Genomic DNA, 55,886 nt, shown 5'->3' on the forward strand with positions numbered 1-55,886 from the left:
GGGGTTGGCCTGTGCTTCGGTGGCGCTGACGTTTGCCTTTGAATGGCGGATGAAGCGGATGATTGGCAAGGCGGGAGTTGCGGCAAAAGTGGTGGCGCCCGTGTGATCCTTGGGGCCGCTTTGCGGCCCTTTCGCCGGCAAGCCGGCTCCCACATGGGCCGCGCAAACCTTGAAGCAAGCGCGCACTTTGTGGGAGCCGGCTTGCCGGCGATGAGGCCCTAGAGGACCTCCGCCAACTTGGGCTCGGAAGCCTGCAACAGGTACTCGATCAACTCCGCTACCGGCAATGGCCGGCTGACCAAAAAGCCCTGCACCTGGTCGCATCCGAACTCACGCAGCAACGCCATCTGTTCTTCGCTCTCGACGCCTTCGGCCACCACCTCCAGGTTGAGGTTGTGCGCCAGGTTGATCATCGCGTGCACCAGCTTGCGGTTCTCCTCGCGCTGCTCCATGCCGCCGACGAAACTGCGGTCGACCTTGAGCAGGGTGATCGGCAGGCTGTTCAGGTGCACGAACGAAGAGAAACCGGTACCGAAGTCGTCCAGCGAGAAGCGCACACCGAGGCGCCCGAGGGCATCCATGGTCTGGCGTACCAGCTCGTTGCGGCGCATCACCGCGGTTTCGGTCAGTTCGAACTCCAGCCAGCGCGCATCGACGCCATGCTCGACGATCAGCCGGCTCAGGGTGGCCAGCAACTGGCTGTCCTGGAACTGGCGGAAGCTCAGGTTCACTGCCATGTGCAACGGCTGCAGGCCGCGTTCGCGCAAGGCCTGCATATCGCTCAGGGCACGGGAAATCACCCAGTAGCCCAGCGGCACGATCAGCCCGCTCTGCTCGGCCAGCGGCACGAACTCGCTGGGCGGCAGCAGGCCGCGTTCCGGGTGGTTCCAGCGCACCAGGGCCTCGAGGCCGACGATGCGGCCGTCGGCCAGGTTCAGCCGTGGCTGGTAGTGCAGCTCCAGCTCGTCGCGGCGCAGGGCGCGGCGCAGTTCGCTTTCCAGGTCGGCGAGGCTGCGGGCATTGCGGTTGATGCGCTCGTTGAACACATGGAAGGTGCAGCCCTGGCTGCCCTTGGCCTGGCGCATGGCAATGTGCGCATGCCACATCAGCGGGTCGGCACCGGCCTGGGCGCGGGCGTGGGCGATGCCCAGGCTGCAGCCGAGCAGCAGGCTTTCGCCATCGATCCAGTAGGGTTCGGTCAGGGCTTCGGTGATGCGTTCGGCGATCCATTCGGCGCGGTTGGCGTCGCGGCGGGTGTCGATCAGCAAGGCGAACTCGTCACTGCCCAGGCGCGCCAGTTGGTCGGTGGCCTCGAGTTGGCTCTTGAGCCGTGCCACCACCTGCAGGATCAGGCGATCGCCGCCCTGGTGGCCGAGGGCATCGTTGACGTGGCGGAAGTTGTCGAGGTCGAGGTGGCCCAGGGCCAGGCCGCGGCCTTCGTTTTCGGCCAGCCGCGTGGTCAGCAGGGCCTGGAAGCCCTGGCGGTTGGCGATGCCGGTCAGCGGGTCCTGCTCGGCAAGGCGTTGCAGGGTGGCGACCAGCACACCGCGTTCGCGCACGTGGCGCAGGGAGCGGCGCAGGGTGTCGGTGCAGAGCTGCGCCAGCACCAGCCAGTCGCTGACGCCCACCGGCGTGCCGGCAGGCTCGTGCTCCAGCAGCAGGATGGTCGGCAGCTCACAGCGCCCCGGGGCCGGCTGCAGTTCGGGGGTGGCCAGCACCACGGCCTGGCGGTCGTTGGCGAACAGGCTGTCGACCGCTGCCCAGCTCGGCGCGGTCAGCAGCACCGCACTCCCACCCAGAGGCTGCAGGCATTCGCGCAAACGTGCGGCCCATTCCGGCTCATCGGCCAACAGCAGCAAACGCAGGGGTTCGGCGGGCGTGGACAAGCGGGCTCCTTAGGCGTGGACGGTGGAACGGCGGGGGCGGTGTATCCTACCGCAACAAATGAAAATGATTTTCACTTTTAGTCATGGCCGTCCTTGACCAGCGCCCCGACGCATTTTGACGTGCATCCTGCGCGAAACCCGCGCAACCGGCAAACGGGATTTCGGGGAATTGCATGGCGCTTGGCAGTATCGCCCTGCCAGCCGGTGAAAAACCCCGCCTGGCAGGCGGTAAAAGGTTGACTCACACGTCAGACGGTCGCGCCACAACCGCTTGATGCCTGTTAGAATGCGCGGCTATTTTCTGGCGACCCCCGGTTTCTAGCATGTCCCGACTCAATCCCCGGCAACAGGAAGCCCGAGACTACGTTGGCGGCCCTCTTTTGGTGCTCGCTGGTGCAGGCTCGGGCAAGACCAGCGTGATCACGCGCAAGATTGCCCACCTCATCCAGAACTGCGGCATCCGTGCCCAGTACATCGTGGCGATGACCTTTACCAACAAGGCCGCCCGCGAGATGAAGGAACGGGTCGGCACCCTGCTGCGTCCGGGGGAAGGCCGTGGCCTGACGGTGTGCACCTTCCACAACCTGGGCCTGAACATCATCCGCAAGGAGCACGAGCGCCTGGGCTACAAGCCGGGCTTCTCGATCTTCGACGAGTCCGACATCAAGGCATTGCTGTCGGACATCATGCAGAAGGAATACTCCGGCGACGACGGCATCGACGAGATCAAGAACATGATCGGTGCCTGGAAGAACGACCTGATCCTGCCGCCCGAGGCACTGGAAAAAGCGCGCAACCCGCGCGAGCAGACCGCCGCCATCGTCTACACCCACTACCAGCGCACGCTCAAGGCGTTCAACGCGGTGGACTTCGACGACCTGATCCTGCAACCGGTCAAGCTGTTCCAGGAGCACCCCGAGGTGCTCGAGCGCTGGCAGAACCGCGTACGCTACCTGCTGGTGGACGAATACCAGGACACCAACGCCAGCCAGTACCTGCTGGTGAAGATGCTGATCGGCATGCGCAACCAGTTCACCGTGGTGGGTGACGACGACCAGTCGATCTACGCCTGGCGCGGCGCACGGCCAGAGAACCTGATGCTGCTCAAGGAGGACTACCCCTCCCTGAAGATCGTCATGCTCGAACAGAACTACCGCTCCACCAGCCGCATCCTGCGCTGCGCCAACGTGCTGATCGCCAACAACCCCCATGCCTTCGAGAAACAGCTGTGGAGCGAGATGGGCGTGGGCGACGAGATCCGCGTGATCCGCTGCAAGAACGAGGAAGCCGAGGCCGAACGCGTGGCCATGGAGATCCTCACCCTGCACCTGCGCACCAACCGCCCGTACAGCGACTTCGCCATCCTCTACCGCGGCAACTACCAGGCCAAGCTGATCGAACTGAAGCTGCAGCACCACCAGGTGCCGTATCGCCTGTCGGGCGGCAACAGCTTCTTCGGCCGCCAGGAAGTGAAGGACCTGATGGCCTACCTGCGCCTGCTGGTGAACCCGGACGATGACAACGCCTACCTGCGGGTGATCAACGTGCCGCGCCGCGAGATCGGCTCGACCACCCTGGAAAAGCTCGGCAACTACGCCACCGAGCGCGGTGTGTCGATGTACGCCGCCAGCGAGGAGCTGGGCCTGGGCGAGCACCTGGACGCGCGCTATACCGAACGCCTGCAGCGCTTCAAGCACTGGCTCGACGGGGTGCGCCACAAGGTGGCCCTGGACGAGCCGATCGCCGCGCTGCACGAGATGATCCGCGACATCGACTACGAGAACTGGATCCGCCAGCAGACCGCCAGCGACAAGGCGGCGGAGTTCCGCATCAGCAACGTCTGGTTCCTGGTCGAAGCGCTGAAGAACACCCTCGAGAAGGACGAAGAGGGTGACATGACCATCGAGGACGCCATCGGCAAGCTGGTGCTGCGCGACATGCTCGAGCGCCAGCAGGAAGAGGAAGAAAACGCCGAGGGCGTGCAGATGATGACCCTGCATGCCTCCAAGGGCCTGGAATTCCCCTACGTGTTCATCATGGGCATGGAGGAGGAGATCCTCCCCCACCGCTCGAGCATCGAGGCCGACACCATCGAAGAAGAACGCCGCCTGGCCTACGTGGGCATCACCCGCGCGCGCCAGACCCTGGCCTTCACCTTCGCCGCCAAGCGCAAGCAGTACGGCGAAATCATCGACTGCACGCCGAGCCGGTTCCTCGATGAGCTGCCGCCGGACGACCTGGCCTGGGAAGGCCTGGATGATGCGCCTGTTGAAGTGAAAGCCGCGCGGGGCAACAACGCGCTGGCCGATATCCGGGCCATGCTCAAACGCTGATCAACCATTACTCTTTAACTTTGCCGCTATTTGCGGCCACCTTTGTTACATCGGAGACACACAGTGGAAGCACTGCAGCAGAAGATTCGCGAAGAAGGCATCGTGCTTTCCGATCAGGTCCTGAAAGTCGATGCGTTTCTCAACCACCAGATCGACCCGGCGCTGATGCAGCTGATCGGTGACGAGTTCGCCCGCCTGTTCGCCGACTCCGGCGTGACCAAGATCGTCACCATCGAAGCCTCGGGGATTGCCCCGGCGGTGATGGCTGGCCTGAAGCTGGGCGTGCCGGTGATCTTCGCCCGCAAGCACCAGTCGCTGACCCTGACCGAGAACCTGCTGACCGCCAAGGTGTACTCCTTCACCAAGCAGACCGAGAACACCGTGGCCATATCGCCGCGCCACCTCAACAGCAGCGACCGCGTGCTGGTGATCGACGACTTCCTGGCCAACGGCAAGGCGTCCCAGGCGCTGATCTCGATCATCAAGCAGGCCGGCGCTACCGTGGCCGGCCTGGGCATCGTCATCGAGAAGTCGTTCCAGGGCGGCCGTGCCGAGCTGGACAGCCAGGGCTACCGCGTTGAATCGCTGGCCCGGGTGAAGTCGCTGGAAGGTGGGGTCGTTACTTTCATCGAGTGATGGCCATTGGGGCCGCTTTGCGGCCCTTTCCGGCCGGTCCGGCCGGAAAGGGCTGCGCAGCAGCCCCGGCGATCACCGGGTTGCCGCCAACCCCGCCAGCAGCAACCGCTGGTACAGCTCCTCCTTCAGCCCCTGCGGCTGCGCAAGCCCCATGCGCGCCAACTGCGCCGCATAGGCCTCGGGCGCCGGTGCGTCCAGTGCCGCCTTGCCCAGCTCCAGCACCTCGCTCAGCTTGAACTTGCTCTTCAACCAGTTCAGCGCCCGCAACAGGTCGCGCTCCTGCGCCGTGAAGTCGCTGCCCAGCGGGTACTCCGGGAACAGCCGTGCATGCCGCGCACGGATCGCCTCCAGGCGCTCGGGGATGTTGTCGCGGTAGCGCTCGTCCAGCTCGAAGTCTTTCGCCAGCTTGCCCGCCGCCTTGGCCTGCTCCATCAGCTGCGCCTGGAAGCGTGAATCACTGATCGCCAGAAGGCGCACGATGCATTCGTTGTCGGTTTGCCCGCGCAGGTCGGCGATGCCGTACTCGGTGATCACGACATCGCGCAGGTGCCGGGGAATGGTGCAGTGGCCGTAGGTCCAGAACAGGTTGGAGCTGACCTCCCCGCCCGCCTCGCGCCAGCTGCGCAGCAGCAGCACCGAACGCCCGCCCTCCAGGGCATGGCCCTGGGCGACGAAATTGTACTGACCGCCCACACCGCTGAGCACCCGGCCATCCTCGAGCTGGTCGGCCACGCCGGCGCCAAGCAGGGTCATGCCGAACGCCGTGTTGATGAAGCGCGCATCGCGGCGCTGGCGGCGTTTGAGTGCCTCCTGGCCGTACAGCTCGTTGATGAAGCTGATGCGGGTCATGGCGAACTGTGCGCGCTGCGCCAGCGGCATGTCGCGCAGGCGCTGGTAGAACGCCCGCGGGCCTAGGAAGAAGCCGCCGTGTACCAGCACGCCCTGCTCGTCCGCCGGGCGCCGCACCACGCCGGCCTCGGCCAGGGCCAACAGGCCGTTGACGAACATCTCGCTGCAGCCGTACAGGCCCTGGGCGAAGGTATCCAGGCCCCCTTCCCGCTCGATCAGCGCCTGCCACGGGCCTATGTCCAACGCTTCGAGCAAGGCCCGGTAACCGTCGTTGTCACCCTGGCGCGCCAGCAAGGCGGCGGCCACGGCATCGCCCATGGCGCCGATGCCGATCTGCAAGGTGCCGCCGTCGCGCACCAGGGTGCTGGCGTGCAGGCCGATGCAGTGGTCCTGGGTCGAGACCGGCATGTTCGGTGTGGAGAACAGCCGGCGTTGCTCGGGCTCGTCGATCAGCAGGTCGAAGGCGTCGATGGCCAGCTCCGAGTCACCGGGCATGTAGGGCAGTTCGCTGTGCACCTGGCCGAGCAGCAGGATGGTTTCACCGGCTGCGCGGCGCTTTTCGATCATTGGCAGCAGGTCGAGGGTGATGTCGGGGTTGCAGGCCAGGCTGAGGTGACCGGAGCGTTCGGGCGTGGCGGCCACCAACTGGGCCACCAGGTTCAGGCCCTTGGCGTTGATGTCGCGGGCGGCGTGGCTGTAGTTGCTGCTGACGTAGTCCTGCTGCGCCGAAACGCTGTGCAGCAGGCTGCCCGGCTGCATGAAGAACTGCTCGACGCGGATGTTCGGTGGCAGGCTGTCGGCGCGCAGGTCGGCGACGTAGGTGAGCTCTTCATAGTCGGCGAATACGCGCTCGACGAAGGGTTCGAGGAAGCGCCGTTGCAGGCCATCGCCCAAGGGCGGGCGGCCGAGGGACAGGGCGGTGTAGATCGTCAGCGAGCGCTCGGGCAGGTCGCGAATTCGCGCATAAAGCGCGTTGACGAAAGCGTTGGGTTTGCCAAGGCCCAGCGGCAGGCCCATGTGGATGTGGGCCGGCAGGCGGGCCAGGACTTGCTCGACAGCCTGGTCGATGGAGCAGAGGTGCATCGGGGCCTCCTGAGACATCCATGGGTTCAGGGGTTGGACATGGCGCTAGCGGCTTGGTTGCCTGTGCCGGCCCTTTCGCGGCTTTAGCCGCGAAAGGGCCGGTACAGCCACCACAAAAGCAAAGCCCGCCAATAATGGCGGGCCTCATGCAATTCAGCTGTATCTCACAGCCCGGACATCTTCTTGATCGCCCCTTTCAGATCATCATCCGAGCAATCCGCGCAGGTGCCCTTCGGCGGCATGGCGTTGATCCCGGTAATGGCCTTGGCCAGGATGCCGTCGAGGCCGCCCTGGTGGTCGGCGCGTTCTTTCCAGGCCGCGGTGTCACCGATTTTCGGCGCGCCCAGCAGGCCGCTGCCATGGCAGGCGTTGCAGTGCTTGGCGATGATGTCGTCGGGGGTCTTGGCACCGCCGCCGCCAGCGCTGGCGACCACTTCCATGCCCTTGCATTCCTGGCCCTGGACGCAGACCTGCCCTACCGGTGCCAGGCGCTTGGCGATCTCGTCGTTGGTCGCAGCGGTTGCGCTGATTGCCCAAAGGGCGAATACGGCTGCTGGTACGGCCAGCATCTTCTTGATTTGGTTCACACGTACACCCTCATGGTGGCTAATCACGCTCGCGGCCACGGAATAGCGAGCGTTGAAAAGTATAGCGGCACTCCTGAAAGCGTGGAACGACCACACTCGGGGAAAGGGTATTGGCGAATCAATGCACTGCGCTGGATCAAAAGTTCGACGGGGTGGCCGCACTGATCAAGCGGGCAGGCTCTGCGAACGGGTTGCGGAAGCGGTGCGGGCGGGTGCTTTCGAAGTAGTAGCTGTCGCCGGCTTCGAGGATGAAGATCTCGGTGCCGACCACCAGCTCCAGGCGCCCTTCCAGGAGGATGCCGGTCTCTTCACCGTCATGGGTGAGCATCTCTTCGCCGGTGTCGGCGCCGGGCGGGTACACCTCGTTGAGGAAGGCGATGGCGCGGTTGGGGTGCGACTTGCCGACCAGTTTCATGGTCACCGCTCCGTCGGAGATGTCGATCAGCTCGTGGGCCTTGTAGACGATCTGCGTGGGGCTTTCCGGGGCCAGTTCGACCGAAAAGAACTCGACCATGGACATCGGGATGCCGCTCAGCACCTTGCGCAGGGAACTGATGGAGGGGCTCACGCTGTTCTTCTCGATCATCGAGATGGTGCTGTTGGTCACCCCGGCGCGTTTGGCGAGTTCGCGCTGGGACAGGCCCTTGAGCTTGCGGATGGCTTGCAGTCGTTCACCGACGTCCAAAGCGTGGGCCTCCAGGAAGGGGTCAGGTGGGGATGTGTGAACGATATGATGGCAATGCCGTTCAGTATTTACAACACACCACCCCACAGCCTGTCCGCTTCGGCGCCTTATTCGCCGATATAGTCCCGCGGCACGCGCTTCAGGTTGCAGAAGATCTGGTAGGGGATGGTACCGGCCTGCAGCGCCACGTCGCTGGCCAGCACCTGCTTGCCCCACAGCTCGACCGGGCTGCCGACGGTGGCTTCGGGCACCTCGGTGAGGTCGATGCAGAGCATGTCCATCGACACTCGGCCGATCAGTTGGGCGCGCTTGCCGGCGACCACCACGGGCGTGCCGGTGGGTGCCTGGCGCGGGTAGCCGTCGGCATAGCCCATGGCGACCACGCCGACCCGGGTCGGGCGAGGGCTGACAAACTTGGCGCCATAGCCCACCGGCTCGCCGGCCGGCAGCTCACGCACGCTGATCACCCGCGATTGCAGGGTCATCACCGGTTGCAGGCGGGCGGCCTGGGCCTGCTCCACTTCGAACGGGGTGGCGCCGTACAGCATGATGCCCGGGCGCACCCAGTCGCTCTTGATGCTCGGCCAGCCCAGCACCGCCGGCGAGTTGCGCAGGCTGCACTCGGCGCTGAGGCCCTGGCGGGCCGCTTCGAACACCGCCACTTGCTGCTCGGTGGCCGTGGCGTCGAGTTCGTCGGCGCGGGCGAAGTGGCTCATCAGCACGATGCGCGACACCTTGCCGCTGGCCAGCAGGCGTTGGTAAGCGTTGTGGTAGTCCTTGGGGTGCACGCCGACCCGGTGCATGCCGGTGTCCATCTTCAACCAGATGGTCAGCGGCTTGTGCACCGCGGTCTTTTCCAGCGCTTCGAGCTGCCACAGCGAATGCACCACGCACCACAGGTCATGCTCGGCGATCAGTGCCAGCTCGCTGGCCTCGAAGAAGCCTTCGAGCAGCAGCACCGGTGCCTTGATGCCGGCCGCGCGCAGTTCCAATGCCTCTTCGATGCAGGCCACGGCAAAACCGTCGGCCTCGGTTTCCAGGGCCAGGGCGCAACGCACCGCGCCATGGCCATAGGCGTCGGCCTTGACCACGGCCAGGGCCTTGGCACCGGTCAGCTCACGGGCCAGGCGGTAGTTGTGACGGAGGGCTTGGAGGTCGATCAGGGCACGGGCGGGACGCATGGCGGCAGCCTTCTGGCAGTTCTGGTTATCAGTAAAGCCCCGGCGCGGCGAGTGGGGGTAGGTACCCACCGCACCGGGGTGAGGGAACAGGTCGATCAGTGTTTGCTTGTTCGCGGCTGAAGCCGCTCCCACAGGGATCGCACTTGCTGTGGGAGCGGCTTTAGCCGGTACAGGCGCCCGCTTACTGGTGCGCCGGCGCCGGCTGGCCTTGGCTGGCCGCTTCGCGGCTGTTGCCATAGCGCGAGATGTCCAGGCCTTCGGCGCTGATCTGCGGCTTCTTGCGCGCGATCAGGTCGGCCAGCAGGCGGCCGGAGCCGCACGCCATGGTCCAGCCCAGGGTGCCGTGACCGGTGTTGAGGAACAGGTTACGGAACCGGGTGGCGCCCACGATCGGCGTGCCGTCCGGGGTGGCCGGGCGCAGGCCGGTCCAGAAACTGGCCTGGCTCAGGTCGCCGCCGCGAGGATAAAGGTCGTTGACGATCATCTCCAGCGTTTCGCGTCGACGCGGGTTCAGCGACAGGTCAAAACCGGCGATCTCCGCCATGCCGCCGACGCGGATACGGTTGTCGAAACGGGTGATCGCCACCTTGTAGGTTTCGTCGAGGATGGTCGAGGTCGGCGCCATGTCGCCATCGGTGATCGGCACGGTCAGCGAGTAGCCCTTGAGCGGGTACACCGGGGCCTTGATGCCCAGCGGCTTGAGCAGTTGCGGCGAGTAGCTGCCCAGGGCCAGCACGTAGCGGTCGGCGGTTTCCAGCTTGCCGTCGATCCACACGCCATTGATGCGGTCACCGGCGAAGTCCAGGCGCTGGATGTCCTGGCCGAAGCGGAACTCGACACCCAGCTTGACGGCCATGTCGGCCAGCTTGGTGGTGAACAGCTGGCAGTCGCCGGTCTGGTCGTTGGGCAGGCGCAGGGCACCGGCAAGGATGTCCTTCACACCGGCCAGGGCCGGTTCGACGCGGGCGATGCCGTCGCGGTCGAGCAGCTCATACGGCACGCCGGACTGCTCCAGCACGGCGATGTCCTTGGCGGCGGCATCCACCTGGGCCTGGGTGCGGAACAGCTGGGTAGTACCCAGGCTGCGGTTCTCGTAAGCGATGCCGGTTTCGGCGCGCAGCTCGTCGAGGCAGTCGCGGCTGTACTCGGACAGGCGCACCATGCGCTCCTTGTTCACCGCGTAGCGGCTGGCGGTGCAGTTGCGCAGCATCTGCGCCATCCACAGGTACTGGTCGACGTCGCCGGTAAGCTTGATGGCCAGGGGGGCGTGGCGCTCCAGCAGCCACTTGATGGCCTTGAGCGGCACGCCCGGGGCGGCCCACGGCGAGGCATAGCCGGGCGAGATCTGGCCTGCGTTGGCGAAGCTGGTTTCCATGGCCACCGCCGGCTGGCGATCGACCACTGTGACTTCGAAACCTTGCCGGGCCAGATAGTAGGCACTGGCGGTCCCGATTACACCGCTACCTAGTACCAGTACTCGCATTGTTCATCCCTCGCACGCGGCTCGCCGCAGTCTTTTGTTGATATGGCATGGATGCGCGCATTGTATGAAGGACAGCCCAGTGCAATTCACTATATAAACGCCTATATTTGGCGAGAATTCTCGGCGAAATCGCCTTTGACGGAGGGGCATCCCCTATGAGAACCCAGCACCAGAGCAAGCGTGAACTGGACAAGATCGACCGCAACATCCTGCGGATCCTGCAGAATGACGGCCGCATCTCGTTCACCGAACTGGGCGAGAAAGTCGGGCTGTCGACCACCCCCTGCACCGAGCGCGTGCGCCGCCTGGAGCGCGAGGGGATCATCATGGGCTACAACGCCCGGCTCAATCCGCAGCACCTCAAGGGCAGCCTGCTGGTGTTCGTCGAGATCAGCCTGGACTACAAGTCCGGCGACACCTTCGAGGAGTTCCGCCGTGCCGTGCTCAAGCTGCCCCACGTGCTGGAGTGCCACCTGGTGTCGGGCGATTTCGACTACCTGGTGAAGGCGCGCATCTCGGAGATGGCGTCGTACCGCAAGCTGCTGGGCGACATCCTGCTCAAGCTGCCGCACGTGCGCGAGTCGAAGAGCTACATCGTGATGGAAGAAGTGAAAGAGAGCCTGTGCCTGCCGATCCCGGACTGAGGCGTCAGACCAGCACCTGGCGGGTGCTGGCGATATAGGTGTGGACCAGCTGCTCGGCCGCCGGGTCGATCGGCTGCTCAGGGCCACGGCCACGCGGGCAGGCCATGCGCGGGGTGGTGCCGAACAGGCGGCAGATCATTGGGCGCTCTTCATACACCGTGCAGCCATCCGGGCCCAGGTGCACGCAGTCCAGGCGCTCCAACGCGGCGTCCTGTTCGGCCTGGGGCTTGCGCGGCAGGCGGGCCATTTCTTCGGCCGAGGTGGTGACCGGGCCGCAGCAGTCGTGGCAGCCGGGGACGCACTCGAATGAAGGGATGAGTTCGCGCAGGAAGTGGATTTTGTGGCGGTTGCAGGACATGGCGGTGGATCTGGAAGAGTTGCGCTGGATTATACGGCCAATCGACGGCAGGCCGGCTCCCACAAAGATCAGCGGTGGCCTGTGGGAGCCGGCTTGCCGGCGATGAGGTCAGTTGCCTATCCTCCCCCTTTCGCCTCAGCCCCGGGAATCGACAGATGATCCACAGCGCGCAGCACGCCGCCTCCTACTATGCCGCCAGCAGCGCGCCACACCCCGACCATCCCTACCTGCAGGGCGAGCACAGCGCCGACGTGTGCATCGTCGGCGGTGGCTATTCGGGGCTGAACACCGCCATCGAACTGGCCGAGCGCGGCCTGTCGGTGATCCTGCTGGAAGCCCGCAAGCTGGGATGGGGCGCCAGCGGGCGCAACGGGGGCCAGCTGATTCGCGGGGTCGGCCATGGCCTGGAGCAGTTCCTCCCGGTGATTGGCGAGGACGGTGTACGCAGCCTGCGCTTGATGGGCCTGGAGGCCGTGGAGATCGTCCGTGAACGGGTCGAGCGCCACGCCATCGACTGCGACCTGACCTGGGGCTACTGCGACCTGGCCAACAAGCCCGCCGAACTGCAGGGTTTTGCCGAGGACGCCGAGGAACTGCGCAGCCTGGGCTATCGCCACGAGCTACGCCTGGTGCAGCCCGGCGACATGCATTCGGTGGTCGGCTCGGACCGCTATGTCGGCGGCCTGATCGACATGGGCTCGGGGCACCTGCACCCGCTCAACCTGGCGCTCGGTGAAGCCGCTGCCGCCAGCCGCCTGGGCGTGCAGTTGTTCGAGCAATCGGAGGTCACCCGCATCGAGTACGGCCCTGAAGTCAAAGTGCACACCGCCCAGGGCCGGGTCCGCGCCAAGACCCTGGTGCTGTGCTGCAACGCCTACCACAACGACCTCAACCGCGAACTGGGCGGCAAGGTGCTGCCGGCCGGCAGCTACATCATCGCCACCGAGCCGTTGGGCGAGGAGCGCGCGCGCCAACTGCTGCCACAGAACATGGCGGTGTGCGACCAGCGCGTGGCGCTGGACTACTACCGGTTGTCCGCCGACCACCGCCTGCTGTTCGGCGGTGCCTGCCACTATTCCGGGCGCGACCCGCGGGACATCGCCGCCTACATGCGGCCGAAGATGCTCAAGGTGTTCCCACAGCTGGCGGACGTGCGCATCGACTACCAGTGGGGCGGGATGATCGGCATCGGCGCCAACCGCCTGCCGCAGATCGGCCGCCTGGCCGGGCAGCCGAACGTCTATTACGCCCAGGCCTATTCCGGGCATGGGGTAAACGCCACCCACCTGGCCGGGCGCCTGCTCGGCGAAGCCATCAGCGGCCAGCAGAGCGGGCGTTTCGACCTGTTCGCCAAGGTGCCGCACCCGACCTTCCCCGGCGGCAAGCTGCTGCGCTCGCCGGTGCTGGCGTTGGGGATGTTGTGGTACAGGCTCAAGGAGCTGATGTAATTGGGTGTTTGGGCCCTATCGCCGGCAAGCCGGCTCCCACAGGGATGGCGCAATCTCATGATTCCCGCTGTTCCTGTGGGAGCAACTGTCTTGTGTTGCTTGCATTGGCCTCATCGCTGGCAAGCCAGCTCCCACAGGAACAGCACAGGCCTCGAAGAGGGCGCGATCCATGTGGGAGCCGGCTTGCCGGCGATAGGGCCAACCCGGACAACCCAATAGCTTGATCCCTCAATCGCGCCAGAACGGCTTGCGCGCCTCCCGGCACACCTGCTCCCAGGTCAGCCCGATATCACGCAGCTGGTAATCCTCCAACTGCAGCAAGGCCCTGCGGGTACGCCAACGATGCAGCATGAGCCCCCAGCGTCCTAACTCCGCCGGAGCGCTGTAGACCTTAGGCCGCTGCCCCGCCTCCAGCTCCGTGGCCAACAGTTGCAACCGTACATCGCTCATGCCACCCATTACCGCACCCTCCAGATCACGTCATAGCGTGCAGCAAGCATGCACGTGAGGACCATGAGCAATACAGATCCAACCCAGCCTTATTATTTCCATACAGAATTGGCGTCAGGTCGGCTGAATGGAGTATTTTCCTACAATCTGTATCGGTCCTGCCCCACAAGCTACTCAGGAGTATGCCGTGACCCTCTACCTCAACCTGGCCGAACTGCTCGGGTCGCGCATCGAACAGGGCCTGTACCGTCCCGGCCAACGCCTGCCCTCGGTGCGCGCCCTGAGCACCGAGCACGGGGTCAGCCTGAGTACCGTGCAACAGGCCTATCGGCTGCTGGAGGACAACGGCCTGGTGTCGCCACGGCCCAAGTCCGGCTACTTCGTTGCCGAGGACCGCAACCTCCCTGCCCTGCCCGATATCAGCCGCCCGGCGCAACGGCCTGTGGATATCTCTCAGTGGGAACAGGTGCTGGAACTGATACGCGCCACCCCACGCCCGGACGTGATCCAGCTGGGCCGCGGCATGCCGGATGTCGACAGCCCCACGCTCAAGCCGCTGCTGCGCAGCCTGGCGCAGCTGAGCCGGCGCCAGGACATGCCCGGCCTGTATTACGACAACATCCACGGCAACGCCCAGCTGCGCGAACAGATCGCCCGGCTGATGCTCGATTCCGGCTGCCGCCTGGGCCCGGCCGACCTGGTGGTGACCACTGGCTGCCACGAGGCGCTGTCGTGCAGCATCCGCGCGGTGTGCCAGCCCGGCGACATCGTCGCGGTCGACTCACCCAGCTTCCATGGCGCCATGCAGACCCTCAAGGGCTTAGGGATGAAGGCGCTGGAAATCCCCACCGACCCGCTCACCGGCATCAGCCTCGAAGCGCTGGAACTGGCCCTGGAGCAGTGGCCGATCAAGCTCATCCAGATCACCCCCAACTGCAACAACCCACTGGGCTACATCATGCCCGAGGCGCGCAAGAAGGCCTTGCTCACCCTGGCCCAGCGCTATGACGTGGCGATCCTCGAAGACGACGTGTATGGCGACCTGGCCTACACCTACCCGCGCCCGGCCACCATCAAGTCGTTCGACGACGATGGCCGGGTACTGCTGTGCAGCTCGTTCTCCAAGACCCTGGCACCAGGCCTGCGCATCGGCTGGGTGGCGCCGGGACGCTACCTGGAGCGGGTGCTGCACATGAAGTACATCAGCACCGGCAGCACCGCCTGCCAGCCGCAACTGGCGATTGCCGATTTCATCGCCGAGGGCCACTACCAGCCCCACCTGCGGCGCATGCGCAGCCAGTACCAGCGCGGCCGTGACCAGATGTGCGACTGGGTGACCCGTTACTTCCCGCCAGGTACCCGCGCCAGCCGGCCCCAGGGCGGTTTCATGCTGTGGGTGGAATTACCGGAAAGTTTCGACACGTTGCGCCTGAACCGGGCTTTACTGGAGCAGGGCGTGCAGATCGCCGTGGGCAGCATCTTTTCGGCCTCGGGCAAGTACCGCAATTGCCTGCGCATGAACTTCGCCGCGCGGCCGACGCCGCAGATCGAGGCCGCCGTGCGCAAGGTGGGGGAAACCGCCCATCGTCTACTGGCGGCCGAACACGCTGGCGGGTAACGTTGCGCCGCCCGCCACGGTCCAACCCCATAAGCCCCTGTCGCACAGGACGATTCACCCTTGAGACGCCAGCCAGCCCTGCCCCTGCTGCTGGTGCTGCTGCTCGGCCTGTCAGGCTGCGCCAGCACCGCTACACCCCGTGATGTCAGCCAGGCGCTGCCGGCCAGTGAATCGGCGTTCGGCCGCTCGGTGCAGCGCCAGGCCGCGCCCTACGAAGGGCGTTCGGGCTTTCGCCTGTTGCCCAACAGCAACGAGGCCTTTCGCGCCCGCGCCGAGCTGATCCGCAACGCCCAGGCCAGCATCGACCTGCAGTACTACATCGTCCACGACGGCCTCAGCACCCGCGCCCTGGTGCACGAACTGCTGCGCGCGGCCGACCGCGGGGTGCGCGTGCGCATCCTGCTCGACGACACCACCAGCGATGGCCTCGACACCCTGATGGGCACCCTGGCCGCCCACCCGAACATCCAGATCCGCGTGTTCAACCCGCTGCACCTGGGCCGCAGCACCGGCGTGACCCGCGCCGTGGGCCGGTTGTTCAACCTGTCACGCCAGCACCGGCGCATGCACAACAAGCTGTTTTTGGTGGACAACAGCATGGCCATCGTCGGTGGGCGCAACCTGGGCGACGAATATTTCGACGCCGAGCCCAACCTCAACTTCACCGACATCGACCTGCTGGGCGTGGGCCCTGTGGCCGAGCAGCTCGGGCACAGCTTCGACCAGTACTGGAACAGCGCCTTGAGCCGGCCAATAGGCGATTACCTGTGGTGGCAGCCCGATGCCGACGACCTGCGCGCCAGTCGCCAGCGCCTGGAAGTGTCGCTGGCCGAGGCGCGCATCAAGCGCAAGGACCTGTATGACCGGCTGATGGCCTACCAGGCCCGACCACGCCTGGACGTGTGGCGCAACGAGTTGATCTGGGCCCACAGCCAGGCGTTGTGGGACGCACCGAGCAAAGTGCTGGCCGATGACGAGCCCGACCCGCAACTGTTGATGAGCCAGCAGTTGGCGCCGGACCTGAACAACGTTCATCACGAACTGATCCTGGTGTCGGCCTACTTCGTGCCGGGCGAGCCGGGCTTGCTGTACCTGACCAGCCGCGCTGACGCTGGCACCTCGGTCAAGCTGCTGACCAACTCACTGGAAGCCACCGACGTACCGGCGGTGCATGGCGGCTACGCGCCCTACCGCCGCGCCCTGCTTGAACATGGCGTGCAGCTGTACGAACTGCGCCGCCAGCCTGGCGATCGCATCAGCCGGCATGGCCTGGGCTTTCATGGCAGCTCCGACTCCAGCCTGCACAGCAAGGCGATGGTGTTCGACCGGCGCAAGACCTTCATCGGTTCGTTCAATTTCGACCCGCGCTCGGTGCTGTGGAACACCGAGGTCGGCGTGCTGGTGGACAGCCCGGAACTGGCCGAGTACACCCGTGAACTGGCGGTACAGGGCATGGCGCCAGCGTTGAGTTACCAGCCGAAGCTGGTGGACGGGAAGCTGGTGTGGGCGACCGAAGACAATGGCCAGCGGCACTTGCTGCTGACCGAGCCGGGTGGGTTGTGGCGGCGGTTCAATGCGTGGATCAGCAAGGCGGTGGGGTTGGAGAAGATGTTGTAACTGAGGGCCCTATCGCCGGCAAGCCGGCTCCCACAGGAGATCGCGCACCCTGTGGGAGCCGGCTTGCCGGCGATAGGGCTGCAGAGCAGCCCCAGAATCGATCAGGCAGAGGCGGGTTCGAAGGCATCCTTGCGCCGGGTCAGCACCACCAACCCCGCCGCCCCCGCCGCCATCAACAGCAGCAACGCATGCCCGCTGACCCACTGGCTGCCCGCCCCGGCCAACAGCGGCCCAAGCAGGCAACCAATACCCCACAGCTGCGCCACGTGAGCATTGGCCCGCACCAGTTCATCGTCGCGATAGCGCTCGCCGATCAGCACCAGCGACAGGGTGAACAAGCCACCCGCACTGGCCCCGAACAGCACCCACAGCGGCCAGATCAGCGGCGTGTTCAGCAGCAACGGGATAGCCAGGCTCGAGATCAGCAGGGTCAGCGCACAGCCACTGAACAATGTGCGCCGCGACATGCGGTCGGCCAGCGCACCGATCGGCAGCTGCAACACCGCATCGCCCACCACCACGGTGCTGACCATGAACAGCGCCACCTCCGTGGTGAAGCCCTGCTGCAGGCAATACACCGGCAGCAGGGTGAGGATCATCGCCTCGAACGCGGCGAACAGCGCGATGGCCCAGGCGATCACCGGCAGCCGTCGGCAGAAGGCGAACAGGTCGGTGAAGGTGACGCTGCACGCCTCGGTGCTGGGCGCGCCACTGCGGCCCAGCAGGATCAGCGGGGCAACCAGCAACAGCCCGGTGGCCGCCCAGAAACCGAAGTCATCGTCGGAGCCGAGAAACCCCAGCACCATCGGCCCGGCCAGCTGGCTCAGGGCGTAGCTGCTGCCATACAAGGCCACCAGCCGCCCGCGCCACTGCTCGACCACCAGCTGGTTGATCCAGCTTTCGCCGAGGATGAACACCACGGTCAGCGACATGCCGATCAGCAGGCGCAGTGCCAGCCACAGCGGGTAGCTGGGCAGCAGCGCCACCAGGCCGATCGACAGCGCCCCGCCCCACAGGCACAGACGCATGGCGGCCGGCACGCCGACCCAACCGGCCAGACGGCTGGCCACGGCGGCGCCGACCAGCACACCCAGCGCCGGCATCGCCGCCATTACGCCAATGGCGAACCCGCCGTAGCCCCAGCCCTCCAGGCGCAGGGACACCAGCGGCATGCTCACGCCGAGCGCGAGCCCGACACTGAGCACCGACGCCAGTACGGCAAAGTAGGTTCCCCAACGCATGGTGGCCTCCTGGGTAGATTTGTTCAGACCCATTCGCGGGCAAGCCCGCTCCCACAGGTTCACCGCAGCCTTTAAGCAAGCGGGTTACCTGTGGGAGCGGGCTTGCCCGCGAAACGGCGTTACCGGATTACAGCTTGATCCAGGTCGCCTTCAGCTCGGTGTATTTCTCCAGTGCGTGCAGCGACTTGTCACGGCCGTTGCCCGACTGCTTGAAGCCACCGAACGGCGCGGTCATGTCGCCGCCGTCGTACTGGTTGACCCAGACGCTGCCGGCACGCACGGCGCGGGCGGTCTTGTGGGCCTTGGAGATATCCGAGGTCCAGATGCCGGCCGCCAGGCCATACGGGGTGTCGTTGGCGATGGCGATGGCTTCTTCGGCGGTGTCGAAGGCGATCACCGACAGCACTGGGCCGAAGATTTCTTCCTGGGCAATCTTCATGGCGTTGGTCACGCCGTCGAAGATGGTCGGCTCGACGTAGGTGCCACCGGTTTCTTCCAGGGTACGCTTGCCGCCTGCCAGCAGCTTGGCGCCGTCCTTGTGGCCAGCGTCGATGTACGACAGCACGGTGTTCATCTGCTGGGTATCGACCAGAGCACCGACGGTGGTCGCCGGGTCCAGCGGGTTGCCAGGCTTCCAGCCTTTGAGGGCCTCGACCACCATTGGCAGGAACTTGTCCTTGATCGAGCGCTCGACCAGCAGACGGGAACCGGCGGTGCACACTTCACCCTGGTTGAAGGCGATGGCGCTGGCGGCCGCTTCAGCAGCAGCTTGCAGGTCCGGGGCGTCGGCGAAGACGATGTTCGGGCTCTTGCCACCGGCTTCCAGCCAGATGCGCTTCATGTTCGACTCGCCCGCGTAAACCATCAGCTGCTTGGCGATCTTGGTGGAACCGGTGAACACCAGGGTGTCGACGTCCATGTGCAGGGCCAGGGCCTTGCCCACGGTGTGGCCGTAGCCTGGCAGCACGTTCAGCACGCCAGCCGGGATGCCGGCTTCGATCGCCAGTTGGGCGATGCGGATGGCGGTCAGCGGGGATTTTTCGGATGGCTTGAGCACCAGCGAGTTGCCGGTAGCCAGGGCCGGGGCGATTTTCCAGCAGGCCATCAGCAGCGGGAAGTTCCACGGCACGATGGCACCGACCACACCCACCGGCTCACGGGTAACCAGGCCGAGCTGGTCGTGTGGAGTCGGCGCGACTTCGTCGTAGACTTTGTCGATGGCTTCGGCGGTCCAGTGAATGGCTTGCGCCGCGCCCGGCACGTCGATGCTGGAGGAGTCGCCGATCGGCTTGCCCATGTCGAGGGTTTCGAGCAGGGCCAGCTCTTCGACGTTTTTGCGCAGCAGGTCGGCGAAGCGGATCAGCTTGGCCTTGCGCTTGGCCGGGGCCAGGCGCGACCAGACGCCGGAGTCGAACACGGCGCGGGCATTTTCGACAGCGCGGTTGGCATCGGCCAGGTCGCAGCTGGCAACCTTGGCCAGGAAGCGTCCGTCCACCGGGCTCAGGCAGTCGAAGGTGTCACCGGATGCGGCATCGGTGTATTCGCCGTTGATGAAGGCACGGCCTTCGATCTTCAGTTGCTGGGCACGCTGTTCCCAGTCCGCACGAGTCAGGGTGGTCATAGGAAACTCCTCTCTTGTTAAGGTGCAACGCCGCACTGAGGACTCACGGGCGCTGTCAGAAATTCTGGCCGGGTGACGAGGCACACGGGCACCTGCCACCCTAAACCAGGGCGGGAAAACTATCAATATATTTGACACCAACGGCTCAAACGCCTACTGATGTTCATTTTATTAAACAACAACAGGGAAACCACCATGAGTATCGCCAGCATCGTCGACTTCGCTCAGGTTCTGACCGAGGCCGAACGCTACCGCCCCGCAGCGGAAAAAATCCTCAAGGGCGAGCCTGACCAGGCCGTCTACAACCACTATTCCAGCCCATGCGGGCAGTTCGCCGCAGGCGTCTGGGAAGGTGAAGTGGGCCAGTGGACGGTGAACTACACCGAGCACGAGTACTGCGAGATCGTGCAGGGCGTGTCGGTGCTGCGTGACCAGGACGGTGGCGCCAAGACCCTGCGTGCCGGCGATCGGTTCGTGATCCCCGCGGGCTTCAAGGGCACCTGGGAGGTGCTGGAGCCGTGCCGCAAGATCTATGTGATGTTCGAGCAGAAGTAACTATGTAGCACAGCCAGCGCCAGGGGCTGCGAGAGGATGGCCTTGCCCAATGTCGGGCCTCACATCAAAGGCAACGCGCATGACCAACGAAGAAGTCATCCAGGCACTGCAACACCTCAACGACACCCGCTACGTCCCGAGCGTGAAACCCTACATCGCCGAGATGAGCGGCCGGGCACTGGTCGTGGGCCCTGGCGAGATGAGCACGCGCAACTACAACCCCGAGCGCATCCACATCATCGTCGATGAGCAACGGATCCTGGGCCTGCACTTCAGCTGATCCGGCCCCTGTCGGCAGGTAAAAAAAAACCCGCTTCCGTGAGGAAGCGGGTTTTTTTCAGGTTGCCGATCAATTACTTGATCTTGGCTTCCTTGTACACCACGTGCTTGCGGACGACCGGATCGTATTTCTTGATCTCGATCTTGTCCGGAGTGGTGCGCTTGTTCTTGTCGGTGGTGTAGAAGTGGCCGGTACCGGCACTCGAAACCAGACGGATCAATTCACGCATAATGTTCTCCCTTAAACCTTGGCGCCAGCACGACGGATGTCGACCAGAACGGCATCGATGCCGCGCTTGTCGATGATACGCATGCCTTTGGCGGAAACGCGCAGACGCACGAAACGCTTCTCGGATTCAACCCAGAAACGGTGGTGCTGCAGGTTTGGCAGGAAACGACGACGGGTTTTGTTGTTTGCGTGGGAAATGTTATTCCCGGTTACTGGACCCTTACCAGTAACTTGACAGACTCTCGACATGCCTCAGCCCTCTAAAACCACATGCCCAACCCGGCATGGGTTGGCCGCTTAATCTCTCAGTCATTGGCGCCAGGCGCCGTGTTTCCGAGGGTCTTATCGACCGGAAGCGCTTACGCGACAGGCCGAGCCCCTAGAAAAGAGCGCTGCTTTATACCAGAAAGACTCAGCCGCAACAACAGAAGATGTGACTTCAGGTCGGGCCGAGTGCGCCCGGGCAGCATAACGACTGGGGCGGCAAGGTGTCGACCGCCCGTCGCCGAATTAATGCGAAAGGGTGTGGTCATTTGCCCGTGCCCACACTAGGGTAGGACTTTTCCAGACTGCACCGGCAGATGGTGCCACAAACCCGCCAAGGAGCCACCATGCGTGCCGCCGCCCTTTCCCTGTTGTTCACCACGCTGTGCGCCGCCGGCCTTGCCCAGGCCGCGCCGCTGTCGGTGTGCACCGAAGCCAGCCCGGAAGGCTTCGACGTGGTCCAGTACAACTCGCTGACCACCACCAATGCCTCGGCCGACGTGCTGATGAACCGCCTGGTCGAATTCGACGCAGGGCTTGGCAAGGTCGTGCCCAGCCTGGCCGAAAGCTGGACCGTGTCGCCGGACGGCCTGATCTATGACTTCACCCTGCGCCAGGGCGTTAAATTCCACACCACACCGTACTTCAAGCCCAGCCGCGAGCTGGACGCCGAAGACGTGCTGTTCAGCTTCCAGCGCATGCTCTACCCCGCCCACCCGTGGCACAAGACCGCCGCGGGCGGCTACCCGCATGCCCAGTCGCTGCAGCTCGGCAGCCTGATCAAGTCGATCGAGGCCCCGCAGCCCAACACCGTGCGCTTTACCCTGTCGCACCCGGACGCCACCTTCCTGGCCACCCTGAGCATGGGCTTCGCCTCTATCTACTCCGCCGAATACGCTGACAAACTGCTCAAGGCCGAGACCCCGGACAAGCTCAACAGCCAGCCGGTGGGTACCGGGCCGTTCGTCTTCCAGCGCTTCCAGAAAGACGCCGTGGTGCGCTACCGCGCCAACCCCGACTACTTCGCCGGCAAACCGTCGGTCGACCCGCTGATCTTCGCCATCACCACCGACGCCAACGTGCGCCTGCAGAAGCTCAAGCGCGGCGAATGCCAGGTGGCCCTGTCGCCCAAGCCGCTGGACATCGCCGAGGCCGGCAAGGATGGCAATCTCAAGGTGGCGACTACCCCGGCGTTCATGACCGCCTTCGTCGCCATAAACAGCCAGCATCCGCCGCTGGACAAACCTGAGGTGCGCCAGGCGATCAACCTGGCCTTCGACAAGCAGGCCTACCTCAAGGCCGTGTTCGAAGACACTGCCACTGCAGCCAATGGCCCTTACCCGCCGAACACCTGGAGCTACGCCAAGGACCTGCCGGGTTACGCCATGGACCAGAAGAAAGCCAAGGCGCTGCTGGCCAAGGCCGGCTTGGCCAACGGCTTTGAAACCACGATCTGGACCCGTCCGGCGGGCAGCCTGCTCAACCCCAACCCCAGCCTGGGCGCGCAGATGCTCCAGGCAGACCTGGCCAAGGTCGGCATCAAGGCCGAGATCCGCACCATCGAATGGGGCGAGCTGATCCGTCGCGCCAAGGCCGGCGAACATGACCTGCTGTTCATGGGTTGGGCCGGTGACAACGGCGACCCGGACAACTTCCTCAGCCCACAATTCTCGTGCGCGGCGGTCAAGTCCGGGACCAACTTCGCGCGGTTCTGCGACAGCCGCCTGGACCAGCTGATCAACGCCGGGCGCACCACCAACGACCAGAGTGTGCGCAGCCGCCTGTACCAGCAGGCGCAGGCACTGATCCAACAGCAGGCGCTATGGCTGCCGCTGGCGCATCCGACGGCGGCGACCTTGTTGCACAAGGGGGTCGAGGGGTATCAGGTGAGCCCGTTCGGGCGGTTGGATTTCAGCAAGGTCTCTGTGGGCCGCTGATTCTCTACAGCCTGTACCGGCCTCTTCGCGGGTAAACCCGCTCCCACAGGGATTGCGCTGACCGCAAGTACAGCACAGCACCTGTGGGAGCGGGTTTACCCGCGAAAGGGCCGGCATTGCTGGCAGCGCACTACCCCGCCAACCACCCCTGCTCGGCCATGGACAACGGCTCGCCATCACCGACGATGACGTGGTCCATCACCCGTACATCGATCAGCGCCAGCGAGCGCTTGAGCATCTGCGTCAGGTGCACGTCGTCCTGGCTGGGCTGGCAATGGCCTGACGGGTGGTTGTGGCACAGGATCAGCGCCGCCGCGTTGTGCAGCAAAGCCCGGCGCACCACCTCCCGCGGGTAGATGCTCGCCCGGTCGATGGTGCCGCGAAACAGTATTTCGAACGCCAACGGCCGGTGCTTGGTATCCAGGAACAGGCAACCGAAAACCTCGCTGGCCTCATGGCGCAACATGGACTTCAGATAACGTCGCACCGATATCGGCGACTCCAGCGCTGACGCACGCTCGATGCCCTCGTCCAGATACCGCCTGCCGATTTCCAGCAACGCCTGCAGCTGGGCATATTTCACCGGCCCCAGGCCCGGCTCACGCAGCACCCTGGCGCGATCGGCCTCGAGGAACGGCCTGAGCCCGCCAAATTTCGCCAGCAGCCCACGCGCCACGTCCAGCACATTGCGCCCGGCAACCCCCGTCCCCAGCAATACCGCCACCAGCTCGGCGTCCGACAGCACCGCCGCGCCACGCTGCAACAACTTCTCTCTCGGCCGCTCCTCAGCCGGCCACTCCCTGATGCCCATCCTCCCTCCTTGCCTGCCACTACGGCCCGTTTGGGCGCTGTGTTAATCTAGTTCGCTTCGAAAATGCGACGATCTGCCGCAGGCACCCATCGTCGCCGCCCGCTTTCACTACGAATAAGGCAAGGCCTATGCAGCGGTTGTATCGCAAGCGCATCGTTCTCGGCGTGGGTGGCGGCATCGCCGCCTACAAGAGCGCCGAGCTGATTCGCCGACTCCTGGAACACGGCGCGCAGGTGCGCGTGGTCATGACCCGTGGGGGGGCTGAATTCATCACCCCGCTCACCCTGCAGGCGCTGTCCGGCCACCCCGTGCACATGGACTTGCTCGACCCCGCCGCCGAAGCGGCCATGGGCCATATCGAGCTGGCCAAATGGGCCGACCTGGTGCTGATCGCCCCGGCCACCGCCGACCTGATGGCGCGCATGGCCCAGGGCATGGCCGACGACCTGCTGACTACCCTGGTGCTGGCCACCGATGCCACCGTCGCCGTGGCCCCAGCGATGAACCAGGCCATGTGGCGCGACCCGGCAACCCAGGACAACCTCGACCTGCTCAAGCGCCGCGGCATCCAGGTGTTCGGCCCGGCCTCCGGCAGCCAGGCCTGTGGCGACGTGGGCCTGGGCCGCATGCTCGAGGCCACGGATCTCGCCTGGTGCGCCGCCGAGAGCTTCAAGCGCCAGGCATTGACCGGCAAGCACGTGCTGATTACCGCAGGGCCGACCCAGGAAAACATCGACCCGGTGCGCTACATCACCAACCATAGTTCAGGGAAAATGGGCTTCGCCCTGGCCGAGGCGGCCGCCGAGGCCGGGGCCCGGGTGACCCTGGTCACCGGCCCGGTACACCTGCCGACCCCCGACCGGGTCAGCCGCATCGACGTGGTCAGCGCGCGGGACATGCTCGCGGCCTGTGAAGCGGCCATGCCCTGCGACCTGTTCATCGCCTCGGCCGCGGTCGCGGACTACCGACCGGAAGTCGTCGCCGCACAGAAGCTCAAGAAAGACCCCACCACCGGCGACGGCATGCTGCTGCAGATGGTGCGCAATCCCGATATCCTTGCAACCATTGCCGGCCGCGCCGATCGCCCGTTCAGCGTGGGCTTCGCCGCCGAGACCGAGCACCTGCTCGACTACGCCACGCGCAAACTCAAGGACAAGAACCTCGACCTGATCGTCGCCAATGATGTGGCCAACCCCAGCATCGGCTTCAACAGCGAGGAAAACGCCCTGACCGTGATCGACCGGCAGCAGCACCAAACCCTCTTCGCGCAGACCAGCAAAGGCAAGATCGCCCGCCAGCTGGTTGCCTTCATCGCCGAACGGCTCAACCAGGTTCAATAAGTTACATGCACGCTCTTCAAGCCAAGATCCTCGACCCACGCCTGGGCACCGAATTTCCCCTGCCGCAGTACGCCACCCCTGGCTCCGCCGGCCTGGACCTGCGCGCCCTGCTCAAGCAGGACACTGTCCTCGAGCCGGGCCAGACCCTGCTGATCCCTACCGGCCTGTCGGTGTACATCGGCGACCCGGGCCTGGCGGCCATGATCCTGCCGCGCTCGGGCCTGGGCCATAAGCACGGCATCGTGCTGGGCAACCTGGTCGGCCTGATCGACTCGGACTACCAGGGCGAGCTGATGGTCAGCTGCTGGAACCGCGGCAATACCCCGTTCACCATTGCCGTTGGCGAGCGCATCGCGCAGCTGATCCTGGTGCCGGTGGTGCAGGCACATTTCGACATCGTCGAGCAGTTCGACGAGACCCAGCGCGGCGCCGGCGGCTTCGGCCATTCGGGCACCCGCTGAGGCAACAACAGACCGCTCGGGCCATGGATGGCGAACTCTCTGGCGAAACCGCCGTCCAAGCGTTCAGTTTGCGCCTGCCCAGAAGCCTTTGACTTATGGAGTCCCCAGAGATGAACAACATGGCCCACCTGGTCCCCGCACTGCCGGACAGCATCTTCCGCGCCTATGACATCCGCGGCGTGGTCGGCAAGACCCTGCACGCCGAAACCGCCTACTGGATCGGCCGCGCCATCGGCGCCCAGACCCTCGCTCAGGGCGAACCACAGATTTCGGTCGGCCGTGACGGCCGCCTGTCCGGCCCGATGCTGGTCGAGCAATTGATCAAAGGCCTGGTCGAGGCCGGTTGCCAGGTCAGCGACGTCGGCCTGGTGCCAACCCCGGCGCTGTACTACGCCGCCAACGTGCTGGCCGGCAAGTCCGGGGTGATGCTCACCGGCAGCCACAACCCGTCGGACTACAACGGTTTCAAGATCGTCATCGCCGGCGATACCCTGGCCAACGAACAGATCCAGGCCCTGCTGACCCGCCTGAAAACCAACGACCTGACCCAAGGCCAAGGCCGCGTGGAAAAAGTCGAGATCCTCGAGCGTTACTTCCAGCAGATCACTGCCGATGTGAAGCTGGCCAAGCGCCTGAAGGTGGTGGTCGACTGCGGCAACGGCGCCGCTGGCGTGATCGCCCCGCAACTGATCGAAGCGCTGAACTGTGAGGTGATCCCGCTGTTCTGCGAGGTCGACGGCAACTTCCCCAACCACCACCCGGACCCGGGCAAGCCCGAGAACCTGGAAGACCTGATCGCCAAGGTGAAAGAGACCGGTGCCGATATCGGCCTGGCCTTCGACGGCGACGGCGACCGTGTGGGCGTGGTGACCAACACCGGCAGCATCGTCTACCCCGACCGCCTGCTGATGCTGTTCGCCCAGGACGTGCTGTCGCGCAACCCAGGCGCCGAGATCATCTTCGACGTCAAATGCACCCGCCGCCTGACCCCGCTGATCGAACAGCATGGCGGCCGCGCGCTAATGTGGAAGACCGGCCACTCGTTGATCAAGAAGAAGATGAAACTGACCGGCTCCTTGCTGGCCGGCGAGATGAGCGGTCACATCTTCATCAAGGAACGCTGGTACGGTTTCGACGACGGCATCTACAGCGCCGCGCGCCTGCTGGAAATCCTCAGCAAAGCCGGGCAAAGCGCCGAAAACCTGTTCGCCGCCTTCCCCGATGATATTTCCACGCCGGAAATCAACATTGATGTGACCGACGAGGGTAAATTCAGCATCATTGATGCTCTGCAACGCAATGCCGACTGGGGCGATGCCAACCTGACCACCATCGACGGTGTGCGGGTCGACTACCCACACGGCTGGGGCCTGGTCCGCGCCTCCAACACCACACCGGTGCTGGTGCTGCGCTTCGAGGCCGAGAGCGCGGCAGAACTCGACCGTATCAAGGCTGTATTCCGCACGCAGTTGCTGCGGGTCCAACCAGGCCTGCAACTGCCGTTCTGACGACTATCCGTTCCTTACCTGGAGCCCTGCATGACCCTCGATCGCGATGCCGCTTCCCATGTAGCCGAGGTTTTGTCCGAAGCACTGCCTTACATCCGCCGCTTCGTCGGCAAGACCCTGGTGATCAAGTACGGCGGCAACGCGATGGAAAGCGAGGAGCTCAAGACCGGCTTCGCCCGTGACATCGTGCTGATGAAGGCCGTGGGCATCAACCCGGTGGTCGTGCATGGTGGCGGCCCGCAGATCGGCGACCTGCTCAAGCGCCTGTCGATCGAGAGCCACTTCATCGACGGCATGCGCGTCACCGACTCGGCGACCATGGACGTGGTGGAAATGGTCCTGGGCGGCCAGGTGAACAAGGACATCGTCAACCTGATCAACCGCCACGGTGGCAGCGCCATCGGCCTGACCGGCAAAGACGCCGAGCTGATTCGCGCCAAGAAGCTCACCGTGACCCGCCAGACCCCGGAGATGACCCAACCGGAAATCATCGACATCGGCCATGTGGGCGAAGTGGTGAGCGTCAACACCGACCTGCTGAACATGCTGGTCAAGGGCGACTTCATCCCGGTGATCGCGCCGATTGGCGTGGGCGCCAACGGCGAGTCGTACAACATCAACGCCGACCTGGTGGCCGGCAAGGTGGCTGAAGCGCTGAAAGCCGAGAAGCTGATGCTGCTGACCAACATCGCCGGCCTGATGGACAAGCAGGGCCAGGTGCTGACCGGCCTGACCACCGAGCAGGTCAACGAACTGATCGCCGACGGCACCATCTACGGCGGCATGCTGCCGAAGATCAAGTGCGCGCTGGAGGCGGTGCAGGGCGGCGTGAACAGCTCGCACATCGTCGATGGCCGCGTGCCCAACGCGGTACTGCTGGAGATCTTCACCGACAGCGGCGTAGGCACCTTGATCACCAACCGCAAGCGCCACTGATTCAGCTGTAGCCCTGTCGCGGGGCAAGTCGCATCGGCGCACCGACGATGCGACTTGCCCCGCGATGCTTTTACGAGCCGCCGCAAGTGAATTGCCACGCCGCCTGTGGTGCATTCGAGCGGACACACGCAAAAAGATGGCCTTGAGCCATCTTTTTCATGTTTTGCCATCAAATTACTGGTTAAGCTGCCGATGCAACGTGGCAGAATTCAAGCCTGTTGCAAATAGTTGCTATTTACCTGGAGAAAGCGCGTGAAATACGCATCACATGGACTCGTGATGGCAGCCGTTCTGGCTGTCGGGTCCCTCGCCGGCTGTGCCACTGAAACCTCCACCGCTGTTGCCGTGCAACAGGTCGAAAGCGTCAACCGCCCTTACAGCGGCGTGCGCACCCCGATCGCCGTGGGCAAGTTCGACAACCGCTCCAGCTATATGCGCGGCATCTTCTCCGATGGCGTCGACCGCCTCGGCGGCCAGGCCAAGACCATCCTCATCACCCACTTGCAGCAGACCAACCGTTTCAACGTGCTGGACCGCGACAACATGGGCGAGATCCAGCAGGAAGCCGCCATCAAGGGCCAGGCCCAGCGCTTGAAAGGCGCCGACTTCGTGGTGACCGGCGACGTCACCGAATTCGGTCGCAAGGAAGTCGGCGACCACCAGCTGTTCGGCATCCTCGGCCGCGGCAAAACCCAGATCGCCTACGCCAAGGTGGCGCTGAACATCGTCAATATCAGCACCTCGGAAGTGGTCTATTCCAGCCAGGGTGCGGGTGAATACGCCCTCTCCAACCGCGAGATCATCGGCTTCGGCGGCACCGCCAGCTATGACTCGACGCTCAACGGCAAGGTCCTCGACCTGGCCATGCGCGAAGCGGTCAACAAGCTGGTCGGCGCCGTCGAAGGCGGCCAGTGGAAACCCCAAGCCCAGTAACGCCTGGATACGACAAGGAAGACGTTCGATGACCATCACCCGCCAAGGCCGGCGCGCCGTCGCCGCCCTGCTGTTGGGCAGCGCGCTGCTGGCCGGCTGCAACTCGCACAAGCCGCTGTATCAGTGGGAAAGCTATCAGCCCCAGGTGTACAGCTACCTCAAAGGTGACGCCAAGGAAGAGCAGATCACCGCCCTTGAGCGCGACCTGGAGAAGATCAAGGCCAAGAACGGCGCAGTGCCGCCGGGTTATCACGCACAGCTGGGCTTGCTGTATTCCAGCCTCGGCAAGGATGACCAGATGATTCAGCAGTTCCGCACCGAGAAGGCGCTGTTCCCTGAGTCGACGGCCTACATGGACTTCCTGATGAAAAACGCCAGCAAAGGGGCCAAACAGTGATCAAGCGCCTGACCCAACTGATCGTCGGTGCCTGTGTGCTGGCATTGTTCGCTGGCTGTGCCGAGCGCAAGACCATCGACTACTCGGCCTACAAACAGAGCCGCCCGAAGTCGATCCTGATCCTGCCGCCGCTGAATGAATCGCCCGACGTGAAGGCGACCTACAGCATGCTCTCCCAGGTCACCTACCCACTGGCCGAAGCGGGTTACTACGTGATGCCGGTAGCCCTGGTGGACGAAACCTTCCGCCAGAACGGCATGACCACGCCGGCCGACATCCACCAGCTACCGACCAGCAAGCTGCACGAGATCTTCGGCGCCGACGCGGGCCTGTACGTGACCGTCAGCGACTACGGCACCCGCTACATGATCATCAGCAGCGCGACCATCGTCACCGCCAATGCCAAGCTGGTCGATCTGAAGACCGGCGCCACCTTGTGGACCGGCAGCGCCACCGCGTCGAGCGAGGAAGGCCGGCAGAACCAGGGCGGCCTGATCGGCATGCTGGTGGCTGCGGCGGTCAACCAGATCATCAGCAGCGTGCAGGATGACGCCGGCTACCCAATTGCCGGCATGACCAGCGCGCGCCTGCTGTCGCCGAATCCTAACGGTGGGATCCTGTACGGGCCCCGTTCGCCGAAATACGGCACGGATTGAAGCAGCAAAGGCGACCCTGGGGTCGCCTTTTTTACGGGCGCGTGGCTTGTTGCGCCATAGGAAATACCCTACCTAAACGCCGGAGGCGTACTACAACCACTGTCTTAATTGGCTGCTTATCATTGCCGCTTCACTCAAAGGAGATGCAGCTATGACGCAGAAAGCCCTGGTCAAATACGGCAGCGACGTATCCGCCGGCACTTACTCGTGCGCAGATTGCGGCCACAAATACTCCAACCAGAGCAAGACCTCGCTACCGCCTTGTCCTCACTTCAAGCCCGCCACCCACCCACTGCGTGGCTGGAAGATCTTGAGTGGCCAAGGCGACGCGGCGCAGGACCCTTACCCGAACGGCCGTTGAGTGTTCGGATAAAAAAAGGCGACCCCAGGGTCGCCTTTTCTATGCACGTGCCCCGCGTCAGATGCCGTACTGGGCGCGGTAGGCTTCAACCGCAGGCAAGTGCTGCTTGAGCTGCGGATCGTCCGCCAGGAACTCCAGCACCTGGGTCAGCGAAACGATGCTGACCACCGGAATACCAAAGTCGCGCTCGACTTCCTGGATCGCCGACAGCTCGCCGTTGCCGCGCTCTTCGCGGTTCAGCGCGATCAGCACGCCAGCGGCCTTGGCCTGCTGGGCATTGATGATCTGCATCACTTCGCGGATGGCGGTGCCGGCGGTGATCACGTCGTCAATGATCAGTACTTTACCGGCCAGCGGGGCGCCAACCAGGCTGCCACCTTCGCCGTGGTCCTTGGCTTCCTTGCGGTTGAAGCACCACGGCACGTCGAGCTGATGGTGCTCGGCCAATTGCACCGCCGTGGCCGCCGCCAGGGGGATACCCTTGTACGCCGGGCCGAACAGCACGTCGAACGGGATCTTGCTGTCGACGATGGCCGCCGCGTAGCAACGCCCCAGCTGCGCCAGGGCCGACGCTGTATTGAACAGGCCGGCATTGAAGAAGTACGGGCTGGTACGCCCCGATTTCAGGGTGAATTCACCGAAGCGCAGAACGCCGCGATCGATGGCAAAACGGATGAAGTCGCGCTGATACGGCTGCATAAAAGGTCCCGGACACCACGGATTTAGCTAAATGTGTTGAGCTCGGGTATCATACACGCACGAGATTTTTGGGGCCATTTATGCGGATCATCAGTGTGAACGTGAATGGCATTCAGGCTGCGGCCGAGCGTGGATTGCTCAGCTGGCTGCAAGCCCAGAATGCCGACGTCATCTGTCTTCAGGATACCCGCGCCTCGGCCTTTGAACTCGACGACCCAGCTTTCCAGCTCGATGGCTATTTCCTTTACGCCTGCGACGCGGAGGTGCCCACCCAAGGTGGCGTGGCACTGTACTCGCGCATGCAGCCCAAGGCAGTCATCACCGGCCTGGGCTTCGAGACAGTTGACCGTTACGGGCGTTACCTGCAGGCAGATTTCGACAAGGTGAGTATTGCCACGCTGCTCCTGCCCTCGGGCATGAACGGCGACGAAGACTTGAACCAGAAGTTCAAGTTGATGGATGACTTCGCCAAGTACCTGGACAAACAGCGCCGCAAGCGTCGCGAATACATCTATTGCGGCTCGTTCTACGTGGCGCAGCAGAAGCTCGACATCAAGAACTGGCGTGACAGCCAGCAGTCGGTCGGCTTCCTGCCGCCAGAGCGCGCCTGGATGGACGCGATCACCGGCGAAATGGGCTATGTCGACGCGCTGCGCGAAGTCAGCCGTGAAGGCGACCAGTACAGCTGGTGGCCGGACAACGAGCAAGCCGAGATGCTCAACCTGGGTTACCGCTTCGATTACCAGATCCTCACCCCAGGCCTGCGCCGCTTCGTGCGCAATGCGCGCCTGCCGCGCCAGCCACGCTTCTCCCGGCACGCGCCGCTGATCGTGGACTACGACTGGACGCTGACGATCTAAGCCACGCCAGACACAAAAAAGCCGACGTTGAAGTCGGCTTTTTTGTGTTCGTCAGCGCGATCAGTCGGCCAGTGCAGCGTTCTGCAGCTCGAAGATCTCGCCCATGCCTTTTTGCGCCAGCGCCAGCATGGCGTTGAAGTCTTCCGGCTGGAACGGTGCACCTTCAGCGGTACCCTGCACTTCGATGAAGCCACCGGCGCTGGTCATGACCACGTTGAGGTCGGTCTCGGCGGCGGAGTCTTCCAGGTAGTCGAGGTCGAGCACCGCTTCGCCCTGGTACATGCCCACCGATACGGCGGCGATCATGTGCTTGAGCGGGTTGCCGCCCTTCAGGCCGCCACGCTTCTTGATCACGCCCAGGGCATCGCACAGGGCGACCATGGCACCGGTGATCGACGCGGTACGGGTACCGCCGTCGGCCTGGATCACGTCGCAGTCGACGTACAGGGTGATATCGCCGAGCTTGCTCATGTCCAGCGCGGCGCGCAGGGAGCGGCCGATCAGGCGCTGGATTTCCAGGGTACGACCGCCCTGCTTGCCACGGCTGGCCTCGCGCTGGTTCCGCTCGCCAGTGGAGCGCGGCAGCATGCCGTACTCGGCGGTCAGCCAGCCTTGGCCCTGGCCCTTGAGGAAGCGGGGAACACCATTTTCGACGCTGACCGTGCAGATGACCTTGGTGTCACCGAACTCGACCAGTACCGACCCCTCGGCGTGCTTGGTGTAGTTGCGGGTAATGCGGATCGAGCGGAGCTGATCGGCGGCGCGACCACTTGGACGTTTCATCTGGGATACCTGTACCGGGACTTTAAATCTGCCGAGCATTATAGAGCCCGTCGCCCCACGAAGACATGCCTATCGTCGCACCCGGCGCAGCCTGTCGCCTTTTCCGACCGCGGTTGCAGGGCAGCGGTAGCATGGCCGGATTGGGCGCCCGGGCCGCACTGCGCTACAATCCTGCGCCTTGTAGCCGTAAGGCTCCCCCGCTCACCCGATTACGCGAGGTACTCCCCATGGTGCACAGCATGACCGCCTTTGCCCGCGCCGAACGCGCCGGCAGCCAGGGCACCCTGGTCTGGGAGCTGCGCTCGGTCAACCATCGCTATCTCGAACCCCATCTGCGCCTGCCCGAGGCCCTGCGCGACCTCGAGGGCGCAGTGCGCGAAGGCCTGCGCCAGGGGCTGTCACGGGGCAAGGTCGAATGCACCCTGCGCCTGAACGAAGACAGCACCGGCAAGCCGCTGCAGGTAGACCGTGAACGCGCCGCGCAACTGGTCGCCGCCGCCGAGACCGTCGCCAGCCTGATCAAACAACCGGCGCCGCTCAACCCGCTGGAGGTACTGGCCTGGCCAGGCGTGCTGGTGGCCGATGCGAGCGACCCCCAGGCCCTCAACGCCGAAGCCATCGCCCTGTTCGACGAGGCGCTGGCCGAGCTCAAGGCCGGACGCCTGCGTGAAGGCGCCGAACTGGCCCGGCTGATCAACGAGCGCCTGGACAGCATGGCCAGCGAAGTGGCCACCCTGCGCACCCAGGTACCGCAGATGCTGGCCGTGCAACGGCAGAAGATCCTCGACCGCTTCGGCGACATGAAGGCCGAACTCGACCCGCAGCGCCTGGAGCAGGAGATGGTGCTGCTGGCTCAGAAAAGCGACGTCGCCGAAGAGCTCGACCGCCTCAGCACCCACGTCACCGAAGTGCGCCGGGTGCTCAAGTCTGGCGGTGCCGCCGGCCGGCGCCTGGACTTCCTGATGCAGGAACTCAACCGCGAAGCCAACACCCTGGGCTCCAAGGCCTTTGACCCACGCAGCACGCAGGCGGCGGTCAACCTGAAGGTGTTGATCGAACAGATGCGTGAACAAGTACAGAACATCGAGTAAGGCCACCCCGACCATGAACCACAGCAGCGGCACCCTCTACATCGTTTCGGCACCGTCCGGCGCCGGCAAGACCAGCCTGGTCACCGAGCTGATCAAGCAGGACCCACGCGTGCGCGTGTCGGTCTCGCACACCACCCGTGCCATGCGCCCAGGCGAGGCCCACGGGGTGAACTACCACTTCGTCATCCACGAGGAGTTCAAGACACTGATCGCCCAGGGTGACTTCCTCGAGCACGCCGAGGTGTTCGGCAACTTCTACGGCACTTCGCGCAGCGCCCTGCAGGAAACCCTCGACCAGGGCTTCGACCTGATCCTCGAAATCGACTGGCAGGGTGCCCAGCAAGTACGCAAGCTGATGCCCGAGGCGCGCTCGATCTTCATCCTGCCACCCAGCCAGGACGCCCTGCGCCAGCGCCTGGACGGCCGCGGCCAGGACAGCGAAGAGATCATTGCCGGGCGTATGAAGGAAGCGGTCAGCGAGATGGAGCACTACGACGAATACGAGTACGTCATCATCAATGACGACTTCGACGTGGCGCTGGATGACCTCAAAGCGGTGTTCCGCTCGAATCGGTTGCTGCTCAAGAAACAACAACAGCGCCATGAGGCGCTGCTGAAGCAACTGGTCGGCTGAAGACCGCCGGGGCCTCTGCGAGGCCCTATCGCGGCACAAGGCCGCTCCTACAGGGGTTTGCGATCCCCTGTAGGAGCGGCCTTGTGCCGCGAAAGGGGCGCAAAGCGCCCCCAAGCTTTATTCCTGCAACTGGATAGTGGCCTGCTGACGCAGGGTAGCCCCCAGGAAATAGGCCGGCGCCCGCAGGCGCGAGAGCAGCATCAGCACGATGCCCAGCGCCGAGATGATCGCCGCAATCACGAACACCAGCCCCAACCCGCCGACATGCGAACCGCTGCCGAAGTCCGGCGAAGCACTGTCGACCGCGGTACGCGCGAAAATCACCGACAAGATCACCCCACCCAGCAGCGGGCACACACCCCGCATGAAGAAGTGGCGCAGGCTGGTGAACAGGCTGTGGCGGAAGTACCACACGCAGGCGAACGCGGTCAGCGAGTAGTAGAAGCAGATCATCATGCCCAGCGCAGTGATGGTGTCGGCCAGCACGTTCTCGCTCAGGGTGCGCATGGTCACGTAGAACAAGGCTGCGGCGACACCGGCACAGATGGTGGCATAACGCGGGGTCTGCGAACGCGGGCAGACGCTGGCAAAGCGCTGCGGCACGGCGCCGTAGTAACCCATGGCAAGCAGCGTGCGCGCCGGCGAAACGAAGGTCGACTGCAGCGAGGCGGCAGTACTGGCCAGCACGGCGATGGACATCAGGATCGCCAGCGGGCCCATCACCGGGCCGGCCAGGTGGGCGAACACGTTCTCCTGGATACGCGGGTTACCCAAGCCCAGGCCGGTGTCGCTGATCCCGGCGAATTGCAGGGTAGCGATGGCGGTGAGCAGGTACAGCATCAGGATCAGCAGTACGGTCCAGGTGGCAGCCTTGCCCGGCACCTCGTCACTGCCGACGGATTCTTCGCTGACGGTCAGGCACACGTCCCAACCCCAGAAAATGAAGATCGACAACGACAAGCCGGCGGCAAATGCCGAGAACGACTCGACACCGAACGGGTTGAACCAGGCCAGGTCGAAGGCCAGCGGCGGCGGTGCCGTGGACTCGCTGAAGGCGGCGAAGGCGAAGCCGATCAGCACCATCAGCTGCAGGGCCACCAAGCCATACTGCACGGTCATGGTCGTGGCCATGCCGCGACAACAGATCCACACCGCCAGGGCGATGAACACGCAACAGGTGGTGACGTTGATCAGCAGGTTGTCTGCCAGGGCCGCCAGCTCCTGGGTACCCGTGATCTGGGCCAGGAACAGGTAGAAGAAGTCGACGGCCACGCCCGCCAGGTTGGACAGCACGATGGTGGTGGCGACCACCAGCCCCCAGCCGCCGATCCAGCCGATCATCGGGCCGAACGCCCGCGCCGACCAGGTGAAGGAGGTGCCGCTGTCCGGCTCAGCCGAGTTCAGCTCGCGGTAGCCCAGGGCCACCAGCAGCATCGGCAGGAAGCCGACGATGAACACCGCCGGCAGGTGGGCGCCGACTTCGCGCACGGTCGGGCCGAGGGCGCCGGTCAGGGTGTAGACCGGGGCGATGGTGGAGATGCCCAGCACCACACTGGCCAAAAGGCCCAGGCGGCCCTTGGCCAGGCCCTTGCTGGCGCCTTGGGTGTTGTTGCCCGAGTCGGCTGCCACATCAGGTGGGCGGCCGGCTTCTGTGTAATTGCTCATGAGTATTTGCCGTAACTATTGGAATTGTTCTCACAGGCCCGCCGTAGAGGGCCCGCTTTCACTCATTGAAAGCGTGCGATGGGGGCACGGTCATCCTCGACCTTCGGCTAACGCCCGAATGTTTTCGAGCGCACACCCTCCCGTGCAGCGTGGGCAATGCAGGCCTCGCGGAACGCCTCGAACAGGCGCAGTGAGACCGGGTTTTCGGCATAACGCCATTCCGGGTGCCACTGCACACCGAGCACCAGGCCCGGTGCATCCGGCATCGACACCGCTTCGATCAGGCCATCCGAGGCCCGTGCCTCGACACGCAGGCCAGGGGCCAAACGGTCGATGCCCTGGCTGTGCAGCGAGTTGACCTCGAACTGCGCCGCCAGGCCCAGGCGCTCGAACAACCCGCCCGGTGCAACACCGACGGGGTGACGAGGGCCGTATTGCACCTCCAGGGGTGCGTCCTCAGGTTCACGGTGGTCCAGGTAGCCGGGCAGGTCCTGCACCCGCTGGTGCAAGGTGCCGCCCAAGGCCACGTTAAGTTCCTGGAAACCACGACAAATGCAGAACACCGGCACCCCGGCGGCAATCGCCGCCTGCAGCAACGGCAAGGTCAGGCGGTCACGCGCCAGATCGTGCCGGGTGCCTGCCGCGCTGGGCGCGCCATTGTAATGATGCGGCTCGATATTGGAAGGCGAGCCGGTAAACAGAATGCCGTCGAGTTGCGCCAGCAGCGCCTGCGTGTCGCTGCCGCCATCACGGGCCGGCAGGATCAGCGGCAGGCCGGCAAAGGCCGCGGCCTCGACATATTTGTCGCCCACCGTGTGCGACGAGTTCTTCCCCACCTGCTGGCGGCAGGCGCTGATACCGATCAAGGGGACCGCAATTGCGCTCATGGGCTTACACCGTGTGCAGGTACCAGTTGTACTCAAGGTCCGAGATCGACACTTCGAACTCGGCCAGCTCGCTCTCTTTGCAGGCCACGAAGATATCGATGTAGTCCGGGCTGATGTATTGGTTGAGCACTTCGCTGTCATCCAGCGCGCGCAGGGCATCGCGCAGGTTGTTCGGCAGGCTCTGCTCCAGCTGCTCGTAGGAGTTGCCTTCGATCGGCGCGCCCGGCTCGACCTTGTTGGTCAGGCCATGGTGAATACCGGACAGGATCGCGGCGAGCATCAGGTACGGGTTGGCATCGGCGCCGGCCACGCGGTGCTCGATACGCACGTTGTCACGGTTGTCGTTCGGCACACGCACCGCCACCGTGCGGTTGTCCACCCCCCAGCTCGGCGCATTGGGCACGTAGAACTGGGCACCGAAACGGCGGTACGAGTTGATGTTCGGGCAAAGGAAGGCCATCGACGCCGGCATGGTCTCCAGCACACCACCGACCGCATGGCGCAGGGTGTCGCTTTCGAGCGGGTCGTCGCTGGCGAAGATGTTCTTGCCGGTCTTCTTGTCCAGCAGCGAGATGTGCACGTGCAGGCCGTTGCCCGCCTGGCCCGGGTAGGGCTTGGCCATGAAGGTGGTGTCCATTTCATGGTCGTAGGCAACGTTCTTGATCAACCGCTTGAGCAGGATCGCGTAGTCGCAGGCCTTCATCGGGTCGGCGACGTGGTGCAGGTTCACCTCGAACTGCGCCGGGGCGCTTTCCTTGACGATGGCGTCGGCAGGCAGGCCCTGTTCCTTGGCGGCTTCGAGCATGTCCTGCAGGCAGTCGGCGTACTCGTCGAGGTCGTCGATCAGGTACACCTGGGTCGATTGCGGGCGCTTGCCCGAGATCGGCGAACGCGGCGGCTGCGGGCGGCCGTTGAGGTTGTCCTGGTCGATCAGGTAGAACTCCAGCTCGAACGCGGCGCAGATATCCAGGCCCAGGTCGTCGAACTTGCTCACCACCTGACGCAGCACCTCGCGCGGGTCGGCGAAGAACGGCGCACCGTCCAGCTCGTGCATGGTCATCAGCAGCTGGGCGGTAGGGCGCTTCTGCCATGGCTCGTCCGACAACGTGCCGGGGATCGGGAAGCAGATGCGGTCGGCATCGCCGATGTCCAGGCCAAGGCCGGTGCTTTCGACGGTCGAACCGTTGATGTCGAGGGCGAACAGCGAGGCCGGCAGGTTGATGCCTTTCTCGTACACCTTGTGCAGGCTGGCGCGCTCGATGCGCTTGCCGCGCACCACGCCGTTCATGTCGGAGATCAGCAGGTCGACGTACTGGGTGTCCGGATGGGCTTCCAGGAATTCATTCATCTCGCGGGAAGAACTGGCGCACGGGGAGACCGACGTCATGGCTGTACATCCTTTGATTCGGGGCGGCGATGTGGGGATACGGCTGACGCCTGCTAAGGCGACGATGGAATTACTGTTGTTCTTTTCACTGGCCCATCGTTGGGGGCTGGTTGCCGACCGGGTGCATTGATTCCTGGCGGCGGTTTCACTATAAAATGGCTCCAGCGCAACTAGACATTGGCAATTCGGCAAGCAGAGCGTGCACCAATGCAATATCAGATCAACCATGCGGACCTGTCACTGGTCCTGGCCCTGGAACGCGGCCGCTCCCTGGCAAAGGCTGCCGAACTGCTGAAAGTCGATGTGTCGACGGTGTTCCGCTCGATTCGCCGGCTGGAATCGGCGCTGGGCACCGCGCTGTTCGTCAAAAGCCGCAAGGGCTACCTGCCCACCGACACCGCCCAGGCCCTGGCCGAGCAGGCCGAGCGCGCCGAACAGGCGCTGGATGCCGCGCGCATCGCCCTGACCAGCGGCGAACAGGTGGTCAGCGGCACGGTACGCCTGACCTGCACCGAGGCGGTACTGCACAGCTTGCTGCTGCCGGCGCTGGCCGAGTTCATGCCGAACTACCCGGCGCTGTCGCTGGAAATGGGCACCTCCAACACCTTCGCCAACCTCAGCCGACGCGACGCCGACATCGCCTTGCGCCTGACCAACACGCCGCCGGAGCATCTGGTCGGGCGCTGCCTGGGCTCGACCAGCTACGTCATCTGCGGCCGCCCGGAGCTGCGCGAGCGCCTCGACTCCTCGCCCACCAGCGTGCCGTGGATCGCCCCGGACGACTCCATGCAGGACCACGCCACCGTGGTCTGGCGCAACCAGCAATACCCGGGGCTGAGCCCGCGCTACCAGTGCAGCGGCATGTCGACCATTGCCCAGCTGGTGAGCACCGGCCTGGGCGTGGCGGCGCTGCCCGACTACATGGTTCACGCCCTGCCCGGCGTCGATGCGCTGAGCGGCCCGCTGCCCGGCTGCGACACCCAACTGTGGCTGCTGACCCGCCCGGACTGCCGCGCCTTGCGCTCGGTGCAGACGCTGTTCGAAGAGCTGACCCCACGGCTGCGCGACGCGATGCTGTGAGGCTGTTGTATTTGCGGGGTGGCTGAAGTTATTGTCAGCCTCAAGTTTGGCGCTGTCTGTTCCGGTGCTTTCGCGGGCAAGCCCGCTCCCACAGGGCGCTCAACAACGAGCTTGCGTGGGGGCGGGCTTGCCTCGCAATGGGTTGCCAGACAAAACAGTCCTTCCCTATTGGCTGGTGATTTTTTAAACTATCGAGTCCGCCTGCCCATTCATGGGCGCACGCCTACCGCATTTGCTACTGAGGAAGACCATGGCCCGCGTAACTGTTGAAGACTGCCTGGAACACGTGGATAACCGCTTCGAGCTGGTCATGCTCTCGACCAAGCGCGCCCGCCAGCTGGCTACCGGCGGCAAGGAGCCACGCGTAGCGTGGGAAAACGACAAGCCAACCGTCGTCGCCCTGCGTGAAATCGCCGAAGGCATCGTCACCAACGAATTCATCGCCGCCGAAGAAATCGTCACCGAGGATCCGGTATTCGCCGCGTTCGAGGACGAGAACAACGAGGCCGTCTGATTGATGCCCAGTCGACACCGTGCGGCGCAAGGCCCTCTTCTTTCGCAAGAGGTGAAACCATGCCGGGTATAGAAGCCCTTGCCGAACGGCTGTCGACGTATCTAGGCCCCGAACAGGTCAACCTGGTTCGCCGGGCCTATTTCTATGCCGAACAAGCCCACGACGGCCAGCGCCGCCGCAGCGGCGAACCCTATGTGACGCACCCGCTGGCGGTCGCCAGCATCCTCGCCGACATGCACATGGACCATCAGAGCCTGATGGCGGCCATGCTGCACGACGTGATCGAGGACACCGGCATCGCCAAGGAAGCCTTGAGCCAGCAATTCGGCGAAACCGTCGCCGAGCTGGTCGACGGGGTCAGCAAGCTGACCCAGATGAACTTCGAGACCAAGGCCGAAGCGCAAGCGGAAAACTTCCAGAAAATGGCCATGGCCATGGCCCGCGACATTCGCGTGATCCTGGTCAAGCTGGCCGACCGCCTGCACAACATGCGCACCCTTGAAGTGCTGTCCGGCGAAAAACGCCGGCGCATCGCCAAGGAAACCCTCGAGATCTACGCCCCCATCGCCAACCGCTTAGGGATGCACACCGTGCGCGTGGAGTTCGAGGACCTGGGCTTCAAGGCCATGCACCCGATGCGCTCCTCGCTGATCCACCGCGCCGTGAAAAGCGCCCGTGGCAACCGCAAGGAGATCGTCGCCAAGATCGAAACCTCGCTGGCCAACTGCCTGGCCGCCGACGGTATCGAGGGCGAAGTCAGCGGGCGACAGAAACACCTCTATGGCATCTACAAGAAGATGCGTGGCAAACGCCGCGCCTTCACCGAAATCATGGACGTGTACGCCTTCCGCATCGTCGTCGACAAGGTCGACACCTGCTACCGCGTGCTGGGCGCCGTGCACAACCTGTACAAGCCGCTGCCGGGGCGCTTCAAGGATTACATCGCGATCCCCAAGGCCAACGGCTACCAGTCGCTGCACACCACCCTGTTCGGCATGCACGGCGTGCCCATCGAAATCCAGATCCGCACCCGCGAAATGGAAGAGATGGCCAACAACGGCATCGCCGCGCACTGGCTGTACAAATCCAACGAGGAAGAGCAGCCCAAGGGCAGCCACGCCCGTGCCCGCCAATGGGTCAAGGGTATCCTCGAACTGCAGCAACGCGCCGGCAACTCGCTGGAGTTCATCGAGAGCGTGAAGATCGACCTGTTCCCGGACGAGGTCTACGTCTTTACCCCCAAAGGCCGGATCATGGAGCTGCCCAAAGGCTCCACCGCCGTCGATTTTGCCTACGCGGTGCACACCGACGTCGGCAACAGCTGCATCGCCTGCCGCATCAACCGCCGCCTGGCGCCGCTGTCCGAACCGCTGCAAAGCGGCTCGACCGTGGAGATTGTCAGCGCGCCGGGCGCCCGCCCGAACCCGGCCTGGCTCAACTTCGTGGTCACCGGCAAGGCCCGCACGCATATCCGTCATGCCCTCAAGCAGCAGCGCCGCTCCGAATCCATCAGCCTTGGCGAGCGCCTGCTGAACAAGGTGCTGACCGGCTTCGACAGCAGCCTGGAGAAGATCCCCCAGGAGCGCATCCAGGCGATTCTCGCCGAGTACCGCCTGGAACTGATCGAAGACCTGCTCGAAGACATCGGCCTGGGCAACCGCATGGCCTATGTGGTCGCCCGCCGCCTGCTGTCCGCCGACGGCGAAGAGCTGCCGGCACCGGAAGGCCCGCTGACCATCCGCGGCACCGAAGGCCTGGTGCTCAGCTACGCCAAGTGCTGCACGCCGATCCCGGGCGACCCTATCGTCGGCCACCTGTCGGCGGGCAAGGGCATGGTCGTGCACCTGGAAGACTGCCGTAACATCAGTGAAATCCGCCATAACCCAGAGAAGTGCCTGCAGCTTTCCTGGGCCAAGGATGTCGCTGGCGAATTCAATGTCGAGCTGCGCGTCGAGCTGGAGCACCAGCGCGGCCTGATCGCCCTGTTGGCCAGCAGCGTCAACGCCGCCGACGGCAACATCGAAAAAATCAGCATGGACGAACGCGACGGCCGTATCAGCGTGGTCCAACTGGTGGTCAGCGTGCGCGACCGCGTGCACCTGGCCCGCGTGATCAAGAAGCTGCGCACCTTGACCGGGGTGGTCCGCATCACCCGGACGCGTGCGTAGTCCGCCAACCGCAAGGAGTCATCATGAGCAAGACTGTCATCACCAGCGACAAGGCCCCTGCCGCCATCGGTACTTACTCGCAGGCGATCAAGGCCGGCAACACTGTCTACATGTCGGGCCAGATCCCGCTCGACCCGAAAACCATGGAACTGGTTGAAGGCTTCGAAGCCCAGACCGTCCAGGTGTTCGAAAACCTGAAATCGGTTGCCGAGGCCGCTGGCGGTTCGTTCAAGGACATCGTCAAGCTGAACATCTTCCTCACCGACCTGAGCCACTTCGCCAAGGTCAACGAGGTCATGGGCCGTTACTTCGAACAGCCCTACCCTGCCCGCGCCGCCATCGGCGTGGCTGCGCTGCCAAAAGGCGCCCAGGTTGAAATGGACGCCATTCTGGTCCTCGAGTAATACCCCGGGTGACGGGTACCACGCCCGTCACCACCCCTCCTGCCCCAAGGTTCCTCCCATGCGCCATGCATTGCCTCTGGCATTGGCAGCCCTGCTCCTGGGCGGCTGCGCCAGCCACAAACCCGAAGATTTCAACGGCACCTGGATCAACCAGGACGCCATCGACGCCGTCGTCAAAAGCGGCCGCGTGAGCGAATCGCTGAACAAGAATGGCATCGAGCTCGAATGGAAACTGGACGTTGCCAGCCAGAAAGCCAGCTTCAGCAATGGTTTCGAAGCCGTGGACGGCCGCCTCGCCGCCAACGAGAACAACTGGCAGGTCAGCTTTGAAGGTGGCCAGACCGAACAACTGAAACTGGATGGCGACGAGCTTCAGGTCATCAACCCAGCAGGTGCAGAGCAGCACTTCGTGCGCAGCGAGTCGGCAAGCAACACCCCGCTGGGTGGCAGCTTCGAGAAGGCGCTGTACAAAGCCTTCCTCGGCGGTGACTGGAAGATCGTCGAGGGCCAGGGCCAAGGCACTACCGTGCGCTTCAGTGACACCGGCAATGTCACCGGGCTGCCTGGGGTTGACCGCTTCGCCGTCTGCCTGGCGGGCGACTGCGCGACCATGGGCGGTGGCAACGACAGCATGTGGCTGGAACGCAACCAGCGCGGCGCGCCGTGGATCTTCAAGCGTGACGGTGACACCCTGGAAATCTTCCGGGCGGTGAACCGTGCTCAGCCGGACGAGATGCCCGAGCTGGCTGCCGGCGCCCGGCAGTGGGTGCTGGAGCAGGACTGAAAGGCCTGCTCGCCTTGAAACAGCGCCGTCTTGCTCAAAGCTGTAAAGCCCGCGCCCCTGTGGGAGCGGGCTTGCCCGCGAACACGGGCGAAGCCCGTGCCATCCAACGCGGTACCGGCTTCGCGGCCAAGGCATACAAGCGCCAAGCCTGATGCCTCAGCTATTCCCCGCAAGAATCGCTGCATACCCTTCCTTGTAACTCGGGTACGCCGGCACCCACCCCAACGCCTTGGCCCGCGCATTGCTGCAGCGCTTGCTGCCGGTACGCCGCACCCGCTGGTCATCCGACCACTCGGTAACGCCCATGTACCCACGCAGCCAGGCCACCACATCGGCCAGCGGCGCCGGGTCGTCATCGACACCGATGTAGCAGTCGTCCAGCGCCACACCGCGGGCATCGGCCTGCAGCAGGTACGCCAGCAGGCTCGCGGCATCCTCGGCATGGATCCGGTTGCCATACAGCGGTGGCTCCTCTGCCACGCGATAGCCCTGGCGCACCTGGCTCAGCAGCCACTCGCGCCCTGGGCCGTAGATACCCGTCAGGCGCACCACACTGGCGGGGATGCCGCTGTGCAGCGCGAGCTGCTCGGCTTCGAGCATCACCTTGCCGGAATAGCCCTCGGGCTCGGTGCTGGCGGTCTCGTCGATCCACTCGCCATCCTTCTGCGCGAATACGCTGCTGCTGGACACGAACAGCAGCCGGCGAGGTGGCTTGCCGCCGCGCTGCAGCCAGGCCAGTACATGCCGCAACCCCTCGACGTAGGCGGCCTGATAACCGGCTTCGTCATGCTGGCTGGCCGCCACGCAATACACCAGATAGTCCGGGTTGCGCCCCGGCCAGTCCTCTGGCATGCGCTGGTCGGACAGGTCGGCGGCGATCCGCTGCACCCCTTTGGGCAAGTGCTGGACCGAGCGCCGCAGGCCGCTGACCTGCCAGCCGAGGGCCAGCAATTGGCGGGCCAGACGACTGCCAACATCACCACAACCTACGATCAAAGCAGATACGCCTGACATGCCAATACTCCTTTTCCTAAAGGAGCAGGCTATAGGGTTCTGGCGATAAACGGCTATACCAAGGTCAAAAAAAGCAATCTCATTACTTTTGTTAACAAGAATTAATTGCAATAATGGCCGCCTTGTCTGTTCTCGGCCTGTTTCGAGGCCCTGGAGAACTCAATCTTTTCCTCTTCATCAGGTCCGGCCAGCATGACACGCATTCAACCTTCCGCTTCGCCAACCACGTCGCGCGCCTGGCGCGCCATTGCCGCGCTGATGTTCAGCCTGGTACTGACCCCCGTGGCCATGGCCGATGAGCCAACCGCTGCCGCCGCCGCTACCCCGGCCGCCGCCACCGCTCCGGCTGCGCCGGCCGCTGAAGGCCAGGCGCCGGTCGACGCCACCGCGCCGGTTGATGCCCAGGCTCCAGTGGACGAGAACGTGCAGCCGCTGGTCGAAGACACCTCGCTGGGCATGGCCCATGACCTGTCCCCATGGGGCATGTACAAAAATGCCGACGTGGTGGTGAAGGCCGTGATGATCGGCCTGGCCATTGCCTCGATCATCACCTGGACCATCTGGATCGCCAAAGGCTTCGAGCTGATGGGCGCCAAGCGTCGCCTGCGTGGCGAAATCGCGGCCCTCAAGCGCTCGGTGAGCCTGAAGGAAGCCAGCGAAGTCTCCAACAAGGAAGGTACCCTGGCCCACACCCTGGTACACGACGCCCTCGAAGAGATGCGCCTGTCGGCCAACGCCCGCGAGAAAGAAGGCATCAAGGAGCGCGTCAGCTTCCGCCTCGAGCGCCTGGTGGCCGCCAGCGGTCGCACCATGAGCAGCGGCACCGGCGTACTGGCCACCATCGGTTCCACCGCGCCGTTCGTCGGCCTGTTCGGTACCGTGTGGGGCATCATGAACAGCTTCATCGGCATCGCCAAGACGCAAACCACCAACCTCGCCGTGGTTGCCCCGGGCATCGCCGAAGCCCTGCTGGCTACCGCCCTGGGCCTGGTCGCAGCGATCCCGGCGGTGGTCATCTACAACGTCTTCGCCCGCTCCATTGCCGGCTACAAGGCACAGGTATCCGACGCTTCCGCTCAGGTATTGCTGCTGGTCAGCCGTGACCTGGACCACCAGGGCAGCGAGCGCGCCGCCCCGCACATGGTGAAAGTGGGGTAAGCCATGGGCCTGCATCTGAACGAAGGTGGCGACGACCTCGCCGAAAACCACGAAATCAACGTCACGCCGTTCATCGACGTGATGCTGGTGCTGCTGATCATCTTCATGGTCGCCGCCCCCCTGGCCACGGTCGACATCAAGGTCGACCTGCCCGCCTCGACCGCCAAGCCGGCGCCAAGGCCGGAGAAGCCGGTGTTCGTCAGCGTCAAGGCCGACAAGAAGCTGTACCTCGGCGATGACCTGGTGGCGCAACAGGACCAGCTTGGCCCGATGCTCGATGCCAAGACCAAGGGCGACAAGGAAACCACCATTTTCTTCCAGGCTGACAAAGGCGTCGATTACGGCGACCTGATGGAAGTGATGAACACCATGCGCGCCGCCGGCTACCTCAAGGTCGGCCTGGTCGGGCTCGAGACGGCAGCCAAGAAATGACGAAAACGCGCTCAAACATGGCGCGCTACGGCACCAGCCTGGCCATCGTGCTGGGCGTGCATGTGGTCGCCGTGGTGCTGACGCTCAACTGGTCGGTGCCCCAGGCCATCGAGCTGCCGCCGGCAGCCATGATGGTCGAGCTGGCACCGCTGCCCGAGCCCGCACCGCCGCCACCGCCGAAGGCCGCACCGAAGCCGCCAACCCCGGTCGAGGAACCGCCGCTGCCGAAACTGGCAGAAGCGCCTAAACCGAAAATCGCCATCCCCAAGCCGCCCAAGCCCAAGGCCAAGCCACAGCCGCCCAAGCCTGAGAAAAAGCCTGAGCCGCCGAAGGATGAACCACCGGCCAAGGACGACGTCGCGGATACGCCACCGAGCAATTCGCCACCGCAGAAGTCGGCGGCACCGCAACCGAGCATCGCCTCCAACAGCAATGCCCTGCCGAGCTGGCAGAGCGACCTGTTGCGCCACCTGGCGAAGTACAAGAAGTACCCCGAGGACGCTCGCCGTCGCGGCTTGCAGGGCATCAACCGCCTGCGCTTCGTGGTCGACGCCGAAGGCAAGGTGGTCTCGTACTCGATGGCAGGTGGGTCGGGCAGCGCAGCGCTGGACCGAGCCACGATGGAAATGATCCGCCGGGCCGGCACGGTACCCAAGCCACCGGCTGAGTTGCTGACCAATGGCACGATCGAAGTCGTTGCACCGTTCGTCTACTCGCTGGACCGACGCTGACGCTTTTGTTTCTGTCACAAAACGGCAAGTCTGATAACGTGCGTCTATCAATTGCAGCCGCTATGCTGGGGCCGCAACTTCATGGACGCACGTTATGACCCTCACCGAACTTCGCTACATCGTCACCCTCGCCCAGGAGCAGCACTTCGGCCACGCCGCCGAGCGTTGCCACGTCAGCCAGCCCACCCTGTCGGTCGGGGTGAAGAAGCTCGAGGACGAGCTCGGCGTGCTGATCTTCGAACGCAGCAAGAGCGCGGTGCGCCTCACGCCGGTCGGCGAGAGCATCGTCGCCCAGGCCCAGAAGGTACTGGAGCAGGCCCAGGGTATCCGCGAACTGGCCCAGGCCGGCAAGAACCAGCTCACCGCCCCGCTCAAGGTTGGCGCCATCTATACCGTCGGCCCGTACCTGTTCCCGCACCTGATCCCGCAGCTGCACCGCGTGGCGCCGCAGATGCCGCTGTACATCGAAGAGAACTTCACCCATGTGCTGCGCGAGAAGCTGCGCAACGGCGAGCTGGATGCAGTGATCATCGCCCTGCCGTTCAACGAAGCCGACGTGCTGACCATGCCGCTGTACGACGAGCCCTTCTGCGCGCTGATGCCGGCCGACCACCCCTGGACCGCGAAACAGACCATCGACACCGCCATGCTCAACGACAAGAGCCTGCTGCTGCTGGGTGAAGGCCACTGCTTCCGCGACCAGGTGCTGGAAGCCTGCCCCACCCTCAACAAGGGCGGCGAAGGCGCAAAGCACACCACGGTCGAGTCCAGCTCGCTGGAAACCATCCGCCACATGGTCGCCTCCGGCCTGGGCGTATCGATCCTTCCGCTGTCGGCGGTGCACAGCCACCATTACGCGCCCGGTGTCATCGAGGTTCGCCCGCTGACCTCGCCGGCACCGTTCCGCACCGTGGCCATCGCCTGGCGCGCCAGCTTCCCACGGCCCAAAGCCATCGAGATTCTCGCCGACTCGGTACGCCTCTGCTCGGTGGCCAAGGCGCCCGTGGCACAACCGGCCTGACCCCATGACCGAGCTGTCGAATGTGCCGGTCACCACGCTCAAGGGCGTTGGTGATGCCATGGCGGAGAAACTCGCCAAGGTTGGCCTGGAGAACCTGCAGGACCTGCTGTTCCACCTGCCCCTGCGCTACCAGGACCGCACCCGCGTGGTGCCCATCGGCCAGCTGCGCCCAGGGCAGGACGCGGTGATCGAAGGCGTGGTCAGCGGCGCCGACGTGACCATGGGCAAGCGCCGCAGCCTGGTCGTGCGCCTGGGCGACGGCACCGGTGTGCTGAGCCTGCGCTTCTATCACTTCAGCAATGCGCAGAAAGAAGGCCTCAAGCGCGGTACCCACGTACGTTGCTATGGCGAGGCCCGCCCCGGCGCCTCGGGGCTGGAGATCTACCACCCCGAGTACCGTGCGCTGAACGGCGACGAGCCCGCAGCGCCGGTGGAACAGACCCTCACGCCGATCTACCCGACCACCGAAGGCCTCACCCAGCAGCGCCTGCGCCTGCTGTGCCAGCAGAGCCTCGGTCAGCTCGGGCCGCGCAGCCTGCCGGACTGGCTGCCCGACGAACTGGCCCGCGACTACCAGTTGGCTCCCCTGAGCGACGCCATCCGCTACCTGCACAACCCACCGGCCGACGCCGATGTGGATGAGCTCGCCGAAGGCCAGCATTGGGCACAGCACCGCCTGGCCTTCGAAGAGCTGCTGACCCACCAGCTGTCCCAGCAGCGCCTGCGCGAAAGCCTGCGCAGCCTGCGCGCACCAGTGCTGCCCAAGGCCACGCGCCTGCCTGCGCAGTACCTGGCCAACCTGGGCTTCAGCCCTACCGGTGCCCAGCAGCGGGTCGGCAACGAAATCGCCTACGACCTCAGCCAGCCCGAACCGATGATGCGCCTGGTACAAGGCGACGTTGGTGCCGGCAAGACCGTGGTTGCCGCGCTGGCCGCGCTGCAGGCGCTGGAGGCCGGTTATCAAGTCGCGCTGATGGCGCCGACCGAGATCCTCGCCGAACAGCATTTCATCACCTTCAAGCGCTGGCTCGAGCCGCTGGGCATCGAAGTCGCCTGGCTGGCCGGCAAGCTCAAGGGCAAGGCCCGCGCCAGTGCCCTGGAGCAGATCGCCAGCGGTGCGCCGATGGTGGTCGGTACCCATGCGTTGTTCCAGGAGGAGGTGCGCTTCAAGCACCTGGCCCTGGCGATCATCGACGAACAGCACCGCTTCGGCGTGCAGCAACGCCTGGCCCTGCGCAAGAAGGGCGTCAACGGCGAGCTGTGCCCTCATCAGCTGATCATGACCGCCACGCCGATCCCCCGCACCCTGGCCATGAGTGCCTACGCCGACCTGGATACCTCGATCCTCGACGAACTGCCGCCCGGGCGAACCCCGGTCAATACCGTGCTGGTGGCTGACAGCCGCCGCTTCGAGGTGGTCGAGCGGGTTCGCGCCGCCTGCGCCGAAGGGCGCCAGGCCTACTGGGTATGCACGCTGATCGAAGAGTCCGAAGAATTGACCTGCCAGGCGGCCGAAAGCACTTTCGAAGACCTCGGCAGCGCCTTGGGCGAATTGCGCGTGGGCCTGATCCACGGGCGCATGAAACCGGCGGAAAAGGCTGCAGTCATGGCCGAATTCAAGGCGGGCAACCTGCAGTTGCTGGTGGCCACCACGGTCATCGAAGTCGGCGTGGACGTACCCAACGCCAGCCTGATGATCATCGAGAACCCCGAGCGCCTGGGCCTGGCCCAGCTGCACCAGTTGCGCGGCAGGGTTGGCCGGGGCAGTGCCGTGAGCCACTGCGTGCTGCTGTACCACCCACCACTGTCGCAGATCGGCCGCGAGCGCCTGGGCATCATGCGCGAGACCAACGACGGCTTCATCATCGCCGAAAAGGACCTGGAGCTGCGTGGCCCCGGCGAGATGCTAGGGACCCGCCAGACCGGCCTGCTACAGTTCAAGGTCGCCGACCTGATGCGCGACGCCGACCTGCTGCCGGCCGTGCGCGATGCCGCCCAGGCCCTGCTGGTTCGCTGGCCCCACCACGTCAGCCCGCTGCTCGACCGCTGGCTGCGCCATGGCCAGCAATATGGCCAGGTGTGACGGTCGTCCCATTATGGATCCAGCTTGTCGGCCAGGCTGGTTATACTTCGCGTTCAAAGGAATTAGTGGATACAGACCATGACTGAAGTTGCTCTAGATATCGCAACCCCGCACGCACCGTCTGTCATCCGGCTGTTGCTCGAAAAGCTCGGCGTGGCCTATGCCGAGGTGCCAGAGCACTCCGACCTGCCCGCCGCATCACGGGTGCAAGCGGTTCTGCTCGATGACGAACTCGGCGCCCTGCTGGTGCTGTACCCACAGAGCAAGCTGTTGGACCTCAACCGCCTCGAAGAACTGACCGGCCGCAAACTCAAGGCCGTGCCGTTGCCGCGCCTCAAGCAGATGCTCGACAAGCACCACCTCAAGGCCCTGCCGGCCATTCCGGCACTGACCAGTTCGCCTTGCCTGTATGAAGGCAAGTTGCTCGAGCAGGACCAGTTGCTGATCCAGTCGGGCGAGACCGGCATCTTGCTGTCGATCAAGCGCGACGACTTCAAGCGCATGCTGCACAAGTCCAGTGCCGGCAGCTTTGGCCAGCCGGTCCGCGAAATTCGCCCCAACCTCGACCGCCCGGATGACGACTCCAAGGAAATCACCCAGGCCGTCCAGGCCTTCACCGCACGACGGATCCAGAAGCGCCTGGAAGAAACCATCGAGATCCCGCCACTGGCCGATACCGCGCAAAAAATCATCAAGCTGCGGGTCGACCCCAATGCCAGCACCGACGACGTCACCGGCGTGGTGGAAACCGACCCCGCCCTGGCCGCCCAGGTGGTCAGCTGGGCCGCATCGCCCTACTACGCCTCACCGGGCAAGATCCGCTCGGTGGAAGACGCAATCGTGCGGGTGCTGGGCTTCGACCTGGTGATCAACCTGGCCCTCGGCCTGGCCCTGGGCAAGACCCTGAGCCTGCCCAAGGACCATCCGCAACAGGCCACGCCCTACTGGCAACAGTCGATCTACACGGCCGCGGTCATCGAAGGCCTGACCCGTGCCATGCCCCGCGCCGAGCGCCCGGAAGCCGGCCTGACCTACCTTGCCGGCCTGCTGCACAATTTCGGGTATCTGCTGCTTGCCCACGTGTTCCCGCCGCACTTCTCGCTGATCTGCCGCCACCTGGAGGTCAACCCGCACCTGTGCCACAGCTATGTGGAACAGCACCTGCTGGGGATCAGCCGCGAGCAGATCGGCGCCTGGCTGATGAAGCTGTGGGACATGCCGGAAGAGCTGTCCACCGCCCTGCGCTTCCAGCACGATCCGTCGTATGACGGCGAGCACTCGGCCTTCCCCAACCTGGTCTGCCTGTCGGTGCGCCTGCTGCGTTCGCGGGGTATCGGTTCGGGCCCGCAAGACGAAATCCCGGATGCCCTGCTCGATCGCCTGGGGCTGACCCGGGACAAGGCCGAGGAAGTGGTGAACAAGGTGCTGGAGGCAGAAGCCTTGCTGCGTGAGCTGGCTTCCCAGTTCCACGCGCCGCATTGATTTAGCCGGTCTCTATCCTGTGGGAGCGGGTTTACCCGCGAATGCGCTGGTAAATCCACAACCGTATTCGCGGGTAAACCCGCTCCCACAGGTGCATTGTTCCGTGTTGTATATCAGCCCTTCTTCTTTGGCTTCAGGTACTTCATCAAGCCCTGGAACCAGATCACCAGCGCCGGGTTGCCCTTGATCTGGATGCTCTTGTCCTGAATGCCCTGCATGAACGCCAGCTGCTTGTTGCCCGCCTGCAGGGTGGCGAAGCCGTAGCCGGCATCCTTGAACGCAATGGCGAACGCCGGTTGCGGGTGCAGGCCGCCCTTGCTGCTGATGCGCTGATCCTTGACCACGAAATGGCGGGCGACCTTGCCGTCCAGCGTCTGCATCTGGAACACCAGGTCCTTGTCCTGCAGTTGCTGCTGGAACGCCGGGTTGTTGCGGCTGGCCTTGGCCATCAGCAGCCCCATGGCCCAGAGAAGAAAGCGAAACTTCATCAACGCGCCTCGATTGAAAAATGACTGAGTCGCGCAGTTTATCCGCTTCCTAGGCTGTTTATGCAAGTTCGCTGCATTTTCACCGCAGAAACACAACGGGCGCCTCAAGGGCGCCCGTTCGAATGACCGTTGTCGTTGCCGATCACTTCTTCTTGGCAGGCTTGGCCGGTACGTTGACGCTGTCGCGCAGGTTCTTGCCTGGCTTGAAGGCGACGGTGTTGCTGGCCTTGATCTTGACCGGCTCGCCGGTTTGCGGGTTCTTGCCGGTGCGGGCGCCACGGTGACGTTTCTCGAAGGTGCCGAAACCGACCAGGGTGACGGTGTCCTTGTCGAGTGCGCCGGTGATGCTGTCGAGAATCGCGTTCAAGACCTGGTTGGCCTTTTCCTTGGTCAGATCGGCCTTATCGGCGATGACGGCGGCGAGTTCTGGTTTACGCATAGTGAAGCCTCTTTGACGGAATTTCTTGTTGTTATGCCGTGCTGCCAAGGGCGGCAGCGTTCAAGGCACCGCAGGCTCTAGGCTGCGGTAGACGCCAGTGAGAATGGCACGCCGTCCGGGGCCGCGCCAGTACCTGGGCGGCCATTGTCGCGGCAAGAACAGGAGAAATCCGACAGAACGCCCGCCATTTACGCCATCAGCGGCGGTAACTGGCGATTCAGCGCCAGTTTTTCCATGACGGCCGCGCCCGTGAGGGCGTAGCCCAGCAACTGGCCGTCAGCCCCGTGGCACAGCACTTTGAGGTCGGCGCCGCTGCCTTCCACCTGCCAGGTGCCTTCCAGGCCGGCGGGTGGGGGCGACACCACCAGCGGGCAGGCCGGGGTTTTCACGGTGACGGGCATCGGCCCGTAGACGACCGCCGTGGGGTTGCCGGCCAAGGTCTGGGCCAAGGCACGGGCGCAGGTCATCAGGGGCATCACGTAGAGCAGGTTGATGCCATCGACTTCGGCGCAATCGCCCAAGGCAAAGATATTGGCGTGGGAGGTTCGCAGTTGGCGATCGACTACCACCCCACGGTTCACCTGCAAACCGGCGGCGGCCGCCAGGTCGGTGCGTGGGCGCAGGCCGATGGCCGAGACCACCAGGTCGCAGGGGATCACGTTGCCGTCGGACAGGTGCGCTTCGAGCGCCTCACCGGCCCGCTGCAGACGGGTCAGCACCGGCCCGAGGTGGAAGCGCACGCCCAGGCCCTCGAGGCCCGCCTGCACGGCGGCGGCAGCGGCGGGGTGCAACAGAGTAGGCATCACCTGCTCGCACGGCGCCACCACGTCGCACTGGTAGCCGCCCGAGGTCATGTCGTTGGCGAACTCGCAGCCGATCAGGCCAGCGCCGAGGATCAGCACCCGCTGCTTGCCGGCGGCAGCGGCACGGAAGCGCGCGTAGTCCTCGAGGTCGTTGATCGGGAACACCTGGTCGCCCGCATCGCCTTCCACCGGCACCTGCACGGTCTGCGCGCCCCAGGCCAGGATCAGGTCGCGGTACTCGACCGCTTCCTCACCGATCCACAGGCGTTTGTGCCCTGGGTCGATACCACTGATGCGGGTATGGGTGCGAACCTCGGCCTTGAGCTGTTCGGCCATGGCACCAGGCTCGGCCATGCACAGGCCGTCGGCATCCTTGCCCTTGGCAAACCCGGTGGAGAGCATCGGCTTGGAATAGGAGCGGCCGTCGTCGGCGGTAATCAGCAGCAGCGGCGTTTCACTGTCGAGCTTGCGAAACTCGCGGGCCAGGTTGTAGCCGGCAAGGCCGGTGCCGATGATCACCACGGGAGACGTCATGCAGGTGCTTCCTCTTTTCAGTAGGGTCGAGATCAGCCGATGGCGATCATTTCGAAGTCGCTCTTGCCCACGCCGCAGTCGGGGCACAGCCAGTCTTCCGGCACGTCTTCCCAACGGGTGCCCGGAGCGATGCCGTCATCCGGCCAGCCTTCGGCTTCGTCGTAGATCAGGCCACAGACAATACATTGCCACTTCTTCATGGGTTGTTCTTCCTCGGACAGGCTCAGGCGTTGTGTTGCAGCTGATGGCCCTGCAAAGAGCCACCGCGCAATTCGTGGGGGCTTTTTACTGGCCCTGCCAGCAGTATGCAAGCAGTCCGGGCAATCATGCTAAGCTCGCCGCCTCTCTGGCTGTCACAAGCATACCGACGTGTCGTACGAAACCCCGCAAGCAGCCGCTGTCGCGTGGCTGCCGTATCCACAGCAGGCAAGCACGCTCGACCAGTCGACCCTCGACTGGCTGTTCGACGAAGGCTCCCTGACCCGCCGCCTGACCCACCTGTCCCACGACCACTTCAGCGTCACGCCCTTGTTCGAAGGCTGGCAGCCGCTGCGCGATGACGAATGCGCCGCGCTCGGCCTTGCGCCTGGAGAACAGGGCTGGGTACGTGAAGTCTACCTGCGTGGCCATGGCCAGCCCTGGGTGTTCGCCCGCAGCGTGGCCGGGCGCAGTGTGCTGGAGCGCGGCGGCCTGGACCTGGAAACCCTGGGCACCCGCTCGCTGGGTGAGTTGCTGTTCTGCGACCAGGCGTTCATCCGCCACCCCATTGAAGTGTGCAGTTATCCACAGGGCTGGTTGCCTGCCGAGGCCGCCCATGCCGGGCTGTGGGGGCGGCGTTCGCGCTTCGAGCGTGCCGGCCTCGACCTGCTGGTGGCAGAGATCTTCCTGCCGGCGCTGTGGCAAGCGGCCAAGGAGGCAAACCGCTGATGTACCTGCAACTGCTCAAATCGCTCAACCGCCTGCACCCACGGGCCTGGGACTTCGTACAGCTGAGCCGCATGGACCGCCCGATCGGCATCTACCTGCTGCTGTGGCCGACGCTGATGGCCGTGTGGATCGCCGGCAATGGCGCACCCAGCGTGGCCAACGTGCTGATTTTCGGCCTGGGGGTGGTGCTGATGCGTGCTGCCGGCTGCTGTATCAACGACTTCGCCGACCGCAAGGTGGACGGCCACGTCAAACGCACCGCCGACCGGCCGCTGGCCAGTGGCAGGGTCAAGCCGCGCGAAGCCTTGGTGCTGTTCGCCGTGCTGGTGGGGGTGAGTTTCCTGCTGGTGCTGTGCACCAACGCGAAAACCGTCTGGCTGTCGTTCGGCGCCGTGGCCCTGGCGTTCTGCTACCCGTTCATGAAGCGCTACACCTATTACCCGCAGGTGGTGCTGGGTGCCGCGTACTCCTGGGGTATCCCCATGGCCTTCACTGCCGCCGGTGGCGAGCTGCCGGCGGCCGCCTGGCTGCTGTACATCGCCAACCTGCTGTGGACGGTGGGCTATGACACCTACTACGCCATGGTCGACCGTGACGACGACCTGAAGATCGGGGTGAAATCCACCGCCATCCTGTTCGGCGAAGCCGACCGGGTGATCATCCTCAGCCTGCAGCTGCTGTCGCTGGGCTGCCTGCTGCTGGCCGGCAGCCGTTTCGAGCTGGGGGGCTGGTTCCACCTGGGGTTGCTGGCGGCGGCGGTGTGCTTTGCCTGGGAGTTCTGGTCGACGCGCAAGCTGGACCGGGACGCCTGCTTCAAGGCGTTCCTGCACAACCACTGGGCGGGGATGCTGATGTTTATCGGGGTGGTGCTGGACTACGCGCTTCGGTGAAGTTCTGGGGCTGCTTTTCAGCCCGTTCGCGGCACAAGGCCGCTCCTACAGGGGACCGCGAACATCTGTAGGAGCGGCCTTGTGTCGCGAACGGGCCGCAAAGCGGCCCCCGCAATTTCAAGGCTTGGCCACGTGCCACACGTCTTTCATGCCATCGCCGGTCATGTCCCCGGCTTTCTTGTCCTTGACGAAGGTGTACAGCGGCTTGCCATCGTAGGCCCACTGCATCGAACCGTCGTCACGCTTGATCTGCGACCACTTGCCTTCGGCTTTTTCGCCGGCCGTGACCTTCAACGGCGGCCAGTTGGTTGCGCAATCACCGTTGCACATCGACTTGCCGCCTGCATCCTTGTCGAAGGTGTACAGGGTCATGCCGTTGTGGTCGACCCACATGCCATCCTTCTCCATGGCGTGATGAGCCGACGCCACCCCCGGCACTGCCAGTGCAGCGCAAAGGGCCATCCAGCTCAGCGTATGTCGTGTCATTGGAATCACCATCGTTTCGGGGGGTGGAAGGGTTCTGGTAGCCGCTGCAGCGGCC

General features: G+C 64.5%; 56 protein-coding genes and 1 pseudogene. 33 read left to right on the forward strand and 24 right to left on the reverse strand.

Going from position 1 to position 55,886, the window contains the following annotated elements:
* Positions 1–218: 218 nt before the first annotated feature.
* A complete protein-coding gene (locus L6D77_RS11070; RefSeq protein ID WP_232883407.1) occupies positions 219–1,886 on the reverse strand; it encodes a putative bifunctional diguanylate cyclase/phosphodiesterase in 1,668 nt (555 codons plus the stop codon).
* Between the two features lie 323 nt (positions 1,887–2,209).
* Here L6D77_RS11070 and rep point away from each other — a divergent pair, with 323 nt between their 5' ends.
* Both rep and L6D77_RS11080 read left to right on the forward strand, forming a co-directional pair.
* Positions 2,210–4,219 carry a DNA helicase Rep gene (gene rep, locus L6D77_RS11075; protein ID WP_110992021.1) on the forward strand — a complete coding sequence of 670 codons (2,010 nt, stop codon included), beginning with the start codon at positions 2,210–2,212 and terminating at the stop codon, positions 4,217–4,219.
* 63 nt (positions 4,220–4,282) lie between these two features.
* Positions 4,283–4,855: a xanthine phosphoribosyltransferase gene (locus tag L6D77_RS11080; RefSeq protein ID WP_217840949.1), complete on the forward strand. Its 573-nt coding sequence runs from the start codon at positions 4,283–4,285 to the stop codon at positions 4,853–4,855.
* A 72-nt stretch (positions 4,856–4,927) separates the two neighbouring features.
* On the opposite strand, the gene L6D77_RS11085 is transcribed toward L6D77_RS11080, so the two are convergent.
* The 5 genes from L6D77_RS11085 to dadA all read right to left on the reverse strand — a co-directional run bounded on the left by L6D77_RS11085 (position 4,928) and on the right by dadA (position 10,723).
* Positions 4,928–6,787, reverse strand: coding sequence for an acetyl-CoA hydrolase/transferase C-terminal domain-containing protein (locus L6D77_RS11085; protein ID WP_232883408.1), 1,860 nt, complete (start codon positions 6,785–6,787; stop codon positions 4,928–4,930).
* A 164-nt stretch (positions 6,788–6,951) separates the two neighbouring features.
* On the reverse strand, positions 6,952–7,356 hold the full coding sequence (locus tag L6D77_RS11090; RefSeq protein ID WP_232883493.1) for a c-type cytochrome: 405 nt from the start codon (positions 7,354–7,356) through the stop codon (positions 6,952–6,954).
* A gap of 154 nt (positions 7,357–7,510) precedes the next feature.
* On the reverse strand, positions 7,511–8,059 hold the full coding sequence (locus L6D77_RS11095) for a cupin domain-containing protein (protein WP_110992018.1): 549 nt from the start codon (positions 8,057–8,059) through the stop codon (positions 7,511–7,513).
* A gap of 107 nt (positions 8,060–8,166) precedes the next feature.
* Positions 8,167–9,240, reverse strand: coding sequence for an alanine racemase (gene alr / locus L6D77_RS11100; RefSeq protein ID WP_232883409.1), 1,074 nt, complete (start codon positions 9,238–9,240; stop codon positions 8,167–8,169).
* Positions 9,241–9,421: 181 nt separating this feature from the next.
* The gene (gene dadA / locus L6D77_RS11105) at positions 9,422–10,723 is read right to left on the reverse strand and encodes a D-amino acid dehydrogenase (RefSeq protein ID WP_232883410.1); all 1,302 of its coding nucleotides are present in this window, start codon (positions 10,721–10,723) and stop codon (positions 9,422–9,424) included.
* A 155-nt stretch (positions 10,724–10,878) separates the two neighbouring features.
* Here dadA and dadR point away from each other — a divergent pair, with 155 nt between their 5' ends.
* Positions 10,879–11,367 carry a transcriptional regulator DadR gene (gene dadR, locus L6D77_RS11110; RefSeq protein WP_003258963.1) on the forward strand — a complete coding sequence of 163 codons (489 nt, stop codon included), beginning with the start codon at positions 10,879–10,881 and terminating at the stop codon, positions 11,365–11,367.
* 4 nt (positions 11,368–11,371) lie between these two features.
* Here the strand turns inward: dadR and L6D77_RS11115 are convergent, their stop codons facing one another.
* Positions 11,372–11,725, reverse strand: coding sequence for a YkgJ family cysteine cluster protein (locus L6D77_RS11115; RefSeq protein WP_232883411.1), 354 nt, complete (start codon positions 11,723–11,725; stop codon positions 11,372–11,374).
* A gap of 155 nt (positions 11,726–11,880) precedes the next feature.
* Here L6D77_RS11115 and L6D77_RS11120 point away from each other — a divergent pair, with 155 nt between their 5' ends.
* Positions 11,881–13,173 (forward strand): NAD(P)/FAD-dependent oxidoreductase, encoded by a 1,293-nt coding sequence (locus L6D77_RS11120; RefSeq protein ID WP_232883412.1) that lies wholly within the window; start codon positions 11,881–11,883, stop codon positions 13,171–13,173.
* A 228-nt stretch (positions 13,174–13,401) separates the two neighbouring features.
* Here L6D77_RS11120 and L6D77_RS11125 read toward each other — a convergent pair whose 3' ends face one another.
* On the reverse strand, positions 13,402–13,632 hold the full coding sequence (locus tag L6D77_RS11125; RefSeq protein WP_232883413.1) for a DUF1127 domain-containing protein: 231 nt from the start codon (positions 13,630–13,632) through the stop codon (positions 13,402–13,404).
* A 178-nt stretch (positions 13,633–13,810) separates the two neighbouring features.
* Here L6D77_RS11125 and L6D77_RS11130 point away from each other — a divergent pair, with 178 nt between their 5' ends.
* Both L6D77_RS11130 and L6D77_RS11135 read left to right on the forward strand, forming a co-directional pair.
* Entirely contained in the window at positions 13,811–15,241 is a 1,431-nt protein-coding gene (locus L6D77_RS11130; protein WP_232883414.1) for an aminotransferase-like domain-containing protein, read from the forward strand.
* A gap of 60 nt (positions 15,242–15,301) precedes the next feature.
* The gene (locus tag L6D77_RS11135) at positions 15,302–16,858 is read left to right on the forward strand and encodes a phospholipase D family protein (protein WP_232883415.1); all 1,557 of its coding nucleotides are present in this window, start codon (positions 15,302–15,304) and stop codon (positions 16,856–16,858) included.
* Between the two features lie 101 nt (positions 16,859–16,959).
* Here L6D77_RS11135 and L6D77_RS11140 read toward each other — a convergent pair whose 3' ends face one another.
* Positions 16,960–18,099: an MFS transporter gene (locus L6D77_RS11140; RefSeq protein ID WP_232883416.1), complete on the reverse strand. Its 1,140-nt coding sequence runs from the start codon at positions 18,097–18,099 to the stop codon at positions 16,960–16,962.
* Positions 18,100–18,226: 127 nt separating this feature from the next.
* A complete protein-coding gene (locus tag L6D77_RS11145) occupies positions 18,227–19,720 on the reverse strand; it encodes an aldehyde dehydrogenase (protein WP_232883417.1) in 1,494 nt (497 codons plus the stop codon).
* 195 nt (positions 19,721–19,915) lie between these two features.
* Here L6D77_RS11145 and L6D77_RS11150 point away from each other — a divergent pair, with 195 nt between their 5' ends.
* Complete coding sequence (locus L6D77_RS11150) at positions 19,916–20,275, forward strand: cupin domain-containing protein (RefSeq protein WP_194788742.1); 360 nt, start codon at positions 19,916–19,918, stop codon at positions 20,273–20,275.
* 79 nt (positions 20,276–20,354) lie between these two features.
* Complete coding sequence (locus L6D77_RS11155) at positions 20,355–20,555, forward strand: I78 family peptidase inhibitor (protein WP_232883418.1); 201 nt, start codon at positions 20,355–20,357, stop codon at positions 20,553–20,555.
* Positions 20,556–20,628: 73 nt separating this feature from the next.
* On the opposite strand, the gene rpmG is transcribed toward L6D77_RS11155, so the two are convergent.
* Both rpmG and rpmB read right to left on the reverse strand, forming a co-directional pair.
* A complete protein-coding gene (gene rpmG / locus L6D77_RS11160; protein WP_003253507.1) occupies positions 20,629–20,784 on the reverse strand; it encodes a 50S ribosomal protein L33 in 156 nt (51 codons plus the stop codon).
* A gap of 11 nt (positions 20,785–20,795) precedes the next feature.
* A complete protein-coding gene (gene rpmB, locus L6D77_RS11165) occupies positions 20,796–21,032 on the reverse strand; it encodes a 50S ribosomal protein L28 (protein ID WP_023629974.1) in 237 nt (78 codons plus the stop codon).
* A gap of 362 nt (positions 21,033–21,394) precedes the next feature.
* On the opposite strand from rpmB, the gene L6D77_RS11170 reads away from it, so the two are divergent.
* Positions 21,395–22,984: an ABC transporter substrate-binding protein gene (locus L6D77_RS11170; protein WP_232883419.1), complete on the forward strand. Its 1,590-nt coding sequence runs from the start codon at positions 21,395–21,397 to the stop codon at positions 22,982–22,984.
* Between the two features lie 130 nt (positions 22,985–23,114).
* Here L6D77_RS11170 and radC read toward each other — a convergent pair whose 3' ends face one another.
* Positions 23,115–23,795: a RadC family protein gene (gene radC, locus L6D77_RS11175; protein WP_232883420.1), complete on the reverse strand. Its 681-nt coding sequence runs from the start codon at positions 23,793–23,795 to the stop codon at positions 23,115–23,117.
* A gap of 128 nt (positions 23,796–23,923) precedes the next feature.
* Between radC and coaBC the strand changes: the two genes are divergently transcribed.
* From coaBC to L6D77_RS11215, 8 genes and pseudogenes are all read left to right on the forward strand, one after another.
* The gene (coaBC, locus tag L6D77_RS11180; RefSeq protein ID WP_232883421.1) at positions 23,924–25,135 is read left to right on the forward strand and encodes a bifunctional phosphopantothenoylcysteine decarboxylase/phosphopantothenate--cysteine ligase CoaBC; all 1,212 of its coding nucleotides are present in this window, start codon (positions 23,924–23,926) and stop codon (positions 25,133–25,135) included.
* Between the two features lie 5 nt (positions 25,136–25,140).
* Complete coding sequence (dut, locus tag L6D77_RS11185; protein ID WP_232883422.1) at positions 25,141–25,596, forward strand: dUTP diphosphatase; 456 nt, start codon at positions 25,141–25,143, stop codon at positions 25,594–25,596.
* A 134-nt stretch (positions 25,597–25,730) separates the two neighbouring features.
* A pseudogene (locus L6D77_RS11190) lies at positions 25,731–27,104 on the forward strand (phosphomannomutase/phosphoglucomutase); the annotation flags it as partial.
* Between the two features lie 30 nt (positions 27,105–27,134).
* A complete protein-coding gene (gene argB, locus L6D77_RS11195) occupies positions 27,135–28,040 on the forward strand; it encodes an acetylglutamate kinase (protein ID WP_232883423.1) in 906 nt (301 codons plus the stop codon).
* Positions 28,041–28,319: 279 nt separating this feature from the next.
* Positions 28,320–28,973 carry a CsgG/HfaB family protein gene (locus tag L6D77_RS11200; RefSeq protein ID WP_232883424.1) on the forward strand — a complete coding sequence of 218 codons (654 nt, stop codon included), beginning with the start codon at positions 28,320–28,322 and terminating at the stop codon, positions 28,971–28,973.
* A 28-nt stretch (positions 28,974–29,001) separates the two neighbouring features.
* Entirely contained in the window at positions 29,002–29,370 is a 369-nt protein-coding gene (locus L6D77_RS11205) for a DUF4810 domain-containing protein (protein ID WP_232883425.1), read from the forward strand.
* Positions 29,371–29,378: 8 nt separating this feature from the next.
* Positions 29,379–30,026 carry a DUF799 domain-containing protein gene (locus tag L6D77_RS11210; protein WP_232883494.1) on the forward strand — a complete coding sequence of 216 codons (648 nt, stop codon included), beginning with the start codon at positions 29,379–29,381 and terminating at the stop codon, positions 30,024–30,026.
* A 151-nt stretch (positions 30,027–30,177) separates the two neighbouring features.
* A complete protein-coding gene (locus L6D77_RS11215; RefSeq protein WP_232883426.1) occupies positions 30,178–30,387 on the forward strand; it encodes a hypothetical protein in 210 nt (69 codons plus the stop codon).
* A 57-nt stretch (positions 30,388–30,444) separates the two neighbouring features.
* Here L6D77_RS11215 and pyrE read toward each other — a convergent pair whose 3' ends face one another.
* A complete protein-coding gene (gene pyrE, locus L6D77_RS11220; protein ID WP_232883427.1) occupies positions 30,445–31,086 on the reverse strand; it encodes an orotate phosphoribosyltransferase in 642 nt (213 codons plus the stop codon).
* Between the two features lie 80 nt (positions 31,087–31,166).
* On the opposite strand from pyrE, the gene L6D77_RS11225 reads away from it, so the two are divergent.
* Complete coding sequence (locus tag L6D77_RS11225) at positions 31,167–31,946, forward strand: exodeoxyribonuclease III (RefSeq protein ID WP_110991998.1); 780 nt, start codon at positions 31,167–31,169, stop codon at positions 31,944–31,946.
* Between the two features lie 60 nt (positions 31,947–32,006).
* On the opposite strand, the gene rph is transcribed toward L6D77_RS11225, so the two are convergent.
* Positions 32,007–32,729 (reverse strand): ribonuclease PH, encoded by a 723-nt coding sequence (rph, locus tag L6D77_RS11230; RefSeq protein WP_232883428.1) that lies wholly within the window; start codon positions 32,727–32,729, stop codon positions 32,007–32,009.
* A gap of 227 nt (positions 32,730–32,956) precedes the next feature.
* Between rph and L6D77_RS11235 the strand changes: the two genes are divergently transcribed.
* Positions 32,957–33,820, forward strand: coding sequence for a YicC/YloC family endoribonuclease (locus tag L6D77_RS11235; RefSeq protein WP_232883429.1), 864 nt, complete (start codon positions 32,957–32,959; stop codon positions 33,818–33,820).
* Positions 33,821–33,833: 13 nt separating this feature from the next.
* The gene (gene gmk / locus L6D77_RS11240; protein WP_232883430.1) at positions 33,834–34,454 is read left to right on the forward strand and encodes a guanylate kinase; all 621 of its coding nucleotides are present in this window, start codon (positions 33,834–33,836) and stop codon (positions 34,452–34,454) included.
* A 117-nt stretch (positions 34,455–34,571) separates the two neighbouring features.
* On the opposite strand, the gene L6D77_RS11245 is transcribed toward gmk, so the two are convergent.
* From L6D77_RS11245 to L6D77_RS11255, 3 genes are all read right to left on the reverse strand, one after another.
* Positions 34,572–36,119, reverse strand: a complete 1,548-nt coding sequence (locus L6D77_RS11245) for an APC family permease (RefSeq protein WP_232883431.1) — start codon at positions 36,117–36,119, stop codon at positions 34,572–34,574.
* A 107-nt stretch (positions 36,120–36,226) separates the two neighbouring features.
* Entirely contained in the window at positions 36,227–37,006 is a 780-nt protein-coding gene (locus L6D77_RS11250; RefSeq protein WP_232883432.1) for a gamma-glutamyl-gamma-aminobutyrate hydrolase family protein, read from the reverse strand.
* A 4-nt stretch (positions 37,007–37,010) separates the two neighbouring features.
* Entirely contained in the window at positions 37,011–38,393 is a 1,383-nt protein-coding gene (locus L6D77_RS11255; RefSeq protein WP_153786744.1) for a glutamine synthetase family protein, read from the reverse strand.
* A gap of 207 nt (positions 38,394–38,600) precedes the next feature.
* Here L6D77_RS11255 and L6D77_RS11260 point away from each other — a divergent pair, with 207 nt between their 5' ends.
* The 5 genes from L6D77_RS11260 (at position 38,601) to L6D77_RS11280 (ending at position 43,343) form a co-directional block, all read left to right on the forward strand.
* A complete protein-coding gene (locus L6D77_RS11260) occupies positions 38,601–39,473 on the forward strand; it encodes a LysR family transcriptional regulator (RefSeq protein ID WP_110991991.1) in 873 nt (290 codons plus the stop codon).
* Positions 39,474–39,723: 250 nt separating this feature from the next.
* Positions 39,724–39,987 (forward strand): DNA-directed RNA polymerase subunit omega, encoded by a 264-nt coding sequence (gene rpoZ, locus L6D77_RS11265; RefSeq protein ID WP_003253383.1) that lies wholly within the window; start codon positions 39,724–39,726, stop codon positions 39,985–39,987.
* A 59-nt stretch (positions 39,988–40,046) separates the two neighbouring features.
* Positions 40,047–42,155, forward strand: a complete 2,109-nt coding sequence (gene spoT / locus L6D77_RS11270) for a bifunctional GTP diphosphokinase/guanosine-3',5'-bis pyrophosphate 3'-pyrophosphohydrolase (protein WP_110991990.1) — start codon at positions 40,047–40,049, stop codon at positions 42,153–42,155.
* Between the two features lie 23 nt (positions 42,156–42,178).
* Positions 42,179–42,559, forward strand: a complete 381-nt coding sequence (locus tag L6D77_RS11275; protein ID WP_110991989.1) for a RidA family protein — start codon at positions 42,179–42,181, stop codon at positions 42,557–42,559.
* A 58-nt stretch (positions 42,560–42,617) separates the two neighbouring features.
* Entirely contained in the window at positions 42,618–43,343 is a 726-nt protein-coding gene (locus tag L6D77_RS11280; protein WP_232883433.1) for a hypothetical protein, read from the forward strand.
* A gap of 156 nt (positions 43,344–43,499) precedes the next feature.
* On the opposite strand, the gene L6D77_RS11285 is transcribed toward L6D77_RS11280, so the two are convergent.
* Positions 43,500–44,357 (reverse strand): NAD-dependent epimerase/dehydratase family protein, encoded by an 858-nt coding sequence (locus L6D77_RS11285; protein ID WP_232883434.1) that lies wholly within the window; start codon positions 44,355–44,357, stop codon positions 43,500–43,502.
* Positions 44,358–44,549: 192 nt separating this feature from the next.
* On the opposite strand from L6D77_RS11285, the gene exbB reads away from it, so the two are divergent.
* From exbB to L6D77_RS11315, 6 genes are all read left to right on the forward strand, one after another.
* Positions 44,550–45,515, forward strand: a complete 966-nt coding sequence (gene exbB, locus L6D77_RS11290; RefSeq protein WP_232883435.1) for a tonB-system energizer ExbB — start codon at positions 44,550–44,552, stop codon at positions 45,513–45,515.
* Positions 45,516–45,518: 3 nt separating this feature from the next.
* The gene (gene exbD / locus L6D77_RS11295) at positions 45,519–45,947 is read left to right on the forward strand and encodes a TonB system transport protein ExbD (protein WP_232883436.1); all 429 of its coding nucleotides are present in this window, start codon (positions 45,519–45,521) and stop codon (positions 45,945–45,947) included.
* Positions 45,944–46,678: an energy transducer TonB gene (locus L6D77_RS11300; RefSeq protein WP_232883437.1), complete on the forward strand. Its 735-nt coding sequence runs from the start codon at positions 45,944–45,946 to the stop codon at positions 46,676–46,678. The genes exbD and L6D77_RS11300 overlap by 4 nt, the downstream gene beginning before the upstream one ends.
* Positions 46,679–46,772: 94 nt before the next feature.
* Positions 46,773–47,699: a hydrogen peroxide-inducible genes activator gene (locus L6D77_RS11305; protein WP_232883438.1), complete on the forward strand. Its 927-nt coding sequence runs from the start codon at positions 46,773–46,775 to the stop codon at positions 47,697–47,699.
* Between the two features lie 4 nt (positions 47,700–47,703).
* The gene (gene recG / locus L6D77_RS11310) at positions 47,704–49,782 is read left to right on the forward strand and encodes an ATP-dependent DNA helicase RecG (protein ID WP_232883439.1); all 2,079 of its coding nucleotides are present in this window, start codon (positions 47,704–47,706) and stop codon (positions 49,780–49,782) included.
* 78 nt (positions 49,783–49,860) lie between these two features.
* A complete protein-coding gene (locus tag L6D77_RS11315; protein WP_232883440.1) occupies positions 49,861–51,264 on the forward strand; it encodes an aminoacyl-tRNA deacylase and HDOD domain-containing protein in 1,404 nt (467 codons plus the stop codon).
* Positions 51,265–51,377: 113 nt separating this feature from the next.
* On the opposite strand, the gene L6D77_RS11320 is transcribed toward L6D77_RS11315, so the two are convergent.
* The 4 genes from L6D77_RS11320 to L6D77_RS11335 form a co-directional block, all read right to left on the reverse strand.
* Entirely contained in the window at positions 51,378–51,752 is a 375-nt protein-coding gene (locus L6D77_RS11320; RefSeq protein ID WP_125466073.1) for a helicase, read from the reverse strand.
* 142 nt (positions 51,753–51,894) lie between these two features.
* Positions 51,895–52,191 carry an HU family DNA-binding protein gene (locus tag L6D77_RS11325; RefSeq protein WP_110991978.1) on the reverse strand — a complete coding sequence of 99 codons (297 nt, stop codon included), beginning with the start codon at positions 52,189–52,191 and terminating at the stop codon, positions 51,895–51,897.
* Positions 52,192–52,379: 188 nt separating this feature from the next.
* Positions 52,380–53,528, reverse strand: coding sequence for an NAD(P)/FAD-dependent oxidoreductase (locus L6D77_RS11330; protein ID WP_232883441.1), 1,149 nt, complete (start codon positions 53,526–53,528; stop codon positions 52,380–52,382).
* A 32-nt stretch (positions 53,529–53,560) separates the two neighbouring features.
* Positions 53,561–53,728, reverse strand: a complete 168-nt coding sequence (locus L6D77_RS11335; RefSeq protein ID WP_011536423.1) for a rubredoxin — start codon at positions 53,726–53,728, stop codon at positions 53,561–53,563.
* 169 nt (positions 53,729–53,897) lie between these two features.
* Here L6D77_RS11335 and L6D77_RS11340 point away from each other — a divergent pair, with 169 nt between their 5' ends.
* Both L6D77_RS11340 and ubiA read left to right on the forward strand, forming a co-directional pair.
* On the forward strand, positions 53,898–54,455 hold the full coding sequence (locus L6D77_RS11340) for a chorismate--pyruvate lyase family protein (RefSeq protein ID WP_232883442.1): 558 nt from the start codon (positions 53,898–53,900) through the stop codon (positions 54,453–54,455).
* A complete protein-coding gene (gene ubiA, locus L6D77_RS11345; RefSeq protein ID WP_232883443.1) occupies positions 54,455–55,345 on the forward strand; it encodes a 4-hydroxybenzoate octaprenyltransferase in 891 nt (296 codons plus the stop codon). The genes L6D77_RS11340 and ubiA overlap by 1 nt, the downstream gene beginning before the upstream one ends.
* A 117-nt stretch (positions 55,346–55,462) precedes the next feature.
* On the opposite strand, the gene L6D77_RS11350 is transcribed toward ubiA, so the two are convergent.
* Positions 55,463–55,831 carry a COG4315 family predicted lipoprotein gene (locus L6D77_RS11350; RefSeq protein WP_232883444.1) on the reverse strand — a complete coding sequence of 123 codons (369 nt, stop codon included), beginning with the start codon at positions 55,829–55,831 and terminating at the stop codon, positions 55,463–55,465.
* Positions 55,832–55,886: the final 55 nt, after the last annotated feature.

Source organism: Pseudomonas parasichuanensis (assembly GCF_021601385.1).
GTDB classification, from domain to species: Bacteria; Pseudomonadota; Gammaproteobacteria; order Pseudomonadales; family Pseudomonadaceae; genus Aquipseudomonas; species Aquipseudomonas parasichuanensis.

Coding starts and splice junctions, on each gene's coding strand:
- recG (WP_232883439.1), top strand. CDS start 47,704: ATGACCGAGCTGTCGAATGTGCCGGTCACCACGCTCAAGGGCGTTGGT.
- exbD (WP_232883436.1), top strand. CDS start 45,519: ATGGGCCTGCATCTGAACGAAGGTGGCGACGACCTCGCCGAAAACCAC.
- rpmG (WP_003253507.1), bottom strand. CDS start 20,784: ATGCGTGAATTGATCCGTCTGGTTTCGAGTGCCGGTACCGGCCACTTC.
- L6D77_RS11285 (WP_232883434.1), bottom strand. CDS start 44,357: ATGTCAGGCGTATCTGCTTTGATCGTAGGTTGTGGTGATGTTGGCAGT.
- argB (WP_232883423.1), top strand. CDS start 27,135: ATGACCCTCGATCGCGATGCCGCTTCCCATGTAGCCGAGGTTTTGTCC.
- L6D77_RS11275 (WP_110991989.1), top strand. CDS start 42,179: ATGAGCAAGACTGTCATCACCAGCGACAAGGCCCCTGCCGCCATCGGT.
- rpmB (WP_023629974.1), bottom strand. CDS start 21,032: ATGTCGAGAGTCTGTCAAGTTACTGGTAAGGGTCCAGTAACCGGGAAT.
- gmk (WP_232883430.1), top strand. CDS start 33,834: ATGAACCACAGCAGCGGCACCCTCTACATCGTTTCGGCACCGTCCGGC.
- L6D77_RS11200 (WP_232883424.1), top strand. CDS start 28,320: ATGGCAGCCGTTCTGGCTGTCGGGTCCCTCGCCGGCTGTGCCACTGAA.
- L6D77_RS11145 (WP_232883417.1), bottom strand. CDS start 19,720: ATGACCACCCTGACTCGTGCGGACTGGGAACAGCGTGCCCAGCAACTG.
- rph (WP_232883428.1), bottom strand. CDS start 32,729: ATGAAACGTCCAAGTGGTCGCGCCGCCGATCAGCTCCGCTCGATCCGC.
- L6D77_RS11090 (WP_232883493.1), bottom strand. CDS start 7,356: ATGCTGGCCGTACCAGCAGCCGTATTCGCCCTTTGGGCAATCAGCGCA.
- dut (WP_232883422.1), top strand. CDS start 25,141: ATGCACGCTCTTCAAGCCAAGATCCTCGACCCACGCCTGGGCACCGAA.
- L6D77_RS11150 (WP_194788742.1), top strand. CDS start 19,916: ATGAGTATCGCCAGCATCGTCGACTTCGCTCAGGTTCTGACCGAGGCC.
- L6D77_RS11245 (WP_232883431.1), bottom strand. CDS start 36,119: ATGAGCAATTACACAGAAGCCGGCCGCCCACCTGATGTGGCAGCCGAC.
- L6D77_RS11320 (WP_125466073.1), bottom strand. CDS start 51,752: ATGAAGTTTCGCTTTCTTCTCTGGGCCATGGGGCTGCTGATGGCCAAG.
- L6D77_RS11255 (WP_153786744.1), bottom strand. CDS start 38,393: ATGACGTCGGTCTCCCCGTGCGCCAGTTCTTCCCGCGAGATGAATGAA.
- exbB (WP_232883435.1), top strand. CDS start 44,550: ATGACACGCATTCAACCTTCCGCTTCGCCAACCACGTCGCGCGCCTGG.
- ubiA (WP_232883443.1), top strand. CDS start 54,455: ATGTACCTGCAACTGCTCAAATCGCTCAACCGCCTGCACCCACGGGCC.
- L6D77_RS11170 (WP_232883419.1), top strand. CDS start 21,395: ATGCGTGCCGCCGCCCTTTCCCTGTTGTTCACCACGCTGTGCGCCGCC.
- L6D77_RS11155 (WP_232883418.1), top strand. CDS start 20,355: ATGACCAACGAAGAAGTCATCCAGGCACTGCAACACCTCAACGACACC.
- coaBC (WP_232883421.1), top strand. CDS start 23,924: ATGCAGCGGTTGTATCGCAAGCGCATCGTTCTCGGCGTGGGTGGCGGC.
- L6D77_RS11300 (WP_232883437.1), top strand. CDS start 45,944: ATGACGAAAACGCGCTCAAACATGGCGCGCTACGGCACCAGCCTGGCC.
- L6D77_RS11280 (WP_232883433.1), top strand. CDS start 42,618: ATGCGCCATGCATTGCCTCTGGCATTGGCAGCCCTGCTCCTGGGCGGC.
- spoT (WP_110991990.1), top strand. CDS start 40,047: ATGCCGGGTATAGAAGCCCTTGCCGAACGGCTGTCGACGTATCTAGGC.
- pyrE (WP_232883427.1), bottom strand. CDS start 31,086: ATGCAGCCGTATCAGCGCGACTTCATCCGTTTTGCCATCGATCGCGGC.
- L6D77_RS11350 (WP_232883444.1), bottom strand. CDS start 55,831: ATGACACGACATACGCTGAGCTGGATGGCCCTTTGCGCTGCACTGGCA.
- L6D77_RS11315 (WP_232883440.1), top strand. CDS start 49,861: ATGACTGAAGTTGCTCTAGATATCGCAACCCCGCACGCACCGTCTGTC.
- L6D77_RS11325 (WP_110991978.1), bottom strand. CDS start 52,191: ATGCGTAAACCAGAACTCGCCGCCGTCATCGCCGATAAGGCCGATCTG.
- L6D77_RS11205 (WP_232883425.1), top strand. CDS start 29,002: ATGACCATCACCCGCCAAGGCCGGCGCGCCGTCGCCGCCCTGCTGTTG.
- L6D77_RS11235 (WP_232883429.1), top strand. CDS start 32,957: ATGGTGCACAGCATGACCGCCTTTGCCCGCGCCGAACGCGCCGGCAGC.
- L6D77_RS11120 (WP_232883412.1), top strand. CDS start 11,881: ATGATCCACAGCGCGCAGCACGCCGCCTCCTACTATGCCGCCAGCAGC.
- dadR (WP_003258963.1), top strand. CDS start 10,879: ATGAGAACCCAGCACCAGAGCAAGCGTGAACTGGACAAGATCGACCGC.
- L6D77_RS11305 (WP_232883438.1), top strand. CDS start 46,773: ATGACCCTCACCGAACTTCGCTACATCGTCACCCTCGCCCAGGAGCAG.
- L6D77_RS11335 (WP_011536423.1), bottom strand. CDS start 53,728: ATGAAGAAGTGGCAATGTATTGTCTGTGGCCTGATCTACGACGAAGCC.
- L6D77_RS11115 (WP_232883411.1), bottom strand. CDS start 11,725: ATGTCCTGCAACCGCCACAAAATCCACTTCCTGCGCGAACTCATCCCT.
- L6D77_RS11250 (WP_232883432.1), bottom strand. CDS start 37,006: ATGAGCGCAATTGCGGTCCCCTTGATCGGTATCAGCGCCTGCCGCCAG.
- L6D77_RS11125 (WP_232883413.1), bottom strand. CDS start 13,632: ATGGGTGGCATGAGCGATGTACGGTTGCAACTGTTGGCCACGGAGCTG.
- L6D77_RS11260 (WP_110991991.1), top strand. CDS start 38,601: ATGCAATATCAGATCAACCATGCGGACCTGTCACTGGTCCTGGCCCTG.
- rpoZ (WP_003253383.1), top strand. CDS start 39,724: ATGGCCCGCGTAACTGTTGAAGACTGCCTGGAACACGTGGATAACCGC.
- alr (WP_232883409.1), bottom strand. CDS start 9,240: ATGCGTCCCGCCCGTGCCCTGATCGACCTCCAAGCCCTCCGTCACAAC.
- L6D77_RS11215 (WP_232883426.1), top strand. CDS start 30,178: ATGACGCAGAAAGCCCTGGTCAAATACGGCAGCGACGTATCCGCCGGC.
- L6D77_RS11225 (WP_110991998.1), top strand. CDS start 31,167: ATGCGGATCATCAGTGTGAACGTGAATGGCATTCAGGCTGCGGCCGAG.
- L6D77_RS11140 (WP_232883416.1), bottom strand. CDS start 18,099: ATGCGTTGGGGAACCTACTTTGCCGTACTGGCGTCGGTGCTCAGTGTC.
- rep (WP_110992021.1), top strand. CDS start 2,210: ATGTCCCGACTCAATCCCCGGCAACAGGAAGCCCGAGACTACGTTGGC.
- L6D77_RS11330 (WP_232883441.1), bottom strand. CDS start 53,528: ATGACGTCTCCCGTGGTGATCATCGGCACCGGCCTTGCCGGCTACAAC.
- radC (WP_232883420.1), bottom strand. CDS start 23,795: ATGGGCATCAGGGAGTGGCCGGCTGAGGAGCGGCCGAGAGAGAAGTTG.
- dadA (WP_232883410.1), bottom strand. CDS start 10,723: ATGCGAGTACTGGTACTAGGTAGCGGTGTAATCGGGACCGCCAGTGCC.
- L6D77_RS11085 (WP_232883408.1), bottom strand. CDS start 6,787: ATGCACCTCTGCTCCATCGACCAGGCTGTCGAGCAAGTCCTGGCCCGC.